This window comes from Bacillus pacificus, assembly GCF_020861345.1.
Classification (GTDB): Bacteria; Bacillota; Bacilli; order Bacillales; family Bacillaceae_G; genus Bacillus_A; species Bacillus_A pacificus.
In genome coordinates, this window is the sequence record NZ_CP086328.1 from 3,799,427 (window position 1) to 3,857,097 (window position 57,671).

54 protein-coding genes, 1 tRNA gene, 2 pseudogenes and 1 riboswitch (2 of these 58 running past the window's edge) are annotated in these 57,671 nt (G+C 34.6%); of the genes and pseudogenes, 20 read left to right on the forward strand and 37 right to left on the reverse strand.

Going from position 1 to position 57,671, the window contains the following annotated elements; translation table 11 throughout:
- The 5 genes from LMD38_RS19755 to phaR all read right to left on the reverse strand — a co-directional run.
- Positions 1 to 306 carry the start of a TrkH family potassium uptake protein gene (locus LMD38_RS19755; protein ID WP_001204696.1) on the reverse strand. Its footprint begins 1,044 nt before the window's first position, so 306 of the gene's 1,350 nt are visible here — the first part of the coding sequence; the start codon lies at positions 304 to 306; the stop codon falls past the left edge of the window.
- A 23-nt stretch (positions 307 to 329) separates the two neighbouring features.
- Positions 330 to 1,523, reverse strand: coding sequence for an NAD(P)/FAD-dependent oxidoreductase (locus tag LMD38_RS19760; protein WP_227585278.1), 1,194 nt, complete (start codon positions 1,521 to 1,523; stop codon positions 330 to 332).
- Between the two features lie 95 nt (positions 1,524 to 1,618).
- Positions 1,619 to 2,704, reverse strand: a complete 1,086-nt coding sequence (gene phaC, locus LMD38_RS19765) for a class III poly(R)-hydroxyalkanoic acid synthase subunit PhaC (protein ID WP_000206335.1) — start codon at positions 2,702 to 2,704, stop codon at positions 1,619 to 1,621.
- Positions 2,705 to 2,786: 82 nt separating this feature from the next.
- Positions 2,787 to 3,530 carry an acetoacetyl-CoA reductase gene (locus tag LMD38_RS19770; protein ID WP_000250412.1) on the reverse strand — a complete coding sequence of 248 codons (744 nt, stop codon included), beginning with the start codon at positions 3,528 to 3,530 and terminating at the stop codon, positions 2,787 to 2,789.
- A 151-nt stretch (positions 3,531 to 3,681) separates the two neighbouring features.
- Positions 3,682 to 4,164 carry a polyhydroxyalkanoic acid synthase subunit PhaR gene (gene phaR / locus LMD38_RS19775; RefSeq protein ID WP_000566940.1) on the reverse strand — a complete coding sequence of 161 codons (483 nt, stop codon included), beginning with the start codon at positions 4,162 to 4,164 and terminating at the stop codon, positions 3,682 to 3,684.
- 198 nt (positions 4,165 to 4,362) lie between these two features.
- On the opposite strand from phaR, the gene phaQ reads away from it, so the two are divergent.
- From phaQ to LMD38_RS19810, 7 genes are all read left to right on the forward strand, one after another.
- The gene (gene phaQ, locus LMD38_RS19780) at positions 4,363 to 4,815 is read left to right on the forward strand and encodes a poly-beta-hydroxybutyrate-responsive repressor (RefSeq protein ID WP_000903021.1); all 453 of its coding nucleotides are present in this window, start codon (positions 4,363 to 4,365) and stop codon (positions 4,813 to 4,815) included.
- Between the two features lie 42 nt (positions 4,816 to 4,857).
- Complete coding sequence (gene phaP, locus LMD38_RS19785) at positions 4,858 to 5,382, forward strand: polyhydroxyalkanoic acid inclusion protein PhaP (protein ID WP_000448589.1); 525 nt, start codon at positions 4,858 to 4,860, stop codon at positions 5,380 to 5,382.
- 101 nt (positions 5,383 to 5,483) lie between these two features.
- On the forward strand, positions 5,484 to 5,927 hold the full coding sequence (locus LMD38_RS19790; RefSeq protein WP_001067916.1) for a MaoC family dehydratase: 444 nt from the start codon (positions 5,484 to 5,486) through the stop codon (positions 5,925 to 5,927).
- A gap of 148 nt (positions 5,928 to 6,075) precedes the next feature.
- Positions 6,076 to 6,261, forward strand: a complete 186-nt coding sequence (locus LMD38_RS19795; protein WP_001140707.1) for an alpha/beta-type small acid-soluble spore protein — start codon at positions 6,076 to 6,078, stop codon at positions 6,259 to 6,261.
- Positions 6,262 to 6,375: 114 nt separating this feature from the next.
- Positions 6,376 to 7,695, forward strand: a complete 1,320-nt coding sequence (locus LMD38_RS19800; protein WP_000822320.1) for a TrkH family potassium uptake protein — start codon at positions 6,376 to 6,378, stop codon at positions 7,693 to 7,695.
- 38 nt (positions 7,696 to 7,733) lie between these two features.
- Positions 7,734 to 7,899: riboswitch (yybP-ykoY riboswitch) on the forward strand.
- Between the two features lie 89 nt (positions 7,900 to 7,988).
- Positions 7,989 to 8,783 (forward strand): TerC family protein, encoded by a 795-nt coding sequence (locus tag LMD38_RS19805; RefSeq protein WP_000383322.1) that lies wholly within the window; start codon positions 7,989 to 7,991, stop codon positions 8,781 to 8,783.
- 355 nt (positions 8,784 to 9,138) lie between these two features.
- Positions 9,139 to 9,990 carry a formate/nitrite transporter family protein gene (locus LMD38_RS19810; RefSeq protein ID WP_016716941.1) on the forward strand — a complete coding sequence of 284 codons (852 nt, stop codon included), beginning with the start codon at positions 9,139 to 9,141 and terminating at the stop codon, positions 9,988 to 9,990.
- A 27-nt stretch (positions 9,991 to 10,017) separates the two neighbouring features.
- Here the strand turns inward: LMD38_RS19810 and LMD38_RS19815 are convergent, their stop codons facing one another.
- The 9 genes from LMD38_RS19815 to LMD38_RS19855 form a co-directional block, all read right to left on the reverse strand.
- Positions 10,018 to 10,329, reverse strand: a complete 312-nt coding sequence (locus LMD38_RS19815; protein ID WP_016716940.1) for a cyclic-phosphate processing receiver domain-containing protein — start codon at positions 10,327 to 10,329, stop codon at positions 10,018 to 10,020.
- Between the two features lie 14 nt (positions 10,330 to 10,343).
- The gene (locus LMD38_RS19820; protein WP_020465262.1) at positions 10,344 to 11,066 is read right to left on the reverse strand and encodes a prepilin peptidase; all 723 of its coding nucleotides are present in this window, start codon (positions 11,064 to 11,066) and stop codon (positions 10,344 to 10,346) included.
- Between the two features lie 112 nt (positions 11,067 to 11,178).
- Positions 11,179 to 11,889: a LutC/YkgG family protein gene (locus LMD38_RS19825; RefSeq protein ID WP_016716938.1), complete on the reverse strand. Its 711-nt coding sequence runs from the start codon at positions 11,887 to 11,889 to the stop codon at positions 11,179 to 11,181.
- Positions 11,889 to 13,310 carry a LutB/LldF family L-lactate oxidation iron-sulfur protein gene (locus tag LMD38_RS19830; RefSeq protein WP_000061914.1) on the reverse strand — a complete coding sequence of 474 codons (1,422 nt, stop codon included), beginning with the start codon at positions 13,308 to 13,310 and terminating at the stop codon, positions 11,889 to 11,891. Before LMD38_RS19830 ends, LMD38_RS19825 begins: the two co-directional genes overlap by 1 nt.
- A 16-nt stretch (positions 13,311 to 13,326) precedes the next feature.
- Entirely contained in the window at positions 13,327 to 14,046 is a 720-nt protein-coding gene (locus LMD38_RS19835; protein ID WP_000869149.1) for a (Fe-S)-binding protein, read from the reverse strand.
- 168 nt (positions 14,047 to 14,214) lie between these two features.
- Positions 14,215 to 14,871, reverse strand: coding sequence for a FadR/GntR family transcriptional regulator (locus LMD38_RS19840; protein ID WP_000594446.1), 657 nt, complete (start codon positions 14,869 to 14,871; stop codon positions 14,215 to 14,217).
- 259 nt (positions 14,872 to 15,130) lie between these two features.
- Entirely contained in the window at positions 15,131 to 16,531 is a 1,401-nt protein-coding gene (locus LMD38_RS19845; protein ID WP_000494834.1) for a sensor histidine kinase, read from the reverse strand.
- 3 nt (positions 16,532 to 16,534) lie between these two features.
- Complete coding sequence (locus LMD38_RS19850) at positions 16,535 to 17,206, reverse strand: response regulator transcription factor (protein ID WP_062821867.1); 672 nt, start codon at positions 17,204 to 17,206, stop codon at positions 16,535 to 16,537.
- Positions 17,199 to 18,173, reverse strand: a complete 975-nt coding sequence (locus LMD38_RS19855; protein ID WP_062821868.1) for a YncE family protein — start codon at positions 18,171 to 18,173, stop codon at positions 17,199 to 17,201. Before LMD38_RS19855 ends, LMD38_RS19850 begins: the two co-directional genes overlap by 8 nt.
- A gap of 136 nt (positions 18,174 to 18,309) precedes the next feature.
- Between LMD38_RS19855 and LMD38_RS19860 the strand changes: the two genes are divergently transcribed.
- From LMD38_RS19860 to LMD38_RS19875, 4 genes are all read left to right on the forward strand, one after another.
- Positions 18,310 to 19,425 carry a CdaR family transcriptional regulator gene (locus LMD38_RS19860; RefSeq protein WP_016716935.1) on the forward strand — a complete coding sequence of 372 codons (1,116 nt, stop codon included), beginning with the start codon at positions 18,310 to 18,312 and terminating at the stop codon, positions 19,423 to 19,425.
- Positions 19,426 to 19,542: 117 nt separating this feature from the next.
- Positions 19,543 to 20,955, forward strand: coding sequence for a glycolate oxidase subunit GlcD (gene glcD / locus LMD38_RS19865; protein ID WP_062821869.1), 1,413 nt, complete (start codon positions 19,543 to 19,545; stop codon positions 20,953 to 20,955).
- A complete protein-coding gene (locus LMD38_RS19870; RefSeq protein WP_016716933.1) occupies positions 20,952 to 22,280 on the forward strand; it encodes a (Fe-S)-binding protein in 1,329 nt (442 codons plus the stop codon). The genes glcD and LMD38_RS19870 overlap by 4 nt, the downstream gene beginning before the upstream one ends.
- Before the next feature lie 452 nt (positions 22,281 to 22,732).
- Entirely contained in the window at positions 22,733 to 23,560 is an 828-nt protein-coding gene (locus LMD38_RS19875) for a CAP domain-containing protein (RefSeq protein ID WP_061183628.1), read from the forward strand.
- Between the two features lie 40 nt (positions 23,561 to 23,600).
- Here the strand turns inward: LMD38_RS19875 and LMD38_RS19880 are convergent, their stop codons facing one another.
- The 11 genes and pseudogenes from LMD38_RS19880 to inhA1 (LMD38_RS19930) all read right to left on the reverse strand — a co-directional run.
- Positions 23,601 to 24,206, reverse strand: coding sequence for a DUF1648 domain-containing protein (locus tag LMD38_RS19880; protein WP_014893199.1), 606 nt, complete (start codon positions 24,204 to 24,206; stop codon positions 23,601 to 23,603).
- Positions 24,207 to 24,297: 91 nt separating this feature from the next.
- Complete coding sequence (locus LMD38_RS19885; RefSeq protein WP_016716930.1) at positions 24,298 to 25,221, reverse strand: RluA family pseudouridine synthase; 924 nt, start codon at positions 25,219 to 25,221, stop codon at positions 24,298 to 24,300.
- A 98-nt stretch (positions 25,222 to 25,319) separates the two neighbouring features.
- Positions 25,320 to 25,736, reverse strand: a complete 417-nt coding sequence (locus LMD38_RS19890) for a hypothetical protein (RefSeq protein WP_000490293.1) — start codon at positions 25,734 to 25,736, stop codon at positions 25,320 to 25,322.
- 100 nt (positions 25,737 to 25,836) lie between these two features.
- On the reverse strand, positions 25,837 to 28,029 hold the full coding sequence (locus LMD38_RS19895) for an MMPL family transporter (RefSeq protein WP_062821870.1): 2,193 nt from the start codon (positions 28,027 to 28,029) through the stop codon (positions 25,837 to 25,839).
- 110 nt (positions 28,030 to 28,139) lie between these two features.
- On the reverse strand, positions 28,140 to 28,787 hold the full coding sequence (locus LMD38_RS19900; protein WP_061183632.1) for a phosphatase PAP2 family protein: 648 nt from the start codon (positions 28,785 to 28,787) through the stop codon (positions 28,140 to 28,142).
- A 59-nt stretch (positions 28,788 to 28,846) separates the two neighbouring features.
- Positions 28,847 to 29,896 (reverse strand): spermidine/putrescine ABC transporter substrate-binding protein PotD, encoded by a 1,050-nt coding sequence (gene potD / locus LMD38_RS19905; protein WP_000772497.1) that lies wholly within the window; start codon positions 29,894 to 29,896, stop codon positions 28,847 to 28,849.
- 39 nt (positions 29,897 to 29,935) lie between these two features.
- Entirely contained in the window at positions 29,936 to 30,736 is an 801-nt protein-coding gene (potC, locus tag LMD38_RS19910) for a spermidine/putrescine ABC transporter permease PotC (protein WP_000714205.1), read from the reverse strand.
- Positions 30,737 to 30,742: 6 nt separating this feature from the next.
- Positions 30,743 to 31,591 (reverse strand): spermidine/putrescine ABC transporter permease PotB, encoded by an 849-nt coding sequence (potB, locus tag LMD38_RS19915; protein WP_000715494.1) that lies wholly within the window; start codon positions 31,589 to 31,591, stop codon positions 30,743 to 30,745.
- Positions 31,588 to 32,571 (reverse strand): spermidine/putrescine ABC transporter ATP-binding protein PotA, encoded by a 984-nt coding sequence (potA, locus tag LMD38_RS19920; protein WP_000720319.1) that lies wholly within the window; start codon positions 32,569 to 32,571, stop codon positions 31,588 to 31,590. Before potA ends, potB begins: the two co-directional genes overlap by 4 nt.
- A 238-nt stretch (positions 32,572 to 32,809) precedes the next feature.
- Positions 32,810 to 34,177, reverse strand: coding sequence for an aldehyde dehydrogenase (locus tag LMD38_RS19925; protein ID WP_000028360.1), 1,368 nt, complete (start codon positions 34,175 to 34,177; stop codon positions 32,810 to 32,812).
- Positions 34,178 to 34,349: 172 nt separating this feature from the next.
- A pseudogene (gene inhA1, locus LMD38_RS19930) lies at positions 34,350 to 35,627 on the reverse strand (M6 family metalloprotease immune inhibitor InhA1); the annotation flags it as partial.
- Between the two features lie 92 nt (positions 35,628 to 35,719).
- Between inhA1 (LMD38_RS19930) and LMD38_RS19935 the strand changes: the two are divergent.
- Positions 35,720 to 37,156, forward strand: coding sequence for an IS4 family transposase (locus tag LMD38_RS19935; RefSeq protein WP_001053964.1), 1,437 nt, complete (start codon positions 35,720 to 35,722; stop codon positions 37,154 to 37,156).
- Positions 37,157 to 37,283: 127 nt separating this feature from the next.
- Here the strand turns inward: LMD38_RS19935 and inhA1 (LMD38_RS19940) are convergent.
- A pseudogene (inhA1, locus tag LMD38_RS19940) lies at positions 37,284 to 38,408 on the reverse strand (M6 family metalloprotease immune inhibitor InhA1); the annotation flags it as partial.
- 341 nt (positions 38,409 to 38,749) lie between these two features.
- Between inhA1 (LMD38_RS19940) and LMD38_RS19945 the strand changes: the two are divergent.
- Entirely contained in the window at positions 38,750 to 38,884 is a 135-nt protein-coding gene (locus LMD38_RS19945; RefSeq protein WP_000276217.1) for an anti-repressor SinI family protein, read from the forward strand.
- A gap of 79 nt (positions 38,885 to 38,963) precedes the next feature.
- Positions 38,964 to 39,287: a helix-turn-helix domain-containing protein gene (locus LMD38_RS19950; protein ID WP_033678331.1), complete on the forward strand. Its 324-nt coding sequence runs from the start codon at positions 38,964 to 38,966 to the stop codon at positions 39,285 to 39,287.
- 90 nt (positions 39,288 to 39,377) lie between these two features.
- On the opposite strand, the gene calY is transcribed toward LMD38_RS19950, so the two are convergent.
- From calY to LMD38_RS19980, 6 genes are all read right to left on the reverse strand, one after another.
- Positions 39,378 to 39,971: a biofilm matrix protein CalY gene (calY, locus tag LMD38_RS19955; protein ID WP_016716924.1), complete on the reverse strand. Its 594-nt coding sequence runs from the start codon at positions 39,969 to 39,971 to the stop codon at positions 39,378 to 39,380.
- Between the two features lie 296 nt (positions 39,972 to 40,267).
- Entirely contained in the window at positions 40,268 to 41,074 is an 807-nt protein-coding gene (locus tag LMD38_RS19960) for a DUF4047 domain-containing protein (protein ID WP_228919934.1), read from the reverse strand.
- A 135-nt stretch (positions 41,075 to 41,209) separates the two neighbouring features.
- Entirely contained in the window at positions 41,210 to 41,797 is a 588-nt protein-coding gene (locus tag LMD38_RS19965) for a CalY family protein (RefSeq protein WP_061183634.1), read from the reverse strand.
- Positions 41,798 to 41,859: 62 nt separating this feature from the next.
- Complete coding sequence (sipW, locus tag LMD38_RS19970) at positions 41,860 to 42,429, reverse strand: signal peptidase I SipW (protein WP_062821872.1); 570 nt, start codon at positions 42,427 to 42,429, stop codon at positions 41,860 to 41,862.
- A gap of 193 nt (positions 42,430 to 42,622) precedes the next feature.
- Positions 42,623 to 43,909 carry a D-alanyl-D-alanine carboxypeptidase family protein gene (locus tag LMD38_RS19975; RefSeq protein WP_061183636.1) on the reverse strand — a complete coding sequence of 429 codons (1,287 nt, stop codon included), beginning with the start codon at positions 43,907 to 43,909 and terminating at the stop codon, positions 42,623 to 42,625.
- Between the two features lie 155 nt (positions 43,910 to 44,064).
- On the reverse strand, positions 44,065 to 44,292 hold the full coding sequence (locus LMD38_RS19980) for a hypothetical protein (protein WP_000251858.1): 228 nt from the start codon (positions 44,290 to 44,292) through the stop codon (positions 44,065 to 44,067).
- 385 nt (positions 44,293 to 44,677) lie between these two features.
- On the opposite strand from LMD38_RS19980, the gene LMD38_RS19985 reads away from it, so the two are divergent.
- The 6 genes from LMD38_RS19985 (at position 44,678) to LMD38_RS20010 (ending at position 49,169) form a co-directional block, all read left to right on the forward strand.
- Positions 44,678 to 44,902 (forward strand): hypothetical protein, encoded by a 225-nt coding sequence (locus tag LMD38_RS19985; protein ID WP_016716920.1) that lies wholly within the window; start codon positions 44,678 to 44,680, stop codon positions 44,900 to 44,902.
- A 189-nt stretch (positions 44,903 to 45,091) separates the two neighbouring features.
- Positions 45,092 to 45,164: transfer RNA gene (locus LMD38_RS19990), tRNA-Val, on the forward strand.
- Between the two features lie 120 nt (positions 45,165 to 45,284).
- Positions 45,285 to 46,370: a tyrosine-type recombinase/integrase gene (locus tag LMD38_RS19995; protein WP_228919936.1), complete on the forward strand. Its 1,086-nt coding sequence runs from the start codon at positions 45,285 to 45,287 to the stop codon at positions 46,368 to 46,370.
- A 122-nt stretch (positions 46,371 to 46,492) separates the two neighbouring features.
- Entirely contained in the window at positions 46,493 to 47,248 is a 756-nt protein-coding gene (locus LMD38_RS20000) for a hypothetical protein (protein WP_228919938.1), read from the forward strand.
- A gap of 197 nt (positions 47,249 to 47,445) precedes the next feature.
- A complete protein-coding gene (locus tag LMD38_RS20005; RefSeq protein WP_144660150.1) occupies positions 47,446 to 47,946 on the forward strand; it encodes a hypothetical protein in 501 nt (166 codons plus the stop codon).
- 314 nt (positions 47,947 to 48,260) lie between these two features.
- The gene (locus LMD38_RS20010; protein WP_144660148.1) at positions 48,261 to 49,169 is read left to right on the forward strand and encodes a DUF6615 family protein; all 909 of its coding nucleotides are present in this window, start codon (positions 48,261 to 48,263) and stop codon (positions 49,167 to 49,169) included.
- A gap of 100 nt (positions 49,170 to 49,269) precedes the next feature.
- Here the strand turns inward: LMD38_RS20010 and LMD38_RS20015 are convergent, their stop codons facing one another.
- The 5 genes from LMD38_RS20015 to LMD38_RS20035 all read right to left on the reverse strand — a co-directional run.
- Positions 49,270 to 51,813: a DEAD/DEAH box helicase gene (locus LMD38_RS20015; RefSeq protein WP_228919944.1), complete on the reverse strand. Its 2,544-nt coding sequence runs from the start codon at positions 51,811 to 51,813 to the stop codon at positions 49,270 to 49,272.
- 13 nt (positions 51,814 to 51,826) lie between these two features.
- The gene (locus LMD38_RS20020) at positions 51,827 to 53,356 is read right to left on the reverse strand and encodes a Hachiman antiphage defense system protein HamA (protein ID WP_098015880.1); all 1,530 of its coding nucleotides are present in this window, start codon (positions 53,354 to 53,356) and stop codon (positions 51,827 to 51,829) included.
- A 45-nt stretch (positions 53,357 to 53,401) separates the two neighbouring features.
- The gene (locus LMD38_RS20025) at positions 53,402 to 54,685 is read right to left on the reverse strand and encodes an MBL fold metallo-hydrolase (RefSeq protein ID WP_144660145.1); all 1,284 of its coding nucleotides are present in this window, start codon (positions 54,683 to 54,685) and stop codon (positions 53,402 to 53,404) included.
- Between the two features lie 583 nt (positions 54,686 to 55,268).
- On the reverse strand, positions 55,269 to 55,829 hold the full coding sequence (locus LMD38_RS20030) for a hypothetical protein (RefSeq protein WP_228919948.1): 561 nt from the start codon (positions 55,827 to 55,829) through the stop codon (positions 55,269 to 55,271).
- 97 nt (positions 55,830 to 55,926) lie between these two features.
- A protein-coding gene (locus LMD38_RS20035; RefSeq protein WP_228919950.1) for a DEAD/DEAH box helicase family protein crosses the window boundary here: on the reverse strand, positions 55,927 to 57,671 show its 3' portion. 4 nt of this gene lie beyond the right edge of the window; 1,745 of the gene's 1,749 nt are visible here — the last part of the coding sequence; its start codon lies beyond the right edge, outside the window — the gene reads right to left on this strand; it ends in the stop codon at positions 55,927 to 55,929.

A 57,671-nucleotide genomic window follows, 5' to 3' on the forward strand; every position in this document is an offset into this window, starting at 1 on the left:
TCCTGTTATAATCCAAACGAATGTACCTAGCGCCATAATTCCTAAGCCGCCCAATTGTAAAATAAGGGCTAAAATAATAATTCCTGCCGTAGTAAATGTATCTGAAATCGTAACAACAGACAGTCCCGTAACACTTACCGCACTAACAGATGTAAAGAGGGCATCGATAAATGTCCATTTCACATCAGCCTTTGTAACAAACGGTAAACTAAGTAATATTACCGATACAACTACTGCTAATAAATAAAACAAAACAATGAGTTGTACAGGACGCAATTTTTGTAAAAACTTTTTTATATCTCTCATTCCATCACTTCGCTACCTTTTTTCTATCGATTAAATAAAGAAAAATCTTCACTTTCTTTATTTGTAAATAACTGCTCAAATATTTTAGCAAATACCATTCCATACACAGTTCCATTACCTCCATATGGCAATGCATAAAATAAATTATGTATCTTATTATCTTCTTTTAAAATAGGGAGACCATCATGACTACCGCCAAATGCTGCCGCCCAATAATACTCCGCCTGTATATCTTTATACTGCGGGAACATCTCTTTTATAATGTTAATAAGGACATCACGCTTATGCAATAATTTCGTATCACCGATTGTTTGAATTTTCATTGCTTCATCCAATCCACCTACAATAATACGCTTTTCATACGTCCTAAAATATAAGTAAGGCCTTGCTGTTTCCCAAATTAATGATTGCTCATACCAGCCTTCAAATGAATCTACCTTATTTGTCACAACTGCATATGATGTTTCCACTGTTGTATTTTTTTCTTTCTTTCCGAAAAGTGCTTCATAACCCGTCGCCATAATAATATTCTTTGCTACAATTTGATTTCCTGTTTTCGTATAACAAATTAAATCATTTTGACGTTTTTTTATATGTATGGCCTCTGTATGTTCATATATAGTAGCACCCATTTGATTTGCTTTATGCAAAAGGCTATGCGCTAATAAATACGGATTTACCTCAGCATCACCATGTGTATATAATGCCGCTTGTCTTGTAAAAGGATACCGTTCCTTAATATCAGATGCTGTAAAATACTCAACTGGAAACTCATAATTCTGTAACGTTTTGTATTCTTCTTGTAAAAATGAGACATCTTCACTTTTACTTGCATAATATAAACTACTTCGCGGAATAAACTGGGGATCAATATCGAGAGTCGGTACAACTTTCTCCATTGTTCGTAACGCTTCGTAACAAAGCTTATATGCTCGCACCCCTTTTTCTTCGCCAAATGTATGGATAAGTGAGGTTAACGATTTATCATGAAGAAATTGTAATAACCCTGTATTAGCAGCTGTGCTACCACATGAAATCATATTTTTTTCAATAAGTGTAACGCGCATTCCCATTTTCGCTAACGAATACGCTATTTGAGCACCTGCTTCGCCACTTCCAACTACAAGCACATCACATATCATATCATTTTCTAACGATGGATAACAAGGCATAGAAGCTCCTGTATCCCAAAACAACTTACCAATCATAAGCTTCATAATTATACTCCTAAAATATAAATTTCTCCTTCCTATGTTTTGTTATTTTACATAAAAAAATCCAACTAACATATGCTAGTTGGATCTTTTTATTTTTACTTAGAGCGCTCGTCAAGCCAATCTCCAATCGTCGGATACGTTTGTTTTACCGCTGTTCCACCGTAAACAATCGACATATGTCCCGTTGGTAAACATACATATTGTTTATCTGTGCTAGAAATATGATCTAGCAACGCTTCTACTTGGCATGGCAGGGCGATATGATCACGTTTCCCTGAAATATTTAAGACATTCGCCTTAATATTTGCAAGGTCTACCTTTTGTCCGCGAATAACGAGTTCACCCTTAACCAATTTATTGTTTTGATAAAAATCACGAATCCACTGTCTGTATGATTCACCTGGGAACGGAATGCCATCGCCAACCCACTTTTGAACTAACCTCCAGCTTTCAACGAAGCGCTCATTCTCTGAACGATCTACTAAAGCAACATATGGACCAACAAAGTTCGTAATTGGTTTTAACATTTTGTTTCCGAAATCAATCATTTCTGGCGGAATATTTCCAAATGTATCAACCGCTTTATCTAGATTGAAGTATTTCTCATCTAATAAAGGACCATATAATCCTGTTTCAGAGAAATCAAAAGGACTTGTCATAAAGATTAGGTTACGAATTGGCATATGTGGATGAAGTGCCGCATAAATAGAAGTTAGCGTTCCCCCCATGCAATAACCAAGTAAAGAAATCTCGTCCGATTTTGCAGTTCGCATTACTTTTTTCACTGCTTTTGCAATATAATCAAACACAAAATCATCAAATTTCAAATGACTATCTTCTAAACCAAATGTGCCCCAATCAAGCATATACACATCAAAACCACGGTCCACTAGATATTCCACTAAACTATTTCCAGGAGTTAAATCCATAATATATGGTTTATTAATAAGAGCATATATTAATAGAATTGGAACTCTTTGTGTTTTTTCTTGTTTTGGAATGTAGCGATAAAGCTTCGTCTTATTCTTCGTCCAAATAACCTCTTTCGGCGTTAATCCTACTTGTGGCTCTGGTTCACGTAATAAAATTTCACTCGCCCTTTTCACTCGGCGATATGCTTTTCGGTACTCTTCTGGGTATAGCTCTAATTGCTTTTCCCATTCTGTTGCGAATGTAGTCATTTTTCTATCTCCTTTTTGGTCAATTTCCTTCTAAAAAAAGAAGTGCATTCCTGCTATGGATATGCACTTTTTTCTTACTTCATTACATATATAATCCGCCGTTAATGTTTAATTGCTGACCTGTGATATAAGCACCGTCACGGCATAGGTATACTACACCTTTTGCAATTTCATCAGCTTGACCAAAACGTTTTTTCGGGATTTTCGCAACGATTTTTTGGCGTACTTCTTCTGGTACTTCTGCTACCATTTCAGTATCAATAAATCCTGGGCAAATAGCGTTTACAGTTACATTTGTTTTTGCAAGCTCTAATGCTAATGATTTTGTAAATCCTAGCATACCTGCTTTTGCTGCTGAGTAGTTTGTTTGTCCAAATCCACCCGCTTGACCAATAATAGAAGAAATGCTAATAATTCTACCTTCTTCCGCTTCCGTTATGTATGGAAGTACCGCGCTTGTCGTATTAAACACACTGCTTAAGTTCACGTCAATTACGCGTTCCCAATCTTCACGATTTAACTTTTTGAATGTACGATCTCTTGTAATACCAGCATTATTAACAAGAATATCAACTTTACCAAAATGATTCACTGCTTCTTCTACAAGTCGGTTTGCGTCTTCTACTTTAGAAACATCTGCTTGAACTGCATAAACGTCATGTCCTTCTTTTCCTAGTTCATTTACTAAGTTTTCAGCTGCTTCTTTACTGCTGTTATAGTTAATAACAACTTTTGCGCCCTCTTGTGCTAACGCTACTGTGATCGCTTTTCCAATCCCTTTTGCCCCACCTGTTACGATTGCTACTTTTCCATTTAATTGAACCATTTCTTTTCCCCCTTAAATGAATTTGTGAACGACTATTATGAATCATTTTGGTACTCATACTATGGAGTCCCTATATAATTATGTTTCGCTGTTTATACATAGAAAAGAGATTCTCCCTTTCTCTTTCATATGTTATAAACAAGCGCTATTATCACTTTTTATTTTCTGGCTTATTCGTAGGTTTTACTTCTTCTTTTACAGGTTCTTGTAGTTTTGCTAGTACTGCATTTTGCTTTTCTAGCAATTCTAAAATTTGATCAACTTTCGTTTCTAATGTGCGAATATCTTGTTTTACTTTCGTAACATCGCGCTTTAATGTAGGAGCTTGTCCTACTGACTCTACCTTATCTTCTAGAAACTCCTCAATGTTATCCACTTTATTTTCTAAGTTAATAACAAGCGTAGCCACTCTAGCGATATCCTCTTTCGTAGGCACATTCACCTGCTCTAAATAATTTTTTGTCGTATCATTTAATGCTTTTTGATAAAACAAATTCAAATCTAGAACGCTGCCCATCCAAGCAGAATATTCTTCTGTTTTAATTGTTTCATTGAGCGCTTTTCCCCAAAATGTTTCGGTTTGTTCATAAGCATTTTTCCATGCTTGTAGTGGATCGAATTTTTGATCAATCACTTTACCTACACTCCCTTTTTCGTTTTTGAAACAATTCAACCTATTCATTATTTTCTAATATTCTGAATAAAACTTCAAGTCTATATTTTATTTTTTTCTATTTTCTAACAAATGTATTGACTTTAAAAACAGATAGGTGTAAATTGCACTTATAAGCAAAAAATTCCATCTAACTGATTCATGAGGTGATGCACAATCATGCTACATAATGAACCAGAACAACGCGAAAGTTTGGAGAACAACCAAGCAAAACAACCAAACTCCATGCCAAAAAACTTCTTAGTTCCCTTCTTACTTCTATGTCTAAAAGACTGGAGTCTTCATGGTTACAAACTTATTCAAATGCTAATGGATATCGGCTTTTCTTCTGTTGACCAAGGTAATGTCTATAGAACACTACGCAAATTAGAAAAAGAAAACCTCATTTCTTCTACTTGGGATACAAGCGAAGGAGGGCCAGCAAAAAGAATTTATTCTTTAACTGAATATGGAGAGAAATATTTAGCAACATGTGCAACTTCTTTTGAGCATTACCAAAATATGCTGCGAACGTTTTTCACGTTATATACGAACGCATTCTTTCCATTTGCCACTTCTCCAGAAAAGGATGAAAAGGATTCTTCATCTTCACCTGGTGGTACAGCAGAGTAATCTGCGTTCACAATATGCAAAAAAACATTTGGGGGTCAAACAATGGAAACTAAACCATACGAATTGGTCGATGCATTTTGGAAAAACTGGTCTCAATCTCTTTCCCTTTTCTCTTCAGCTGGGAAACAATTAGAGCAACTTACTTTAGAAACATTAAAACAACAACAAGACGCTTTGCATAAATTAACATCAGGAGTAGATGAACTGGAAAAAGAACTGCAACAATTCACTACTCAATTCAATAATCAATATACAGATTACGTGAAGCAATTAACAGGAAACTCCTTAAATGATCAAATTAATGAGTGGCAAGACAAGTGGAAAGAACTTTCTGCTCATATGCAACAGCTAACTGTTTCTCCTACAAAAACATCTTTGTCTATCCTTACTCAAACAAGCGGTCAATTTGAAGAAACAACGAAGCAATTTATTGAACAACAACAATTACAACGTGAAGAGGCTCAAAAACAGTTAGAAGGTTTTTTGGAAGATTTCAAGACAAAACAGTTGGAACTCGCAAAAAAGTTCGAGGAAAACTCAAAAAATCTATTTACTTCCATCAAGTAAGAAAAATGTGGGAGCTAACTGCAGCACAAACAAAACTCTTTCTTCCTCCTACTACATCAAGATGGCTAGCATTTTTCGATATGGAAAAGAAGGAGGACAAAATGAATCCATTTCAAGAAGCACAAACCGTCCCGGAGCTTCGTTATGATGAGATTCAAGTCGGTGATCAAGCATCACTTACAAAAACGATTACGGATGAGGACGTTATCAATTTTGCAAAATTGACTGGAGATGTGAATCCTATTCATATTTTAGATTCTTTTGCAAAAACGACAATGTTTAAAGAACGTATTGCTCATGGTATGCTCGTTTCAAGTTTTATTTCTACCATCCTTGGAACGAAACTCCCGGGTAAAAATACGATTTATTTATCTCAAAACGTTTCATTCCGCGCTCCTGTCAAAATCGGCGATACACTTCGCGTTGTGGCAGAGGTCATCAAAAAACGTGACGATAAAAAAATCATTACGTTACAAACAAATATATATAATCAATCGGATGATATTGTCGTGGAAGGTACAGCGACAATACTAAAAAAAGAGTAGCAAAAATTGCTACTCTTTTTTCTATCCAATAACTTCTAATCACACCGATTACTTCCGCGTATGAGCACGCCGGTTCCACATAAAATAACGGTACCAGTTCAGATACATACTTAGCTGAACTGGATTACTCATAAGGATGTGTATCATCATGGCAAAAACAAACAAATTACTAGTTCCAGGTGCTGAACAAGCACTTGATCAATTTAAATATGAAATTGCACAAGAATTCGGCGTAAGCTTAGGGTCTAATACTGCATCACGTTCTAACGGATCAGTTGGCGGTGAAGTAACAAAACGTCTTGTTTCTTTAGCTCAACAACAATTACGTGGATAACAATATAACATATGGCTTAGAGGCAGATATTCTCTGCCTCTTTCTATTTTTAACATACATAATGGTGCTTTTTCACATACTAGTAAAAGCAAACTGAAAGGAACGATATGTAACATGAAACGGATTAACATTCACATGAGTCCTCCCCGTGTTCTTACTTTGTCTTTTATTATGTTATCAATTATCGGTACATGCTTATTAAAATTGCCAATTGCTACAACGACGTCTATTTCATGGCTCGATGCTTTATTTACAACCGTTTCTGCTTGTACGGTTACAGGGCTTGGTGTTGTGGACACTGGGAAAGTATTTACCTTATTTGGCCAATGTGTCATTTTAACACTTATACAAGTGGGCGGACTTGGCATTATGAGCTTTGCTGTTTTAATTGCGATTATGCTTGGCAGAAAAATTGGCCTTCAAAACCGAATTTTACTACAACAAGCATTAAATCAAACGAATATAGGCGGTGTCATTCGTCTTGCCAAAGCATTATTTTTATTCTCTTTTACAGTCGAATGTATCGCTGCTTTCATTCTTTCTTTTGAATGGGTACCGAAATATGGGATTGCTAAAGGGATCTATTATAGCTTTTTTCATTCCATCTCTGCTTTTAACAATGCAGGTTTTTCTGTTTGGAGCGATAATTTAATGTCCCACTCTCACAGCATTCTTGTCAATCTCGTCATTTCCTCCCTCATTATTTTAGGTGGGATTGGTTTTACAGTAATCGTAGATATAAAAAGAAAGAAAAATTTTAAAAACCTTACATTACACTCAAAACTTATGCTCTCTTCTACTCTAATCATCAATATTATTGCGACTGTTTTTATTTTTATATTCGAGTTTCACAATTCTCTTTCTATGAGAGGCTTTACCCCATTTGAAGAAGGCATGGCTGCTTATTTCCAAGCTATTTCAACGCGTACTGCCGGGTTTAATACAGTTGATATTTCCGCATTATCAAAGCCTTCCCTTTTATTAATGATGCTTCTAATGTTTATCGGAGCCGGTAGTGCTTCAACTGGCGGTGGGATTAAATTAACAACCTTTTTAATCATGTTTTTTGGGGTATTTAAATTTTTACAAGAACAAGACGATATTGTCGTGTTTAAAAAATCCATTAAAGATACTCTCATTGTCAAATCATTGACCATCGCTATTATTTCTATTTCATTTATTTTTTTTGCTATTTTAATTTTAAGCATTACTGAGCGAGTTCCTCTATTGATGAGTGCTTTCGAAGTATTTTCAGCATTTGGGACTGTCGGTCTCAGTATGAATTTCACACCACACTTAACGATGATTGGAAAAGCTATTATTATCTTTATGATGTTTTTTGGGAAGATGGGGCCTTTAACATTAGCTTTTTCATTTGCACGTAAAAAGAACCGGAAAATAAAATATCCGAATGAAGACATTTTAACAGGTTGACAACCGTATAAATTATCCATATAATGAGAGTACAATAGCATATCTCCAAAGGGGAGTAGCGTCCAAGAATATTTCTTGGAAACAAAGTCGTCATTACGTAGAACTTAGTTCTTCCGGCTTTGTTGGCATTTTCATTACATATGTCTAGCAAGACCTTTGCCTATTAACGGCAGAGGTCTTTTTTGCATCCATTTCCAAATTCTTCTAAAGTTAATAGGCAGGAGTATGGGGAAACTAAATAGTGGGGAATTCTTCACTTATTTAGTACTTATAGAAATGAGAGGAGAATGTACATGGATGTATCATTATTATTGGAGTATGGTTGGGTATTACTCATCCTAATTGCACTAGAGGGGATTTTAGCGGCTGACAACGCTCTTGTTCTTGCAATTATGGTAAAACATTTACCAGAAGAAAAAAGAAAGAAAGCACTATTTTATGGATTAGCAGGGGCATTTGTTTTCCGTTTCGGATCGTTATTTATGATTTCGTTCCTAGTGGACGTATGGCAAGTGCAAGCAATCGGTGCCATTTACCTTATGTTTATCGCTGGTAATCACTTATTTAAAACGTATGTTAAAAAGAATACAGATGAAGAAACAGAAGAAAAAGAAGCAAAGAAAAAACAAGAGAACTTTTGGTGGACTGTATTTAAAGTTGAAGTTGCAGATATCGCCTTCGCAGTTGATTCTATTTTAGCTGCTGTTGCATTAGCAATGACTTTACCAAAAACAGGATTAGGTACAATTGGTAGTCTTGATACTGGGCAATTCGTTGTTATCTTTGTAGGTGGACTTATCGGATTAATCATTATGCGATTTGCAGCAACTGCTTTCGTACAAATTTTAAAACGTAAACCAGGACTTGAAACTGCGGCATTCTTAATTGTAGGTTGGGTTGGTGTGAAACTAGCAGTTTATACGTTAGCACATCCTGCATTAAATGTAATTCCGCATTCATTCCCAGAATCTACACCATGGAAGCTTACATTCTGGATTGTATTAGTTGGAATCGCAGCTGGTGGTTGGTTCTTCTCAAAAGAAGTAGAAACAAAAGTAGAAAAGAATTTAGACGAAAAAGCGCTGTAATTACAGCGCTTTTTCTTTTTACCCTTCCCCCACTCAATGTCCAGAAAAAATTCTATTATACTATTTTTTGTAAACGTTTTCTTAATATATGTATGTCCTTTTTGTGAAACATTGCACAAACTTATTGAAACTAAGACAGAATCGATGTACTTTATTCATATAAGGAGTATTTATCCCGCTTTAATGGGCAGTAAGACCCCCACCTCAAAATTCAGCGAAAACAAAGAAGTTAGGTGGGGATCAACTGCCCATAAAAGCCCGATTGGTGAGGGCTGATAATCAGTGGGAGATGAAGAAAACCCCCACTGATTAAAGTTTCACTTTATAGATGATGTACTAAAGGAGCGTATTACTCATGCTAGAACAAGGATTAGATTATGTTGTCAAACTGGCTAAGAGCAAAAAACAAATGTTAGATACAAACCCGATGCAATATTTCATTCGTGCCGCACTTGCGGGTATTTATATCGGTTTTATTATTGTACTATGTTTTAAATTAGGTAACTTTTTTCACATTGCAGATTCACCAGCAACTTATTTAGCTGCTTCTATGTTTTTCGGAATTGCCCTCGTACTTATTATATATGGTGGTGCTGAATTGTTTACTGGAAACACAATGTACTTCACTGTAGCAACATTAAGAAAAGAAACAACAATATCTGATACACTTCGTAACTGGGTTACTTGTTATGCAGGCAATTTAGCTGGCGCTTTATTCTTTGCCTTACTATTTTATGCCACTGGAATTTTCGAAACAATTGATCACGGTCATTTCATGAATAAAGTCGTTGAGGGAAAAATGAATACACCTACAATGCAACTATTCTTTAAAGCAATTTTATGTAACTGGCTTGTATGTCTTGCTTGTTTCTTACCTTCTCAAGTTAAAGGTGATCCAGCAAAAATTATGATGATGATGATGCTCGTTTTCACATTCTTCTTATCTGGTTACGAGCATAGCATCGCAAACTTATCGCTGTTTGCTTTATCTTTAGTTTCACCGCATCCGGAGACAATTTCTTTTGCAGGTGCTATTCATAACTTAATTCCAGTTACAATTGGTAACATTATTGGCGGGTCTATATTTGTCGGTATGGTATACCATTACTTAACAAAGAAAGTACCTGACGTGAAACAAGAAGAAACTGAATTAGGAGCAGCTCAACAAGAAGAAATCATTCCGTTGCAAGCACATATGAAACATTAAAAACTCCAAAGTTTTACTTTGGAGTTTTTAGCTCCCCACATATTTAACAACAAGATTAGGGTTAATCTCTCCCTCTTCCTTTCCCTTATTCATTCTCTGTTTCATCTTATGCATACCGATAACATCATTCGTATGAAAGTGTATTTCATTTACATATAGACCCTCTTTACAAAAAGTCTCTACAAAATCTAATCCACTTTTTTCTCCCCATCCCATATTGAAATCAAGGGAAAGAACATTCACCTCATAATCTCGTACCATTTGCAAAGCACATTCTACTGTAGTTGCGAGCACGTAACCGTACGGACAACTTCTTTGATCATCCATATATACATTCATTTTCTATCCCCTCTCTATTTTGCATACGTGACCAACATGTAACATATTGCCCCAAGACTAATAAAAGGACCAAACGGTATTTGAGTCCTCATTTTCATACGTTTTAATACGAGACCAGCTCCAAAGAAACAAAGACTAAAACAAGATGCTAAAAATAAAACGATAAAAATCCCTTTCAGTCCCACTATAAATCCAAGTAACGAAAGTAATTTTATATCCCCTCCCCCAAGCCCTTCTGGATATATCTTTTGCATGCAGTATAACAAAATGAATATAACGCAACTACCAACTATACTATCTATCCAAGTAACTAACGGTATAAAAACACATTCTAAAATGAGTAAACAAGCAAACCAAGCTAAAATACGATTTGGAATTAACATATATATGTAATCTGTAACTGAAATAATAAGAAGTAACGAAAAAAGTGATAAAACGATAATAAGCTCTCGTTCCACCCCAATCATATATACAGTTAGAAGACATATCATTCCAGTTATAAGTTCAAATACTACGTACAAAATTGAAATTTTCCTCTTACAATTCGTACAACGCCCTCTTTGCATACAAAAAGAAATGATTGGAATCAATTCTTTTGGCTTTAGCACATACTTACAATAATGACAATATGAACGCGGGGTTATGATAGACTCCCCTAGCGGAACTCTCATCGCAATTACCATAAAAAAAGAACCAAACACCATCCCCGCTAACAATGCATATACATAAGTGAACATCCCTTCCTCTCCTTTCCAGAAGAACATAGCAAAAAAAGGAGAGAACTTCTACTTCATATTATCTCTATTCTATTAAAAAAGCAGGCCATTTTCTGGCCTGCTTTCCCCTATTTTATACGATGAAATATACTGCTTTTAATGGTCCATGTACTCCGACAACAAGATTCATTTCTATATCTGCCGAGTTACTAGGTCCTGTAATAAAGTTAATACAAGATGCCACTGTCTCGCCATTTTCTACACGCTTGTTCATATCCTCAACTGCTTGTGTAATACGAGGTACAAGTGTTTCACGTGGAATAATAGCAAAGTATACAGTCGGTAAAAAGTGTAAAGAACGACCTTGGCCTTTATGACTTTGTACAACGATCGTACCAGATTCAGCTAAAGTATAATCACTAAATACAATTCCAATATTCGCTCTTTCCGCGATACGCATATTCTCTTCTTTTTTCTCAGAATCCCATACGTTCACTTCAACATTTTGCTTTGGAAGTTCTTCTTTAAATAAAGAAGTCAATCCATAAGAATCAAAACGTTCATCTGCCGATAACATAATAGGTCCCCCGCCGTTTTCAACGATTACTTTTTGAATATCTTCACGTAAACGGTCGTTTGTCGTTTCCACAACAGTTGTATGAATGTTTGTACATTGATTTTTAAATACTTCTAACAATTCTTCTTGTGAATAATTTTTTAACGTTTCTTTATTCACATTATTTTTCCATACTGGACGTTTTACACCATCCGTTTTACGCGCGCGTCCAAGTTCTTTTGCAATATTCTCTAGAAAGGACTCACGGTTTTGAATTAATCCTGTCATTATTTGTCCCCGCCTTTCTTATGATCTTTATACCAATCACGGAATCGTTCTTTACTTGGAGCCGGGAATTCACGAATATCTGTCCAGTTTTTAAGTGGCCCAACACCTTTTGATACACGGTTACCAGATGTAAATGGACTCATTGCTGCTGGCGCCATCTTTGATCCCATTTTATATAAAGCTGCTGAAGATGCACCCATACTAAACATTTTCATTGCTAATTTTTCTGCAAGTGGAGCACGCCCTTCTTGCTCAACGATAACTTGACGATGTTTTAATAATAAATCATGCAATGGAATTTTTACTGGACAAGCTTCTGTACACGCTCCGCATAAACTAGAAGCATAAGGAAGCTCTTTGTAATCATCATATCCACCTAAAAGTGGTGTTAATACCGCCCCAATTGGTCCTGAGTATATAGAGCCATATGAATGTCCACCAACATGTCGATATACAGGGCATACGTTCACACAAGCAGCACAACGAATACATTGCAACACTTGACGGAATTCAGATCCAAGAATTTGAGAACGACCATTATCAACCACAACTAAGTGGAATTCTTCTGGGCCATCTACTTCCTCTTCTTGAATTGGTCCCGCTACCGTTACATAACTTGTTAACTTTTGACCTACTGCACTACGACATAGTAAACCAACTAAAACATCTAATTCTTCCATTGTCGGAACCATACGTTCCATACCCATAACCGCAATTTGTGTTTTTGGAATCGACATAACAAGGTCAGCATTACCTTCATTTGTTACTAAACAAAGAGAGCCAGTATTTGCAACAGCGAAGTTACAACCTGTCACACCAATTTCTGCATCCATAAATTTTTCACGAAGTTGTTTACGAACAAACTTTGTCATTTCGTATGGATCATCAGAATTTTCATAGCCAAGCTTTTCTTTAAATACATCACGAATTTGCGTTCTATTTTTATGAAGAGCAGGCGCAATAATATGTGAAGGTGGATCGTTATCTACTTGCAAAATATACTCTCCTAAATCACTTTCTAACACTTCACAACCGATTTCTTCAAGCGCATGGTTCATACTAATTTCTTCTGTTACCATTGACTTTGATTTTACTACCTTTTTTGCCTGCTTCTTTTTTGCAACGTCTTGAATATACTTTGCTGCTTCCTCTTTCGTTTTCGCAAAGTACACATGTCCGCCTCTTTTTGATACATTTTCACTTAACTGCATTAAGTAATAATCAAGATTTTCTAACGTATGTTGACGAATTTCTTCACCAAGTTCACGCCATTCTTCCCAGTTTCCTAATTCATCTGCTGCTTTTAAACGATTCGTATATAAGCGTGTTTGTGCAGAAGATACTGCTCCGCGCATAAACGAATCTTGAATTCCATCGCCAACGCGATCATTAAATTTTTTCTCACTGATTTTCATAGACATAGCTTATGTTCCCCCTTCATGAGCGACTATTCAGTACCTCAGCAATATGCATGACTTTTATTTCTTTTCCTAAACGCTCAATACGTCCGCCAATGTTTAACAAACACCCACAATCTGCACCGATTAAATAATCAGCGCCTGTTTCCATTGCACTATCTACCTTTTCATCTACCATTTGCTCAGAAATTGGAGTCATCTTCACTGAAAACGTTCCCCCAAACCCGCAACAATTTTGCACATTTGGTAACTCTCTCACTGTTAACCCTTTTACATTAGATAATAAAATTCCTGGTGCCTCTGTTACTCCAAGCATACGTGTCATATGACATGATTTATGAATAGTAGCAATCCCTGGTAAACTTGCACCAACATCAGTAACCTTTAAAACGTCTACAATAAATTGTGTAAATTCATATGTTTTATCAGCAACTTTTTGTGCACGTTTAGCCCACTTCGGATCATCTTTAAAAACATGCGGATACTCATGAAACATTGTCGCACAAGAACCAGATGGCGTAACGATATATTCTGCATCTTCAAAAGTTTCAATCATATGTTTCATCGCTTCTTTTGCCGCTTCTACATGGCCGCTATTATAAGCTGGCTGGCCGCAACAAACTTGTGCTTCTGGAAATTCAATTTCACAACCTAAACGCTCCAACACCTCAACTGTTGCTTTGCCGACATTTGTTTCAAACATATCGACTAAACAAGTAACAAATAAAGTAACTTTCATAATTATTACTCCCCCTTTTTACAACTCCACCAACAAACATATGGTCATCAGATGACTAAGGAGAGAAGAAATAGGCTCAACCATGGCCTATCCTCTCCCTCTTCTAAAGAAAACGCTTACTTAATCTCTCTCTATTTTATCAGAAAATTAGATTTTTAAAAGATTAAATTAAGAATTTATATCGTTTCTACCTGTGACAATATGTTCTACATTTGTTAAATGATCTAGCATTGCTTGCTGCGCTAATTCTACATCTTGCTTTAACACTGCATCATATATAACTTGATGCTCTTCTATAAGTCGTTCTGATGTTGTTTGTTCACCATATAAAATAATGCGTCTTGATTCACCAATCGTTTCAGCAATCATCTCTGAAACATGATTCATAAGTTCAAGCAAAATGTTGTTATGCGAAGACTCTGCAATTCCCATATGGAACTGAAAATCTGCTTTTTCACCAGCTTTTTCATCTCCAACGCTCTTTGCCATTTCATCTAACCAATGCTTCATATTTTGCAAATTATCTTCCGTACGTTTTGCCGCAGCTGCTCGAACTGCCCCCACTTCAAGCACCTTTCGTACTTCTAATAAATTCAAAATATCTTCTTTCTTCATCAATAATCTATTGTTTAATGATTTTGTTAATGAAGAAGAATCGAAGTTCTTCACATATGTACCTTCTCCTTGTTTCATCTCAATTAAGCCCATTGCTCTTAGTGCACTTAGCGCTTCACGAACAGCAGATCTACCAACTTGAAACTGCTCAGCTAATTGATGTACAGGAAGTAGTTTGTCACCAGGTTTTAACGTACCATTTTTAATCATTGTTAAAATAGCTTCAGATACTTCTTCGTAAATCTTTTTCGGTTTAATAGATTTGTACTCCAGTTAAATCACCTCAGTATCTTCCAAACAACAATTGAAACGATTTATAAGAACTTTGCATCATAACTATTTTAGAACGAATTAGTAAGAAGTACAAATGTTTTGTTCATAAAATCGTCAAAATTCCGATATTTATTACATATTAATTTATATCTTACGTATAATTATTGTCTTCCATATAAAGAGCATGCCCTAAAAATTAGAACATGCTCTCCTCATCCTGTACTTTCAATTTAATACTAACCGTCGTACCGTTCCCTTTTTCACTTTCAATCCGCCACTGTCCGTCATGTATATGAACAATTTGTCTTACAATTGCCAGGCCTAAACCTGTTCCACCATGTTGACGACTTCTCGCTTTATCAACTCGGTAAAAACGCTCGCCAAGGTTTTCCAAATGCTCTGTATCAATACCGATCCCCGTATCTTTTATGTTCAATTCACAATAATCATCTATCTGTCTGAGCGTTACCATAATATCCCCGTTTTGATTCGTATACCGTATCGCATTATCTAACACGTTATGAAGCACTTGTTGCATACGATCCTCATCAATCATTACAATGATTTCTGGATTTAAATTTGTTGAAATACGAATTTTCTTTTCTATAAACTTAATCTCATACGTATCTAACACATCTTCAATTAGTTGTGAAAAAACGATAGGTTGTTTCTTTAACGGAAAATGTTCCCCTTCTAATTGTGCCAAATCTAATAAATCATGAACGAGACGCTGCATACGATCTGCTTCTTTATGAATAAGCTGTGTTACTTTTTCCTGCTGTGGTCCCTTCGCTACACCATCTAAAATAGCCTCGCTATATCCTTTTATATAACTAAGCGGTGTTCTTAGTTCATGCGAAACGTTAGCTAAAAACTCCTTACGCTTTACGTCTTCTGTCTCCAAAGAATTTGCCATTTTATTAAATGCTTTTCCTAATCGCCCAATTTCATCTTCAGAAGAAATTGTAATTCGTTCTGAGAAATCCCCCGTAGCCAAATGATTGGCAACTCGTTCCATTTGCGAAAGTGGTTTCGTAATAGCAATAATAATTTTTCTACCAATCCATATTGTCAGTAAAGTTATAGCAAGTGCTAACGGTGCTAAAATAAGACCCATATCATATATTAAGTCTTTTATACTTTTTAAAGGAATATAAGAATATACAATACCAACTAATTTTTTATTTTCTAAAACAGGGATGACAACCCCCATAATATTACGGTCAAAATGTTCCTCGTATCCTATCTTTGTCACAGTTTTTCCATCTAATAATGCTTGCCTGTCCCCTTCACTTATAAGAGAATGATGGTGCACATCAAATGGTAAACATGCGCTTAAATCACGTGGGTTCGATACGAAAAGAACGTCTGAACTAGATATTTGATCAAATGCTCTTACTTTCTCTTCAAAAATTGATATTCCTTCGCGCTTATCATATTGCGCAGAAAGACGCTTCCCTTCCATTACTAATGAATCTTTTAAATTATCAACGTATAGTTTTTCATACGAGTATAAAGATACGAAATAAAGAAAAGAAACTGTTACAAATACTGCACATACTACTGTCAGCCAAAGCTTCTGTACCATCGTAAACATACGTTACACCTCAAATTTATAGCCTACACCCCAAACAGTTTGAATGTAGTTTCCACTTTCTCCAAGCTTCAAACGCATCGTTTTCACGTGCGTATCTACGGTTCTTGTACTTCCGGCATAATCATATCCCCATACCTTTTCTAGCAATTGTTCTCGGCTAAATACTTGTCCCGTATGTTGGCAAAGAAAATAGAGTAAATCAAACTCTTTTACTGTAAGAGAAATTGGCTCACCATCCACCTCAATTTTCCTACTTTTTTCATTAATAAGGATCGGTCCAAACTGAAATTCCTCTTGTTGCTCTTGCTTTGTATAACGCCTTAATACAGCTTCCATACGAGCAATTAATTCACCAGGACTAAATGGCTTTACAATATAATCATCTGCTCCCATACGTAAGCCGTTCACCCTATTCCACTCTTCACCTTTTGCTGTTAAAAATATTATTGGTACATCTGACGTTTTTCTAATTTCTTTACAAACTGAAAGTCCATCCATCTCTGGCATCATAATATCTAATACAACGAAATCATAATGGTCCGTTTCTAATTTTTTTAGAGCCTCTTTTCCATTTTCAGCTTCTCCCCACTCGTATCCGAAATTATCTAAGTACATTCCAACAAGTTGCCTCATATCACTTTCATCATCTACAACTAGCACCCTATATTTACTCATTGTCCTTCCCTTCTCTCTCTATGAGTTGAAACGGTCCTTTTCCGACTTTAATTGTTTGTTTTATTTTCAAATTCTTCATATCCATGACGCACACTTCATCACTATCATAGCTTGCTACGTATCCTTCTGCTCCGCTCTTCAAAAATGCAAATGGGTTCGATCCTACTTCTACAGAAGCCACCTCTTTATACGTGCTAACATCAAACTTTCTAAGCGTATTCGAACCGTGACTTAATGCATATACATACTTATTATCCTTCGTAATATTCACAGGCATAAACGGAGCGTGTAAAGAACGTACCATTTCTCCGCTCTGCAAAGAATACACTAATACTTTCTCATTTACCTGATTTCCATCACCATGTCCGCCAATCCATATTTCTTTCCCATCTGGACTAATTGTCGCTCCCGTTGACGCTGGTGGAATCATAAAGGATTGCATCACTTCTTTTTTCTTTGTATCAATTGTCGTTAGCTTCGTATCATAAAAGTTTAATACAGATAACTGGTTATGGTACTCTACCATCGTTATTGGTCCTTTTCCTGTCGAAACATTCCCTGTCTCTTTTCCATTAATCGTAAAGAACCTTACCTTTTGGGCATTTTGATCGGCAGCAAATAATTGCTTTTTATCTTCTGATACGACTACATTTACAATGCCTTTTCCTGTTTTATATTTTCCCACTTGCCTTCCTTCTGCTAGTGAATATACATACATGTACTCTAACTGCTTACCATATACAAGTATGTCCTCACCATTTGGAAGTAGTGCAATCCCTGCCATTGGTTCGTTAAGTTCCCATGTCGTAATTAACTTTTTAGTATGTTTATCGACAAAACTAATACTACCTTCTTTTATATTCGTTGTTATAATAACACTTTTATCTTTAGCAATCGATGTATAGGAACTTCCTTGACACCCTACTAATAGAAATAAAAAACAGAGAAGAAAAACATACTTTCTCAAAAGATCCCCTCCATCTTCGGATGATTTCGTTATAATTGTAAAATAACAAATAAATGTGTGGAAAGTGTGAAATTTCCCTTTCCTACTTCATTTACATATATAATGTACAACAAATAGAATTTGAGGTGTGCCAATTATGCTTTTTCCTGATTTAGCGAATAAAATTGTACGAGAAGTACGCAGGCTAATTAAAGAAAATATTATTATCATTAATATACAAGGCGTTATTATCGCAAGTACAGATATAGAAAGAATCGGCCAATTTCATGAGGGCGCACTCCGCTGCGCAAAACAAAAGAAAACTGTCATTATTACAAAAGAGGATGAACGACGTTTGCAAGGCGTAAAGGCAGGTATGAATCTCCCTTTACTATTCCATGACGAAGTAATTGGTGTCATTGGAATTACAGGCGAACCTGAAAATATTTCACAATACGGAGAAATATTACGTAAAATGACCGAACTACTCATCCATGAAAACTACTTTTTAGAACAACTAGAACTTGAACACCGTTCTTATGAGGCATTTGTCTTTGATTGGCTTCAAAATACAGACTGGTCTCCAAGCTTTCTCGATCGTGCCAAAACACTTGGTATTGATTTATATAAGAAAAAACAACTTATTTTGTTCTCTATCGATCGAAATGACACGATGCTTCAGCGTAAGGTTTGGCAACATGTACGCAATCTATTAACAAAGGAGCATTTATTTATTCGCTGGGGAAATGATCGATTCATTTTATTTACAGCCACAAACTCCAAAGAGCAAACATATCAATTTTTAAAACGATTAAAACAAGACTGTGAAACTTTGTTTTCTGTTCCTTTATATATCGGGATTGGACAATCCGTTACGCCAAGCAATATGAACTTATCATACGAACAAGCATTACAAGCTCTTTCCGTATCACTCGAAACGAAAAACATTGTATTTAATGAGGATTTACGTTTAGAAATGTGCTTACAAGATATTTCTGCTGAAACGCGGGAACAGTTTCTAAAGCGCACCATCGAAAACTTACTATCATCGCCTGAACTTATGCACACTTTACGTTTATTTATTGATTATAACCAATCCTATAAACAAACAGCGGAGCAATTACATATCCACATTAACACATTGCATTACAGACTAAAAAAAATTGAGGAGTATACAGGACTTGATCCGAAACAATTCAAAGACTTAAACATTTTATACTTCTCGCTCCTCTTATTAGATAATCATACAAAAAAGAATGATAAAATAGATTAATCTTTAGATGATTATACATAGAAAGAATCCTCCAACTTTTTTATCATTATAACGAAAGCACTGTGACAACGTTTTTTATGATGACTAATTACGTTAACAGTTTGAGGGGGATTTCCAATGTTAGAAAAACAAATTATTGATTCATTCGTATCCATTGTTGGCGAAGATAATGTGGATACATCCAATATGGGGCGTTTAACGTATAGTTATGATGCCACTCCAAACTTCCAAGCAATGCCTGATGCAGTCATTGCTCCTCGTAATACAAATGAAGTAGCTGAAGTGTTAAAAGTATGTAACACTCATCATATTCCTGTATATGTTCGTGGTTCTGGAACAAACCTTTGTGCAGGGACATGTCCACTTGAAGGCGGTATCGTCCTTATCTTCCGCCATATGAATAACATTTTAGAAATTGATGAAGAAAATTTAACAATTACTGTACAAGCTGGTGTCATTACCCTTGATATTATTAAAGCGGTGGAAGAAAAAGGTTTATTTTATCCACCAGATCCAAGCTCAATGAAAATTTCTACAATTGGCGGTAACATTAATGAAAACTCGGGTGGATTACGTGGATTAAAATATGGCGTAACACGTGATTATGTGATGGGTCTTGAACTTGTCTTACCAAATGGTGATGTGATTCGTACTGGTGGTAAATTGGCAAAAGATGTAGCTGGTTACGATTTAACTCGTTTATTTATCGGTTCTGAAGGAACACTTGGCGTCGTGACTGAAGCGATATTAAAACTTGTTCCTATGCCTGAAACGAAGAAAACGATGCTAGCACTATATGAAGATATTAACGAAGCTGCACGTGCTGTTTCTTCTATTATTGCAAATAAAATCATTCCAGCGACACTTGAATTTTTAGATCAGCCGACCATTGAAGTAGTAGAAGAGTTCGCACAAATCGGTTTACCAACTGATGTAAAAGCAATTTTATTAATTGAACAAGACGGCCCGCCTGAAGTTGTGAATCGAGATATTGAAAAAATGGCTAACGTTTGTCGTTCTATGAATGCAGTTGATGTTCGCGTTGCAAAAGATGAAGCGGAAGCCGATGCGCTTCGTACAGCTCGCCGTAGTGCACTGTCAGCACTGGCAAGATTAAAGCCTACTACAATATTAGAAGATGCAACGGTACCACGATCACAGATTGCTCCAATGGTTGAGGCCATTAATGCCATTGCTAAAAAATATAATATTCCTATTTGTACGTTTGGACATGCTGGCGATGGTAACCTACACCCAACTTGTATGACAGATGCTCGTAACGAAGAAGAAATGCACCGAGCTGAACAAGCTTTTGCTGAAATATTTGCGAAAGCAATCGAACTTGGTGGCACGATCACTGGTGAACATGGTGTTGGTGCAATGAAAGCTCCGTATTTAGAAATGAAATTAGGTAAAGAAGGTATTGCTGCTATGCAAGGAATTAAACACGCCTTCGATCCAAATAACATTATGAATCCAGGAAAGATGTTCGCGAAGGACACTCGCAAAAGAGTGGTGGTTGAGCGATGACAACATTAAATAAAGAAAACATTCAAAAAGAATTTAAAGAACGATTAAGTGAAGATGAACTACTAAACTGTATGCGATGTGGTTTCTGCTTACCAACTTGCCCTACTTACATCCAATCTGGATATAAAGAATCACATTCACCAAGAGGACGTATCGCATTAATGAAAGCGGTCGTTGATGGTTTAATTGAGCCAGATGAAGATGTTGAAAACACATTAAATGTTTGCCTCGGCTGCCGTGCTTGTGAACCTGTTTGTCCATCTGGTGTGAATTATGGCCATTTATTAGAAGAAGCCCGTGATATTATAAATCAAAATAAAAAATTCTCAGTGCCAGTGAAAGCCATTCGTAAAGTCGTTTTTGAAGGACTATTCCCGCATCAAAATCGAATGAGAACATTAACCGGACTAATTGGTTTTTATCAGCGTTCTGGTTTACAAACGCTAACACATAAAACAGGGATTATGAAGTTATTCCCTGAAACACTTGCAACAATGGATCTCGTTTTGCCTAAGGTCCCTAAAATGAAAGCAATGAAAGATCGTCCTGAATTTTTACATGCTGAAAGTACGAAGAAGAAACAAGTTGCATTCTTCACAGGTTGTTTAATGGATACAATGTTTTTAGAAACAAATAACGCAACGATGAAACTGCTTCAGTTAGCTGGTTGTGATATCGTTATTCCGAAAACACAAAGTTGCTGTGGGGCATTACATGGGCATGCTGGTGAGAAAAATGGAGCAAAAGAATTAGCAAAACGCAATATAAAAGCATTCGAAGATTTAAACATCGACTATATTATTACGAATGCTGGTGGTTGCGGAGCTTACCTCGTAGACTACGATTACCTGTTAAAAGATGATCCACAGTGGGCTGAACGTGCAAAGCAGTTCGTTTCTAAAATTAAAGATATTACTGCTATTCTAGTAGAACTAGATTTCCATAAACGTAATGACTTACGAGTCACGCCGCAAGTTATTACGTATCAAGACTCTTGTCACTTACGCAATGTTATGCGAACATCTTCAGAACCTCGTATGTTACTAGAAGCAATTCAAGGCGCAATATACCGTGAAATGAAAGATGCGGATCGCTGCTGTGGTTCTGCTGGTATTTATAACATTGTTCATTCAGAACTATCTATGGAATTTCTAGATTACAAAATGGACCGTGTGCATGAAACAGAAGCAGCAACCATTGTTACTGCAAATCCAGGTTGTTTATTACAAATGAAATTAGGCATTGAACGAGAAGGTCTTTCTCATAAAATGAGAGGAATTCACATTGTTGATTTATTATTAGAAGCAATTGAAACCAACTCGTAATAACTCGTAACATACGTAATAATAGGAAAACGGCTATCTCCTTCGTCTATGTAAAGAGATAGCCGCTTTTTTGTCCGCTACAACATTAAAAATATGTTACTTTATTATAAAAAAGAACAACAGAAACATTACAGTTTTGTAAAAATCAATCCAGTATATTCCTCAAAAAAACGCTCAAACCATTGATACAATAGGATTCTTCATTTTCAATATAGGTACATTTATCCAAAAACCCCCTCTTATAACCACGTATAAAAATGTTGAAAATTCCTTTTATACTCTATGTTTCTCTTATTTTTCCCCCTTTCCCTTCTTAGGATAAATTAGGTAAATTTTAAGTCTATGAATTTTTTTCCATCTTTTTTCTCGTAAATTGTGTGCTACGATGAATTTGTCAGTTAGATGGCTGGCAAAAAAATAAATAAAAAATACACAATATGGGGGCAAACATCATGAAAAAACGTGTTCTATTATCTGTAGCTGCTGCAACAGCACTTACTTTAGGAGTATCTTCTTTAGATGCACAAGCTGCAACAGTACAACAATCTAACATAAAGGTTCAAAATATTCAGCATTCTAAAGTAATGATGAAGCAAATGAGCCAACAAGAATTACAAGCATTCTTACAATCTATGGGCGTTGAGTCATTAGCACAATGGCAACAAGGAAATTTCCAACCAAATTGCATTATTCCTGGTCAACAACCTACTGAAAATGTTGTAACTGAGCAACCAACAGCTAAGCCAGAAACTCAAAAACCTGCTGAGCAAAAACCTGCCGAGCAAAAGCCTGCTGAAGAAGTTCAAAAACCAGAAGCTCAAAAGCCTGCTGAAAACAACAATACGCAAAAACCGGCTGAACAAAAACCAGCTGAGCAAAAGCCTGCTGAAGAAGCAAAATCTTTAAGTGAGTTCGAACAACGTGTTGTTGAATTAACAAACGCTGAGCGTGCAAAACAAGGTTTACCAGCTTTAAAAATCGACACTGAATTAAGCAAAGTAGCACGCATTAAATCTGAAGATATGCAAAAAAATAACTACTTTGACCATAACAGCCCTACATACGGGTCTCCGTTTGACATGATGAAGAAGTTTGGCATTTCTTATACATCTGCAGGTGAAAACATCGCCCAAGGCCAACGTACACCTGAAGAAGTAGTACAAGCTTGGATGAACAGTGCTGGACACCGTGCAAACATCTTAAATAACGGCTTCACTCACATCGGTGTTGGCTATGTAGAAAGCGGCAACTACTGGACACAACAATTTATTACGAAGTAAATAGATTAAAAGAGTCTCCTCATAATGAGAAGACTCTTTTTTACGTTTCATAACTTTCTATTATGTATGAGTATAAAGCATAGAACATAAACAAAATAGAACCACCACTTATTACACTAAGTAACACATAAAATCCCCATTTCAAGTTCAAAAACAATGAAAACAATATACTACATGCCATCACTTGAAAAATCCGTCTACTCACTAAACGGATCTTTGTTAATTTGATTGAGTCTTTTTCCATACTCTGAACTTTTTTAAACGCCTTACTAAGCATAAAAAGAAACATACTAATCCCTATTGTTAGTCCTGTTTGAAAGGATATCACGCTTCCAAAATTAATAAAGAGAATGAGCATATGGATAAACAACATAAATAAAGTAATCGTCTTTAGAAATCCACTTATAATGACATGCTCGTCTTCATTAAACTTATATATATTATGTGAAATAATATACATCAATCCATGTAAGAAAATAATAAGACAAGGAATAAGTGCTATAACAACTTGTTTACTCATAAACTCGTTTGGCCGACCATTTACATCCCAATGTACCGCCAAATGCTCTGGTAAATATGGATAGAGACATAGAGTCACTAAAAGACAAGCAAAAAATATTCCTAGTATATATTTATATTTGATCAAGTGATTCTCACCTCTCTTTTCTCTTAACGGCTTCGCTTCTTTTAGAGAAATTCCTGCAAAAATCTACTTTTCTCAAATTTAAACTTACACTTTACGCATTCACTCTTTGAAATTCTTTCATTGTGTCATTTAATTTTGTAGGAAATGGTGCATCAACTTCAATCTCTTCTTTCGTAATTGGGTGTAAAAAGTTTATCTTCATCGCATGTAACGCTTGCCTAGACATATATTTCGTTCCTCCACCATATAAAATATCCCCAACTAACGGATTACCATTATAGCTCATATGAACACGAATTTGATGGGTTCTACCAGTTTCTAATTGTAACGTTACGAGCGTAACATTTTGTTTTTTAAAATACTTCTCTACTTTATAATATGTGATTGCTTGATCCCCCTTTGGAGAAACACGTCGTCTCGTCGCATGATGGCGATCTCTTCCGATAGCCGCGTCAATTGTTCCTTGCTTCTTTTTCACTTTCCCTTCTACAAGAGCCGCATATGTTCTTTTAATTTTTCGTTCCATTAATAAACGATCCATAATTGCACCAGCAATTCTATGTTTAGCAAACACGACACCACCTGTCGTATCTTTATCTAACCGATGAATATGACGAACCTTCGTCTCTAAACCTTGCATTTGAAAATGAAAGGCAACAAGATTTGCAAGTGTTCCCATCCCGCCTTTTTCAGCAGGGTGCGTATCCATCTTCTCAGGCTTATTGACAATGAGTACATGATCGTCTTCATATACTACATCTAATTCACCATATTCAGGCTCTACACCGTATTCTTCCTCCATAAACATATGAACTTGTAACTTTTCGTCCTCTTTTAAAAGCTCATTCCATCTTCTCTGTTCTCCGTTAACAGTAACACCTTTTTCCATACGAAGCTGATGTAACAACTTTTTCGGTATTTCCCATTCTATTTTTAATAACGACTCAATGCTTATACCATTCCATTTCGCTGGCACAGTAATTTCGCACCATTCGCCCTTCTTCTTCGTTTCCATACTGTATCACCTTATTTCTATTGATTCTCTCATTGTAACGGAAAATACACTTTGATGCACCGTCAAAAATAGAGGACAGTCTTATAATAGACTGCCCCTCACGCTCTACGCCTTCTCATTTCCTGCAACACTTCTTCCGCTTTTTGTTCATACGATAAATCTTTAAAGAAATCCGCCAATCTCTTATAATCGTTATACGTATCTAATAAGTCATCCATCTTTTCTGTTTTCATCACTTGTTGTTTTTGCTTCATTTTTACCGGATAACGATATCCCGATACTTCTTGTATTTTGTAATACTCATCCTCTACTTGAATAACCTTTACAAGTTCCTCTTCTTCCGCATCCATCGTATACCCATCAAAATCTCTAAGCAATTCATAAATGATATGAGTCCACTCATCTTTTGGATAAAACCCTTTTTCTAACCGATAACCGACAATGCGATACATATGCCCATCATTTTCTGCAAACTGTACTGTATCATTTAGCTTAAACTTAAAATAACGAAACATTGCCTTCACCTACTTATATGTAATGTTCTTATCACATACTATTTGCAAAATGTAGGTCTTGCTATTCATAAAAAATACTCATCTTATAGATGAGTATTTTTTATAATGATTTTTCTCTTTTCTTTCGAAATGGTAACCACCAGTTCCAGTCTCCAAACAATTTCATTAAACTGGGTACGAGTATAAGACGGATAATTGTTGCATCAAGAAATATCGCTAATGCAACGCCAAGACCCATTTGCCGTACTGGTAAAATATCAGTAAAGGCGAAAGCACCAGTTACAACAATCATAATTAATGCAGCTGATGTAATAATTCTACTTGTTGAAACAAGTCCTTCTAACGTCGCTTGATCGTTATCCCCTGTTTCTTCATACAGTTCATGGATACGCGAAATAAGAAATACTTCATAATCCATGCTAAGCCCAAAGACGAGGCCGAAAATGAAGATTGGTAAAACAAATAGAACTGGACTTGCTTCTAAACCAAAATGACCACCTTCGAATAGCCAAACAACAATTCCAATTGTTGCGCTTAAACTAAGTATATTCATAATAATCGCCTTAATTGGAATGAGTATAGATCGAAATGCAAATAATAATATAACAAACGTCGATCCAAATATAACAGACATACCAATTGCAACTTTATCTTTAATTTCATCTTCTAACTCTTGTTGGAACGTCGTCATTCCGCCTAGATAATATGTAACGTTCGTTTCTTTATAATTTTGTTTAAAATCACGAACCCACTGTTTAGCAGTTTCAGTACGTGGTTTTGTATCTAAAAAGACTTCGATTGTTGTCTTATTTCCTTTCGTATACACTTCAAATACCGGAGCTATTTTAGCAGCTTCTGGCGACTGTAACATCCCAGCAACTTGATCTGATTTCATTCCATTTAAACTGTCGTATAAACTTCTTACTTCATTTACTTTCTTATCATCTTTTAACTTCCGAACGACTTCTTCTAGCTTTTGTAAACTTTCTTTTTCTTTTATATCTTTTTTCGTCTCTACGACTAACGTAACATCAGCATGTGTTTTTGCAGTTTCATTAAATGCCTCTTCGTACTTCTCATATGCAATTCTTGTATCACTTTGTTTAGGTAAAGCCTCCACATCAGGGAACTGCAAATTAGCTGTACGTAATGGTAATAAGCAAATCACAATAAATGTTGTAACAACAATAATCATCACAATTGGATGTTTCATTACAAATTGTGCAAATATACGCCACGCCTTTGCCGGTGTATGTGCTACTTGATTCTTTTTTAATATTCGTTTACCGATTAAAGATAATAACGCTGGAAGAAGTGTGAGCGAGAATAAAATACTCATAATCACAACAATCATTCCACTAATTGCGACAGACTGAATATAATCGATTTTAAAGAAAAACAAGCCGGATAGGCCAACGAATACACATAATCCTGAAAATACGATTGCCCGCCCTGCTGTCTGATATGTAATTGCTATTGCTTCTTTTACCGTTCGCTTTGCAACTTCCTCTCGAAAGCGATTTACAAATAATAGTGCAAAATCAATAGATAATGCAAGTCCAATCATCGGTGCAACATTTAACACAAAGATAGATAGTTCCTTATCGCTACCTATAAAATATAGTATGCCCATCGTACTAATAACACTAAGTGCCCCATTTACGATTGGTAAAATAGATGCCAAAAGGCTACCGAATGAAAATAGTAATACGAGAAATGCAATTGGTAACCCAATCATCTCTGCTACTTTTAAATCATTTTGCGTTCTTTCATTAATCTCTTTGTTAATTTTCGGAAACCCTGTAGGTGTTACTTTTAATGCTGCATTACTTTTCTTTTCGATTTTATCAGCAAATTGTAATGTCTTTTCCATTCGTTCTTTATTTGTTTTCCCGGAAAATAAAATTGTCGCATAGCCGATATCATCTTGTAACATTTCTTTATTTTGCACTGGATGATGAAAAGATTCATATATCTCTTTTTCTTGTACATTTTTTACAATCCCCTCTACTTGCTTTTGAAATTCCTCATGTGAAACGCCCTTATTTTTTTCAAAAACGAGTAGAAGTGTATCTTGAGACCTCTTAAAATCTTTATCTAAAATTTCTTTCGTTTTCTGGTAGTCCCCTTCCGTTTGGAAGCCATCACCACCTAATATGCCTGGTAGCTTTGGTGCGAATATACCGAGTGCTATCGCAACCAATAGTAATGCTACTATTACTGTATAACGGAACTGATACAAAAAAGCTCCTAATTTTCCCCACTTATCTACTTTATGTACATTTGTTTTCACACATTTCCACCTACTTTACATCATTCAATTGTCACTTATACTGTATCACATCTTCATACAAACAAAAAACGTCTAGAAAAACTATAATAATAGTTTTTCTAGACGTTTTTCTATCTCTCTTTATTAAGACCAAACCTCTCAGTAAGTAAACGATGGTAATAAATCGCCATAATTAATAAAATACCACCTACGCAGTAGCCTGCTAAAATATCAGTTGGATAATGTACATTTAAAATGACTCTACTTAATCCAATCGATACAATGATTATTCCCATCAAAATGGTTATCATATATTTCCCTGTTACACTCTTCAAATTTGCCGCAATGATATAAGCAAGAAATCCGAATGTCATAATAGATAACATCGCATGTCCACTAGGGAAGCTATATCCAAGTGCATCCAACGCTTCATTTAGCGACGGACGATCCCTTTTCATAATTTCTTTTATCCCTTTATTCACAAGATGGGTTATTAAGATGCCCACTGGATATACGATCATCGCAGCATAGTAACGTTTTCTCCAAAAAACAAGTAAACTTATAACGAGCGTAGTTACGATCCCAATGGCAGACCCTAATTTTGTATAGTGTGAGAAAAATGTAAGCGAACTTTCAGTTTGTAATCCTTTTACTAACCCTCTGACATATGTATCCATCACTGTAACACCACCAGCATGTACTCTCCAAGCAACAATGCCAAATACAGCAAATAATAAACCGATACACATTACCTCATATTGATGCAACTTCTTTTTCAAACGATTTCCTCCTACTATGAAAAAATGCGATTTCTACTTTAGAAACCGCATTTTCTCACTTATTTACCTTTTGTTTTTAACTCTGTCCAGTAACGATCGTAGTCTTTTAGCTTATCGTCTACATCAACAAGCCATTCAGTGCGATCTAATTCTTCTTTCGTTAAGAAGATCATGTGGTTTTCACGATATTCTTTACTATGAAGAGGGTGAGCTTTTTCATTTGGATTACTGTATCCAATTGACTCGTAGTTTTTCACACTTACTTTTTCATCTAATAAGTAGTTCATAAACTTCTCTGCAAGCTCTTTGTTTTTCGCACCTTTTGGAATTGCTAACGTATCAGCCCAAATTGTGCCGCCTTCTTTTGGCACAACGTACTCTACATCTTTATTATCTTTTGCGATAAATGCTGCATCCCCAGACCAAACTGTTCCGATCCAAGCATCTTCTGTAATGAATTTTTGTTTAATATTATCTGTATCAAATGCTAATAAGTTTGGAAGTAGCTTCTGTAAATCAGTTGCTGCTGTCTTTAACTGTGCATCGTCTTTCGTGCTGTTTGAAAATCCATGCTTCTTAAGACCCATTCCTAACACTTCACGAGAATCATTTAATAAAGTTACATGCCCTTTATATTTCTCATTCCATAAGTCAGCCCAGCTTGTAGGTGCTTCCTTCACATACTTTTTATTGTATGCAATACCTGTTACGCCCCAAGTATATACTAAAGAATATTTATTCTCTGGATCAAATGCAGGTGTTTTGAAATTAGAAATCATGTTTTCGATATTTGGGATATTCTTTTTATCTAACGGCGCTAATAAATCCATTTTCGCCATTGTTTTAACCATGTAATCAGACGGCTGAATTAAATCATACTTCGCGCCACCTGCTTGTAATTTCGCAAGCATTTCTTCATTACTTGCATACTTATCATAGTTAATTTTCACGTTATATTTCTTTTCAAAATCTCTTAACACTTGCTCATCAAAATTGTCAGCCCAGCTATAAATGTTTAACTCTTCTTTTTTTTCACCACAACCAGCAAGTACACCAGCAACAAGGCTAAAGCTAATTGCTGCGCCTGCTAATCTTTTCATTAATTTCATCGATTTTATTACCTCCTCGTACTTTCTATATCGTTCGTATTATAAAGGAAGGTGTCCTCCAGAGTTTTCTTCACCATCTGCACCTTTGTTACGGAAGATTTCAGATAGAACCATTAATCCTACGATAGCCACAATTAAAATTGTAGAAAGTGCATTAATTTCTGGTGATACTCCGCGCTTAACCATACTGTAAATGTATAATGGCAATGTTGTTGATCCTGGTCCTGATACGAAGAAACTAATTACAAAATCATCAATTGATAATGTGAATGTTAATAATGCAGCAGAAATAACTCCTGGTGCAATTGCTGGAAACGTTACATAACGAAACGTTTGCCACGGCGTTGCTCCTAAATCATTCGCAGCCTCTTCTAAATCACGTCCCATACCAGAAAGGCGTGCTGCTAAAATAACGACAACAAATGAAATACTAAATGTAATGTGTGCAATAATAATTGTTGTTTTACCAAGCTCCATACCTAATTGACTAAATAAAATAAGTAAAGATAATCCCATTAAAATATCAGGGATTAAAATTGGTAAATATACAAGACCGTTAATCGCACCTTCATAACGATATTTATAACGATGTAATGCAATTGCGAAAATCACACCAAGAACTGTCGTTACAATTGTCGTTACGACCGCAATCGTCATACTATTTACAAACGCATCAATAACATCTTGTTTTTGAAATAAATCTGTATACCAATGGAATGTGAATCCTTCCCATTCCGCATTAATGCGAGAATCATTGAAGGAATACACCATTAAAACCATCATTGGAAAATACAAGAACAATAAAATTAACCAAGAATAAGAAACTAAAAACTTCTTCATCTTTGCCTATTCCCCTCCGTTCCCATCATATTTATATACTTTCGTTGCACGATAATATAAGTAAATTAACAGAACAGAGAATAGAACAACAATCATAGATAACGCAGATCCAAACGGCCAATCACGCGCTCCTAAGAATTGATTTTGAATTACGTTTCCGATTAATGCTACTTTCGATCCACCCATAACGTCTGATACAACAAACATTCCGATAGAAGAAACAAACACTAAAATAGAACCGGTAGCAATCCCTGACATCGTCATTGGTACTGTAACATTCCAAAATGCCTTTACTGGTGTTGCCCCTAAATCATAAGCTGCTTCTAGCTTACGCTTATCAAGCTGCTCAATCGCTGCATACACTGGTAAAATCATAAATGGTAATAAAGAATATACCATTCCGAGTATGACAGAAGGTGTATTATATAGTAAATTTAAAGGTTCACTAATAATACCTAGCTTCAATAGCAATGTGTTTACAAGACCTTGTGAACGTAAAATAACAATCCATGCGTAAGAACGAACAAGGAAGTTAATCCAAAACGGGATCGTTGCCAATAATAAAAGAATCGAACGATATTTGCGATCAACAATTGTAATTGTATATGCAAATGGATAACCGATCAGTAAACATATTACTGTGGTAATAACCGCAATTTTCACTGTTTCCCATAACGTCCCCATATATAATGGGTCAAATACACGTGCTATGTTCTCTAATGTAAATTGCATTTCCACTGTCCCATATGCTCCGCGCTGCATGAAGGCAAATGCCAATACAAACAGAAGGGGAATTAGGAAGAAGATTAACAGCCATGCGACTGTAGGTAGTGCGAGTAATTTCCCTTTTTTCAATTTAAGGTCACCTCGTCCTCTTGCTCCCAGCCTACGTATACATTATCTCCAATGCTCCACTGTGCTGCTTCTTCAGCAGTTTGATATGCCATTAGTAATTCTGATGTTTTCTCATCACGTACATAAAGCTTTTCCATATTTCCAACAAACTCAATGTCTTCAATATGGCCAAGGTGGTATTCTTTTAAAATTGGCTCTTCAACCGAACGCACTTTTACATTTTCAGGGCGAATTGCTACATAGCCTTCCCCGTTTTTCACAATATTATTTTCACCGATAAATGTCGCAACGAACAACGTTTTCGGCTTATTATAAATTTCTTTCGGCGTTCCGATTTGTTCAATATGGCCTTTATTCATAACAACGATACGATCACTCATGCTCATCGCTTCTTCTTGATCGTGCGTTACGTATATGAACGTAATTCCTAAATTACGTTGTAAGTTTTTTAATTCACGTTGCAAGTCTTTTCTTAACTTAAAGTCTAACGCCCCAAGTGGCTCGTCTAGTAATAATACACGCGGGTTATTTACAATCGCTCTCGCAATTGCTACACGCTGCTGCTGTCCACCAGAAAGCTTTGCAGGTTTACGATTACGGAACTCAAGTAACTGCGTTAAACGCATTGCCTCTTCAGCACGCTCTTTCTGCTCTGCTGCCGGTACTTTCTGCATTTTCATACCGAAACAAATATTTTTCTCCACATTCATATGTGGGAATAGCGCATAATGTTGGAACACTAGGTTCATATGACGCTTATATGGTGGCAAATCGTTAATCTTTTCATCATCTAATAAAAGATTCCCTTTAGTTGGCGTTTCAAATCCTGCGATCATACGAAGTAACGTCGTTTTCCCGCAACCACTCGGCCCTAAAATAGTTAAAAATTCCCCTTCTTTAATATCTAAAGAAAGCGGTGGGATAATCACTTGATTTCCAAAATGTTTTTCTACTGCTTCAACTTTAATAATCTTTTTCATTTTCCCGTCCTATCTACCTCAAATTTAAATTTTTATATTCATGAATAAATATTTATGTTCTATAGACTATTTTTTGTTTCGATCCAAACAAAAATGGTTATTTAGCAAGCGTTCACTTCTATTCTTTATGTAGTATGTTTGATTCATTTTCGCATGATACATAATGTCGAACAGAAAAACCCCTTCCATTCCGAAGGGGCTATTATCATACGGCTACGCCTACTGATAAACACCATCATCATTTTAACAACTTTCGTATGAATTTTAAAGCACTTTTTGTAGAAGAGTAACGAATTTTCATATCGAATGCCGTAGATTGGGCTAAAATGCTTTTATAATGTGAAAAAGTCCGAAAACTTTCTTCCCCATGATAACTCCCTAATCCACTACTTCCGACGCCCCCAAAAGGTAAATATGGCGTTGCAAGATGATAGACGACATCATTAATACAGCCTCCGCCATACGAAATATTACTCGTTACTTTCTTTTGCACTCCTTTATCTTCAGAGAATACATATAACGCTAACGGCTTCGGGTGTTGCTGAATCGTGTCAATTACATCTTCTATGTTGTCGTATTCTATAATTGGTAAAATCGGACCAAAAATTTCGTCTTCCATAACAGCACTTTCCCATGTAACATTAGTTAACACTGTTGGTTCTATATGTAAAGTTTCTTTTTTATAGTTCCCGCCAATTACAGTTTTACCATCTTTCAAAAACGTACATAAACGTTCAAAATGACGTTCACTCACAATTCGTACATAATTATCATTGTGCAGCGGCTCTTTTCCGTACTGCTCCTCAATTTCATGTCGCAACGCTTCAATTAACTGTTCTTTCACTGAAGCATGCACATACATATAATCAGGCGCTACACACGTTTGCCCTGCATTTAAAAACTTTCCCCACACAATCCTTCTTGCTGTTACATCTATTTTTGCATCTTTATGTACAATACATGGACTTTTCCCGCCAAGTTCTAACGTAAGCGGCGTCAACTGTTTTGCTGCTGCTTCCATGACAACTTTCCCAACGCCCACACTACCTGTGAAGAAAATATAATCAAATGGTTCCTTCAGCAAAGCTGTACTCTCTTCAACGCCGCCTTCTACTACCGCTACAAGCTCTTCTTGGAATAATTCTTCTAACATCCTCGTAATCACTTTGGAAACGTTTGGCGTTAACTCCGACGGTTTTAAAACGATTGTATTTCCGGCTGCTAGCGCTCCTACAAGCGGTGCAATTGCTAATTGAAACGGATAGTTCCACGGTGCAATAATAAGTGTCACACCATACGGTTCAGGCACTACTTTCCCCTTTGATCCAAAATGAGTGAGCGCTGTTCGAACACGCTTCGGTTTACTCCACGATGAAATATGCTTCAATTGAAAAGAGATTTCTTTTAATACATATCCCACTTCCGTTGTAAATGACTCATGAACTGACTTATTTAAATCTAATTTTAACGCCTGAAATATTTCTTGTTCAAAACGCTGAACGCCTTCATAAAGCTTCTTCAAATTATTCTTTCTCACTTCTACACTTCTCGTATAGCCATTATAAAAATATGCCTTTTGTTTATTTACAATAGAAGAAATACTCATTCATTCACCTTCTCCCACTATTTTTATCCAATTCTTTCATTATTTATATAGACTTCATATACAATAAATTTCTATTCGTAAAGTTACATTATATATAATTTCTTTTTGTATATAAAATTCATTGCTCACAAAAAAACTACCGAAAGAAAAATCTTTCGGTAGTTTTACTGTATTAACGATATAAACGAACAGCACCTGCAGAATTATCATCAGCTTGTCCTACTACTTCAAATTTCAAACCAAGCTTCGGTAAAATACGTCCTGCATCTGGAATCTGTTGATTAATATACGTTTTAGAATCATCAAACTTCGGTACGCCTGCTAAGCCATCATACGTAAATGTTCCACGCGTTGGAGATACAACTTTCCAAGCTGGCGTTTTATCAAATGAGAACGCTGCATCAGCGATTTGGAATCGTGTACTACTCTTAACTGTCGGTTTACCATTTAAAGTTCCTACAATTGCTTCTGGGTGAGAGTCAACTACGCCAAGGAAACCGTGTCCTGGATGTACACCAACCCAGTTATCTGTGTAAGCAGAGTCCGCATACCATACGACCATACCAGTGTTAAATACTGGACCGCGTGCAAATTTCAATGCATTATCTGCACCAGCATAATTTCTCCACTCTACATAATAGTTATGTTTTTTCTTCTCAGTTCCATTAGATACAACAAAGCCATCTAATTTAAATTGTGGTGTACCTTCTGCATCATCAGAGAATACTACTTTACCATCTACTGTTAATGAAGCATTATCAAGAGCAAATCCATTTAATGCTAAACCACCATCAGTAATGTAATCAAATGTTAATTTTACTTTCTTACCTTTGAATTGGCTTAAGTCATATGATTTGTCAATCCATTTTCCATTTGTCGAATCTGCATTTCCACTATTAGCTTTCTCCCCAAGTCTTTCAATTAACGTTTGTTTACCATCTTCTGTTACAGCATGTACTTCAAGGAAGTCATACTCTGCTTCAATTTCATATAACGATTTGAAATCAAATTTCGCAGTCGTTGCATTCGTTAAATCAAACAGCGGTGTTTCCATCTTTGTATGAAGATCGTCACCTTTTGTGCTGTAATAATACTTCTTACCAAATGCTGGTTCAATTGTTTTAACATCTTTATCCGGTAGGTTAACACGAATCATACCTGGACGATCTGACTTCGTTACACTTTGATCTAAATACGTGGCTAGACCGATACCTTTATTTAATTTCTCGTAATCTACTTCTACGATATTTGCCCAGTTACCACCGATTGTTTTTTGGAAAAATTCTTTATTTTGTGGCGAGAAACTCGTTGGCGTTGTTCCAGCAATCTTACCAGCCCAGCTTCCACCACTCATAATAGACCAAGCTTCAATTGGCTCACCTTGACCACTATACTGTGTATCATATTCATCTGGAAGACCTAAATCATGACCGTATTCATGTGCGAATACACATGCCCATCAACTTAAGAATTTTCACTACCCCCAAGTGACAAAAAACGTTATTCTTTCTAAAAAGCTAGCTAGAAAGGGTGACATTTTTTATGAATCTTTCGATTCAAGATGAATTACAACTATTTTCTGAAGAACTGTATCGTCATTTAACCCCTTCTCTTTTGGAAGAACTCGCAAAAGAATTAGGTTTTGTAAAAAGAAAACGAAAGTTTTCTGGAAATGAATTAGCTACCATATGTATTTGGGTAAGTCAACGTACAGCGAGTGACTCGCTTGTTCGACTATGCAGTCAATTACATGCGGCTACAGGCACTCTTATGAGTCCAGAAGGACTCAATAAACGCTTTGATAAAAAAGCGGTTGAATTTTTGAAATATATTTTTTCGGCATTATGGAAAAGTAAAATCTGTGAAACATCGGCCATTTCAAGCGCGGCGCTCACGTATTTTCAACGAATTCGTATTTTAGATGCGACGATTTTCCAAGTACCAAAACATTTAGCCCATGTATATCCTGGATCAGGTGGTTGTGCACAAACAGCGGGTATCAAGATTCAATTAGAATATGACTTACATAGCGGACAGTTTCTAAACTTTCAGATAGGTCCAGGAAAAAATAATGATAAGACCTTTGGAACAGAATGCTTAGACACATTACGTCCAAGCGATTTATGTATCCGTGATTTAGGTTATTTTTCATTAGAAGACTTAGATCAAATGGATCAACGAGGTGCTTATTATATATCCAGATTAAAATTAAACCATACCGTGTATGTAAAAAATCCGTTTCCAGAATACTTTCGAAACGGAACCGTAAAAAAGCAATCACAGTATATCCAAGTTGATTTAGAACATATTATGAACAATTTAAAACCCGGTCAAACATACGAAATAAAAGAAGCTTACATTGGAAAGAATCAAAAACTATTCACACGTGTAATTATCTATCGTTTAACAGACAAACAGATACAGGAACGTAGAAAAAAACAAAGTTACACTGAAAGTAAAAAGGGTATTACATTTTCAGAAAAGAGTAAACGATTAACGGGTATCAACATATATGTCTCAAATACGCCTGAAGGAGTTGTTCCGATGGAACAAATACATGACTTTTACTCCCTTCGCTGGCAAATAGAAATTATTTTTAAAACGTGGAAATCCTTATTTCAAATTCATCATTGGCAAACTATCAAAAAAGAGCGATTAGAATGTCATGTGTATGGAAGACTTATTGCCATCTTTATCTGTTCTTCTACGATGTTTAAGATGCGTAAACTTCTTTTGCAAAAGAACAAAAGAGAATTAAGTGAATATAAAGCCATTGGGATGATTCAAGATCATGTATCGCTGTTATATCAAGCGATACAGAGAAACACCCAAAATCTAACAAAGATTTTAATCCGTTTGTTCGACCTCCTACAGAAGAATGGACGGAAATCTCATCGATATGAGAAGAAAACTATCTTTGATATTATGGGTGTTGTCTATGAGTATAATGGGTTTGGAAAACAAAAGAAAGCTGCATAATTTTTAAAATGAAACTCGTTAGAGTTTATTTGGTGTGTGTACTTTTCAATACCAAAAGTACATTACGTGTTTTTTAGTTTGTTTGAACGAAAGTTCATTTTGTTTTCGTTCTTAAGTTGATGGGCATGTGTGCGAATACACCAACTGCGCCATCTTCTGGTTCAATTGTATAGTCGAATGCTGCCATTTTTCCGCCCCAATATGGAACTTTCGCTTGTGTGCCTTCAATTGGGAATGGTTTTGGTCCAACTGTCCAGCGATGTGACCAAATTGCATCGTCACCTAATTTACCGCCGCCAGCTTCTTGTCCAACACCTGCATGGATAATCATTAAGTGATCGATTAAACCATCTGGTTGATTTTGATTACCATCACCATTTACATCGTATTGATCGAATTGGTCGAACTCAGATAAATCAATACCGCTATCTACAGCTGCTTTTAATGCATCTTTTACTAAATCACGTGGTCCTTTTGGTCCTTTATTATCATGACCGCCGCTTGCAGCATCTGCACCGTAATCAGCAGCTTTACCAGGAACTGTTAACCATTTTGTAACCGTTCCATCCACTGTGTAACTACCGCCAGATTGCTCTTCATAATATTGTTTAAACGTTTCGATTTTACTTCCATCATCTAATGTGAATGGCTCATCACCGAATAACATTTTTTCATAATGTTCTTTGTTAAAATCGTTAGAATACATATAACCAGGTTCTTTATCGATATTGTTATGTTTAAAGTCAGCGTACTCTACAAGTAAAACGAGTACTTTATCTTTACGCACATCACCGTTATACGCTTTTTGCTTTGCCGGAGATGTTGGTACTTTACCATTTAAGCCGCCTTTAACTGGGCCTGTCGCAGTAGGTGTTCCTGTTGCAGGTTTATCTAACTTTTCTTTCGTATCTGCTTTCGCATCTTTCACTTTCTTTAAAAAGTCAGATGCTTCTTTCGTAAGTGGGTCCCCATTTGTTACTTCTTTCCCAGGATTTTCACCTTTTTTGTTCTCTACGTATTTTTCGACAGCTTTCTTTGTTTCAGTCTCTGAAGCCTTCGAATCAATTACCCCACGTTTTTTTAGTGCATTTGCTAAACGTTCTTCTGGAATTAAATGATCATCAACTGGGCTCGTTGCTGTCTTATTCACAGGCGTTTCAGCGTATACAGATTGAGTACCAGCTCCGAACGAAAGGCCTAATACAGCTGTCAAAGCGATTGATGATAAAACTTTGAACGGTTTCTTGCTCATCCCTTATTTCCTCCCCTAATAAATAATATGTATTACAAATTGAATTTTATTAAAAATTCAATATTTTTTCAACATTCAGTCATATTATGTAATGTTTTTAATATATTTGTAAAAATTTCATAGTTAGCATACGAGTATATCACAATTCAACAATGTTTTCTGAAAATATTGAAAATATTTGTCAGAAACTTTATAATCGCCATAGAGGGAATTTAATGGGGATTTTATCTTTGTTTTATCTACAAAATATTTGATAATTCACTACATAAATACAAAATCCGATTGCATTATCACGTATTCTGTAGCAGCAGTTATGACCGATAATTAGGGAGGAATTACATTTGTACAAAGATAAGACTGACGCATTGGATCAAGAATGGATTGATTTAATACTTGAAGCTCTAGACGCTGGCATTGCACTACAAGATATCGAACATTTTTTCCAACGTATGAAACCATCTAGTCAGGCTCAATAGGTTTGTTCTTTTTAGCGAAGTTTATGTTATAATAATGACATCATAAGACGACGACATATTGATAGAAAGGTGCGCAAATATGATTGGAGAACGTATAAAACGCCTTCGCTTACAAAAAGGTATTTCATTAACTGAACTTGCCGAAAAAGCTGGTGTTGCTAAATCTTACATTAGTTCTATAGAACGAAATTTACAAAAAAACCCTTCCATTCAGTTTCTTGAAAAGATCGCAGCAGTTCTACAAATTCCAGTTGATACTTTACTTCATGATGAAACAACAAGGGAAAATCACTTAGACTCCGAATGGACACAACTCGTTAAAGATGCGATGAGCTCCGGTGTCTCCAAAGAACAATTTCGTGAATTTCTTGAATTTACAAAATGGAAGCACGATCAAAAATAATAAATAGAAAGAAGTGCTTACAACCGGCACTTCTTTTTTCTTTATGACGAATTGTATAATAAAAAAAGCGGGGGGGCCCCGCTTTTTTTATTATTTTTCAGTGCCTTCTTCTTGGCTAGCATTGAATGTCCATTCTAAATTCAATGAATCACCTTGGAAAATATTTTGATCTTTCCCGTTATCTTCAAATTCAAATTGTACCCATAAATAGTCTTCTGTTTGTGGTAATAAACCACCATTCTCAGCCCATTCAGGAGCAAAGACGTCTTTAGCTATAACATCTGGATCCGTATTTTGTAAATCTGCTAGAGTTGTTTCATATACAGACTCACTTTGTTTATCCCAGTTCCAAAGGAATTTCACTTTAATATGCTTACCAAGATCTTCACCAGCATTATCTTTTTTTACATCATTCACAGTATACTTTGTCGCTAATTTAACGTCTTTAATTGTTAAAGAACCATCGTTCTTTAATAAGAACTCCTTCTTAACAGAATCCCCTGGTTTTAAATCTTTAATATCCACAAGCGTTTTAGGGTTTAATGTAAGATCTAACGTCCCAGCTGCAAATGTATTATTTGATACTTCTTTATCGCTAAAGAATGCAAACGTTCCTCCACCAATTAAAGATAACCCCAGTGCTGCTGATGCAACTCCCATACCTAATTTCTTTTTCAGACTCACAATCAATTCCCCCTAGCTGTTTTTTTATATTTTTGTCTCTTATTTTTCAATAAGAGATATAAAGAAAACTATATTAGCTTAGCTAATGTTCGTTCTCTTTTAGAAATCCTAAGTTCATTATAACGAACAGAACTCTATAAATACAACAAATATTTATTAGTATTTTCAATTATTTTTATTTCTCAATATTTATTTGTTTTTTCTGAATTATTACGTTTATATTTTAAGAAACACAATAAGTGCGAGGGCAAGTACTCCCTCACACCCATATACATCATTCTTTTTCATAACATTCGTCAGTTTATTCTGATTTTTTTCTCATTATGATCAATGGCCGTATCCTTCTCATGAGCTCCTTGTTCAGGTTTTTTAGCTGTTTCTACTTGTTTCTGTTCTTCTACTTTTTTCTGTTCTTCTACTTCTTTCTGTTCTTCTGCTTTTTTCTGTTCTTCTGCTTTTTTCTGTTCTTCTTCCTTTTTCTGATCCTCTATTTTCTTCTGTTCTTCTACTTTTTTCTGTTCTTCTACTTTTTTCTGCTCTTCCGCTTTTTTCTCTGTATCTATTGCATCTTTTAATTGTTTATCAAGAGCCTGAATTTGTTCATCAATAGCTTGCAAACTAACTTCTTTCACAATATAATCTCTTTTCTCTTTTATACTGCGAAAACCTTCATTCACATATAGGGCTACTTGTTGAATCGATTCACTTTTATTCACTTTTAATTCTTCTTGTATTTGATTATAAGGAGCTTCTATCGCAGTATATACATTCTGTAAAGCTTCCTCCTCAGAAGCAATTTTCTCACGTCCTTGTTGCCATACAACAATTGCCTGTTCTATTTCTTCGATAGAAGTTACTACCAACTTCTCCTTCATTTCTCCATACTCATGCTCAATAGACTGTTTATGTTGCTCAGCTTCCTCTTTTAACGTATCAACTGTTTTTGGAAATATAATCGCTGTAGAAAGAGCGGCTTCCACTTTCGTTTCATGAATGAATGCCGCTTCTGTATGCGTCATAATTTGAGATCCTAAATAAAACGTAATAGAGCACATACACGGCAATATAAGCATCTTTTTTAAATTACGCGGTCTTTTCAGCATCTTAATCTCTCCCATCGAACATTACGTTCTTTATACAGAACAATATCTTTATTATAATAAAGAACGATACAAAATGATAGCTATATACTAGAAAAATAGAAAAAGGGCTATCTATTTGATAGCCCTTTTTTATTATTATTTTGTTTCACCTTCTGTTTGCTGTGCCTCAAACGTCCAAGTTAGATTTAATTTATCGCCTTGGAATTGGTTTTGGTCTTTTTTATTATCAACAAACTCAAATTTCACTGTAAATTTATCAGACTTACCTGCAGAAATACCTTTTTCATCCCAGAACCAAGCAGATAGATCATTATCTACCGCTGTAAGTGTGTCACCTTTCAATTTATCTAGCGTTGTTTCTTTTACGATTGTTTCATGCTTGTCTACATTTTTTAAGAATGTTACTTTAATATGTTTACCAAAATCATCTTTATTATCTTTCTTCACATCTTCTACATTGTAATCTGTTTTCAATAGAACTTTTTTAATATCTAAAGATCCTTTATTTTCTAGTTTAAAATCTCTTGTAATTGTATCGCCAGGTTTTAAATTTGATACATTAACAACTGTTGTTGGATTGATTGCTAAATCAAGTGTACCTGACGCAAATGTATTGTTTGACACTTCTTTATCACTGAAAAATGCAAATGTTCCTCCACCAACTAATGCTGCTCCTAGTACTGCTGATGCGATACCCATCCCTAATTTTTTCTTTAAAGTCATGTCCATATCCCCTTATTCTATATATTTGTCAACTTCCTAACCGGAAAGTATAACCAAACGAACTAGACGGATTGTTCTACCTTTTTCTCTTTCTTTTCTCCGTCAATACTGCGAATCACACTAAAAATAGAAATCGCGGAATAGCCTAATAAAAAGACTCCTGGAATAATAAGAAGCAAAGCAGCTCCAGCCTTTGAACTAGCATAATTTAATGCATATCCTGCATAAGGAACTGTAATATCTGCATATTTCCCAATTACATTCTCCGCAAGTACTGGTTCTAAATCTGGGCCATTATTGTTATCCCCTTTTGTTTCATACATGACTTTTCCATTTGTATCTTTCACACCGATAATACGGTGAGTGATAATTTTTTGATCTTTCTCTTTAAAGGTAATCACATCACCTTTTTGATATTTAGAACCATCTTTCTTTGGCTCTATCGCAATGATTGATCCTGTTAAAAAAGTCGGTTCCATCGATCCTGATAACACTGATTTAAATTGATATCCCATCACCGTTGGATCCCCACCACTTGCTTTTGACGAAATAACCACAAAAGCTAGAAAAACCATCAATGCAAATAAAACAAATGAGATAACGTTGCTAATAATCTTCCAAACGAATTTCATAGTTTCTCTTCCTCTCCGTTGTTTTATATTATTTGAAGTATGTAATATTCAGTTTGTTCTTTAACAAGAACACAACTAAATAATATAACGAACAGAACGGAAATGCAATAAGAAAATTTACAATTATTAGTTATTTTAAATATATAAAAAATAGACTGTGACAAATTCCCATCACAGCCTTTTAACTAGTAATCTATTTTTCTTCTGACTTCATTCCTTTTGTATTTCGGCGTAGCACTACAAATAAAATGGCTCCAAATAGTACAGCAGCGCCTATTCCAATACTTATTATTTTCACATTTGATTTATTTACTTCAGGCTCAGCTGTATCTTTTTTAGGCATCGCAAAAGTAACATCTTCTTTAGAAAGAACATTTACCGTCGCAATTGTTTGATTATTTTTCGTAATATCAACTGCACCAACTACCTCACCACGATGAATTCCTTTATGATACAAAGAATCTTTATCTAATGAAGCCGCACGGAAAATCGTCCTCACATTTTTTCCTTCATCTTTCTTAAGCATCACTTCTGCACTTTTTTCAAGCTCGCTATCAATATCTTTATTTAAATACGTTGTCTTTTGATGCCAACTATGTTTATCTAGTACAGTTTGCTTCACAAATTGACCAAAAGAATAGTCCGCCATCTGCTTTAAATCTTCATAAATTTCAGGTCTTTGAGAAGCCATTACTACATTTATAATACGATTTCCATCCTTCTCATTTAATAGAACGAGCGTATTGCGCGCTTCATTTGTAAAACCTGTCTTACCGCCAATACTAAATGGATTTTCAAAATAAGTAGATTTATTAAAAATAGACACCGTCTGCCTAGATGTCGTAACTGTCGTCCTTTTCGTATTCATCGCTTGCAAAATCTCAGGGTACTTTTGCACACCTCTCGTAATCATAGCCATATCATATGGTGTAGTATAATGGTTCGGATCATGCAATCCATTTGGTGTTACAAAATGACTATCGGTAGCCCCTAATTGCTTCGCTCTCTCATTCATCATATTAGCGAAATTCTCAACACTTCCGCCAATACGCTCTGCGATTGCATATGACACATCATTCGCACTTAGCACCATTAAAATCATAAGTGCAGTATTTCTATTAATCGTCTCACCAGGTTGAAACTCAATTTGATAATTACTCTTCTCTTGATCTAATGCTAATTGTGAAAACGTAAATTGATCCTCTGGCTTCGTATGCTCCATAAGTAAAATCGCCGTTAACACTTTCGTCATACTAGCCGGAAATGCACGATGATGTGCGTTTTTATCATACAAAATATCTCCAGTTTTCGCATCAATCGTAGTTGCAAACTGACTAAAAACATTTGGCCCTTCCTTAGGTGGTGGTGCCACTTGTTCTGGATTCACTCCAACATTCGTCTCAGCACGTAACGTCATAGGTGTCAAAAAAAATAAACAAATAACGGTAATAAAAGCCAAAATTTTCTTAAGATTTACCATATGACTCTCCCTTTTCACTATACTCTCACAGCTTAAAAACTGAATATACCAATCTATATGTAATTTGTATTAAATTGGAAGAATATTCACTGTTTTTTACTATATCATACTTTTACGATAAATAACATAAATATACAATAAAAAATAAGAAAGAATTATTCTTTCTTATCCTTCTCATCAATTAATGAATCTATTAAATTTTGACTAGCTTCCTCAGGTGTAATCTCATCTGTCATCCCCATAAACGACCAACCTTTAGAATCGACCCACTCAACAAACTCTTGCAAAAACTCATCATGTGTAACATCCACATCAAGAATTGAGCCATTAATTGAAATCGTTCTATTTTTAGATACGCGCATCTTGAACGTTTTCCTTACCATTACAATAATTCTCCCTCTACTTCTGAATAATTATAAAGTGAAACTTTAATCAGTGGGGGGGCTTCATCCCCCACTTAACCTCTTTGCTTTCGCTGAGTTTTGAGGTGGATCTTACTGCCCGCAAATAGCGGGGTAAAATAATCTTGTATCTCTGTTATACATGATTTTAAGTAAATTGTAAAAAGGATATATTGGCCAGTTTGCATATTGAAACTGAAAATCTATCATCCTGCAAAAATAGCAAACGATATGTAAAGGATCATAAATAACTAAATAAACTCACATAAAAATAAAACAAATTACATTTTATCACACCAAATACAAATGACTTTCGTACAATAGAATGGAATATACTAGAAGAAAACTTATAATGAGGAGGAACTCCATGGCGCGTTGTACGTATTGTAAAACGAAGTGGAAAGTAAAAGATGTATGGTCGATACTCTTGACATTTGAAAAAGATTGTCCCTATTGTTTTGGAAGGCAATATTTATCAAAGAAAACCATAAACGCTATGCCAGAACTTTTAAGCTTACCTTTACACTTCTTATTCCCTTTTCTTGTTGATTTGAGTGATGAAGGTCCTTTAGATTGGTATCGAAAAAAATAATATAACCGCTCTATTTGAACCCACTTTTCATTACATTCTCTACCTACATATTCCTTAATACACTACTAAATTAACTCCAAATTCTTCCTGTTAAAAAGATTACTATAAAAATATTGTAAAATTTCAGTTAATTATATATAATTGCTTTAACATAATGAGTAAAGATTCTATTACATACGCATTTTTGAAGATCCCGTAGCTCAGCAGGGAGAGCGCCACCTTGACAGGGTGGAGGTCGTGAGTTCGAGCCTCTCCGGGGTCATATCCTTTTGTATCAACTGTTGATAATTTCATATTTTGACCAAAACTAACGGTGAGTACCGCTCAAGTTTTGATCGAAACTCCTCCTTTAACTCTAAATGAGACTGAAGGAGGTTTTTTTATGTCTTTAACATACTTCACTGAAAAAGAAATCGTAAAAAAACGACAACCCCACAAACGAAAAACTAGCAAAATTTCAAAAGAAAATTCTGTTGAACGTGTATTTGAAAGATTTGTTGATAGTAAAGTAAAACAGAATTTACGCCCCAAATCGTTAAATCAATTCCTTCTTATGTTTAATAGCATTAAGGCATTTCATGAAACACAAAATGCTCATACATTTTATATGACCGACATCACAACAAACTTCATTTCTGACTGGGTCTACTGGCTGAAAAATGAATATGTACGCTTTGATGGTCATGCTTATGTACCTGAAAGTGCTCAAACTGTTGGATTAGCGGATGAAACGATTTCCAGTAGAATCAAACGTTTGAAAACATTCATCAATTGGTGTTTGCGACAAGAAATCATCAACAAAAATCCATTCAATAAATTCGAGGGATTTCGTAAAGATAACACACAAATTGATATTCTCTCAGTTGATGAATTGAACAACTTATTAAAGGTGGCAAAAGCGTATTCTAATAAGAGTTTCAAGCACTTTCGTGATTATGTATTGTTACATCTTCTCGTTGATGGCATGTTTCGTATCACCGAAGCATTGTTATTATCGCCATCAGATATTGACCATACAAATCGAGCGGTAATTATTCAATCCAATAATGCCAAATCACGCAAAACTCGTACTGTACCATTATCAAATAAAACATATCGTTTACTTATACAATTGCTCGAAGAAAATGAAGCGTTTGAAGATGATGTTGATGATTTAATTTTTCTATCATTGAGCGGTCGTATGCTAAGTAAAAACAATGTGTTACGTGATATCCGAAAATACGCCATCGAAGCCAAAATAAAAAAACGCTTCTATTTACATTTGATACGTCATTCAGCCGCCACCCATTATTTATCATCTTCTGGTGACGTTGAATCGTTAAGGAGAATCCTTGGACATGCTGACTTACGAACAGTGCTCATATACAGTCATTTAGCGGATACTACCGTTCAAGAAAAACATGCTACTCATGGATTTTTCGGAAGTGAAAATGTAATTAATCGTAAACGAAATAATAGAAGAAAATAAAAATAAAACCGTCTACTCCCCCACCGACCAAAGTTTGGGATTAAACGGTTCAGTACAAATCCGAGAAGGACTTGCTTATTTAATTGTAGCAAAGTTTCTTCTCCATGAAAAGGAGAATACTCATGTGTATTAAGAGCGAAATCAACCACATTCAGAAACGTTTGCTTGAACGACTGAACGTTAAAAATGGATCGACGTTGTTTACTATTATCGAAGCAATTTCCCAACAAGCGTACGCAAAGGGCTCATTCGTGGTGTCACAAAAAAACTCAACATTGGCGGTTAAATGTGATGTTACAACTTCTACAATTTCACGCAACCTCAAGAAGATTAAGGACAAATGTGCTGATTTACTACAAATTGAACAAAATCGTAATGTATCAGAACAGTTTGCTTCACTGGTATTTACGTTCATTCCGCAAGAAGAAAGAAGTGGTGAAATACTGCCACCTGTAAAACGTCAAACGGATATGTCAAACGGTGAACAAACGGAACAAGTCAATGATGATACGGATTTTCACGGTATTGCTGAATCGCCTTCTAGAAGTTTTTCTAATCATTCCGAAGTATATATTTCTAATCAAAATAAAGTTTTTAATACTAGTACTGTTAACAAAGAAGGTATTATACAAAACGATATTATTCACGAGGAATATGTATTTGCACGTAAAAACGCAATCAGCAAAAAGATGTTCTTCAAGGTCATTGATGAAATCAAAAATAAAAATAACATCAGCAATTTAAAAGCATATATCCGTGGAGCAATTAATAACATAATCAATCACATATCATTCCGTAATGGAACACGAACATTTGAAAATCCAATGAGCCAATTGTTTTATAACTGGTTAAATGATGAAGGACACGAAACGGTATAGATTTTGAATTTCTATTAATAGTTTTATAAATAATTGCCGTTTGCTGTCCGTGAATTAAATTTAAAAATCTAGATAAAAATTTTTGAATATTAATATTCAAAAATCTCCTATTCTATATTTTTTTCACTAGAAAAGGTTTCTAATTTCCTTTATGTGGTAACACTATATTTGAACCATATTTGGAAGGAGAGATTCTGATGAAAAAAATAATTGAAAGCTTAAACAATGACGGTGTAATTAGGGTGTATAGTATTGTGCTTGAAGTATTAAGGAGTAGAAAAATTATAAGAACAAATAACTTCGTAGGAGAAATCGGTGAATATAAAGCGATTGAATTTTATAACGAATCACCATTATTACCAAATTTAAAAGCGGTTGAAGTAGGAACAAAATGTGTAGATGCTATAAATGATAATAATGAACGTTACAGTATAAAAACAACGACAACTAAAGGAACAGGTGTATTTAACAAATTAAATGATAAGGGTTCGGATCTACCACAACAAAAATTATTCGAATACGTTATTATCGTGACATTTAATGAGAACATTTCACTAGAAGCAATATATGAGCTCGATTGGGATACTTTCTTATCGCTCAAAAAATGGAATGCGTCGAAAAGAACTTGGTATTTAAACATCACCGAGAAATTAAAACATAGAGCGAAAATATTGTATGCTATTGATAAAGCAGTATAATTTCTTTGCAGACGCGTTCTGTTAATTCAATTCGTGTCTGCAAAAAAACTTTATTTATGGAAGTAATTTAATCGAAACACCAAAACAGTAAATGCTCTTATTTCGCTCACCTTACAAACTACATATTAGCTTTTCATTACAGTACTGAATTTATAGTAAAATAGTGTTTTTACTAGTATTTTAATTTTTTATAAGTAATTTTTAAAACATTTATCTGTTTTAAATTTTAGTATATATTACTATTATTTAGACATGGATGCAGAAAATTCTTATAATATAATTATACATTTTTATATTAGGCGGTGAGCTATCAAATGGACTTATGCTATTTACTCAAAGAAGAATCAAAAAAATTATACAACACTATGAAAGCAGCACAAGAACTTGATATTAAAATTCAAGAAGAAACCTTGACAGAACTTATGCTTATTAATTTAAAGGCTAGTATTCAGGCGAATACTGAGGAGAACATTCAAAAAAAAGGCTTGAAGACTATAATAAAACATTGCAATAAATCAGCTGAGTTTAATCTCGGTACAGATTTTCTATGGTTTGTAGGCTCTAATAAGAAAAATAGTTGGGTTGCATTTTATATACAAGCAAAAAAGATCAAAGATAATCAAAAGTATTTTCTAAAACATAATTATAAAAATAAAACCGGGAATGAATCTACACCTATTCTTAGACAGGTCGATAAACTAATCACAGCTGCTGAAGATATTCATTTAGGATATAAAGACATACGTAGAGCCATTCCAATCTACTGTTTTTACAATTATTTAAGTGATGAAACTCTAAATGCAGCAGACTACTTAAACGACTTTCAGAAAATCCCTAAGGAAAAGAAAGATTTCAGTTTTACTTATTCTTCTGCATATCATGTGAAATTTTTACTAGATCAGACTCATTCTGCCAAACAGGGAACCACTAAGAATACCTTTTCCTTTAACGATCTAAAAGGACTTCCAATCTATACACTATTCTGTGATACAAATACGAATCAATCATTGGCTAATCGCATATTGAAAACATATAAAGGTTATCATGAAAAACTTGTCAGTGACAGAGAATCTAAATACAATTTTTTTTTAAATGACCACAAATATATATTCAAAGAACTTCCGCCTGTTGTGGAATCTTTAATTAAGGACTCAACGGACACTTCAGATAAATATGCTGGGACAGATCTCCCGTCATACATAATGGTTACTTATGAAGATTAACATCAATTCTTAAAATAATCACTGTACAAAATCTAATTCAAAAAGACAGAGAACTGTACGTTGCACTCTGTCTTTTATGTAAATCACCTATTTTATATTATTAAAGAATTTGTTGAACCTGAACTATTTGCTTTTTCAAATAATTTGGCATTTCTAAAGCATTTACATCTAAAGATTTTAACCACTCTAAATAATAATTTGGATCTTCCACCCTATGGTTTTTACCAAATTCTATATCTAACCTTATTGCTGCCTCTCTTGGAAGTCCTATTGCCATAAATTCAAGTGCAGGAGTTGAACAAGCTCCAAATTCTAAAAATGAAGATATTTTAATTAATCTTTCTGCTTCTTCTTTTTTATTTATGGATTCTAAAAATACTTTTAAGACATCAAGATATATTTGAAAATACTTCACCATTTTATATCTAATTGTGTCATTTAAAAAATGAATTTGTTGCTTAACAAAGCTTGTTAATTTTTTTTCTTTTAAAGAATATAAAGATGGTTTATAAAATATAATAGTAGATAATGGATAACCAGTCATCCATTTATATCCTGTAATAGATATTTTTTGAATGAATTTATCACTCCAAATAGTATTATTCATAAAGATTTGGTTTATCGATATAATAATTTTTTCAAACCGTTCAAAACCTGCATCATTTAGATAAACTGGATACAAAGGGATTAACTCTTTATACTCAGATTTATTTTTTTCGAAAAACTTCCAAAGGTCATTTATTCGATCTGGCATGACCCCTTGTACATCTTTTAAAAGGGTGTGTGGAGGTATAAAATCAGTAATAATTCTTTCAGTTATAAAATCTATTTCATTTAAATCCATTTCATTCAAATTTGTTTTATATAAAGAATCTGCTAGTTTGTTTCCTAAAATTCTATCTCGAACCACCATCGATACCAACTGCTCATTATAGTCATCTATTCCAGATGGCTTATTCCTATCATTAATATAATCTCGGAAGTTTTTAACATCATTAATTAATTTTGACTCAGAGGAAGGAATAATAGGGAAAGATCGAACACCCATTAAAGGATTTATATCCCACTGTTCAAGATCTATAAGTATTATATTACCTGAAAAATCATTCCCCATCCTACCTGCTCGGCCAGCTAAATTCCAGAAATTAAGTTTATCCAATGGTTTTTGCCCCGATTCAGGTTTATACATAAATATATTTTTTGCGGGCATATTTACACCTTCCAACAATGTAGAAGTGCAGCTAACAATTTTTAAGGCACCTGATTTAAATAACTCCTCAATACCAGACCTAATTATTGGCGGTAGGGCTCCAAAGTGAAATGCTATCCCACATCTAATAAAATGAGCCAGCTCATAATCTTTTGAAATAAACTCTTCGATAAAATCTGCGAACTCATTTAAAGATTCATCATTTAACTCCGGAAATTGGCCACTGTTCACTAATTCTCTCGCCACATCTGTTGATAACATAGGTTCACTCGAATAAATTATTGAGGTATTATTATTCCATAACTCAAGAGCAATATTTGCAAGAACTTTTGCTTTTGCCTTACTTTTAAGTTGAAAAGGAATTTCACAAATCTCTATTTCTTTATCTTGATAAATAACATTAATATGTAATTTCTTAGATTTTTTATTAACTTTTATGATATTTTGACTAACTAATGGAAAATTATTTTTTTCTTTATTTCCGTTTTCAATATTAAATGTAGTTAAGAACTTTTCTGGATTACTAACCAACGGACTTGAAAACAATAATTTTGCTTTAGGAAATATAGCTTGTACACTCTTAAGCGCGCTTTCTAACAATATCCCTCTACCATCACTTTGAATATTGTGCGCTTCATCAGTTATAATCAACTTTACATTTAGTTTTTCAACATTTTCTTGTGTACAAAGTTGAAATAGCCTTTCTTGTGTTAACACCAATATATTAGATTTTTCTGGATATTTCAAAACATTTTCAATCTCTGAAGAACATCCAATATATATATTTTTTAATTCTAAATCCATTACTTCTCCTAACAAATCGTTCATAACTTGATTAATTAGCGCTCTTGTTGGGACAATATAGATAACCGTTACACTTTTCTTTTCGGCGTTAATAAAATTTAAAATATTTTTAATAAAAATAAAAGATTTTCCAGCAGAAGTTGGCGCAGAAACACTAAATCCATTATATGAATAAAAATTGTCATAAACAGCATTTTGAAAATCTGTGAATAAATATTTTTTGTTAATAACTTCCCTTTCATTAAAGCTTTCAAAAATATATTCTTCAAAAGCGGTAATGCCATTTAAAAGATCTTTATACTCACTTATTCCAGTTATATCTTCAAGTAATTTTATTGCTGGAAAATTCCCTAGTTTTCTTAATGTTAGAAACGAACATAATAAGACCCCTTTACTGGACATTACTTGAGGCAACGAAATAGCAATCTCTAGAGCTTTTATTTTATCTTGGTCATCACTAGACATTGCTAGCATGTTTGCAGCTTCCGCCAATATTTTTATTTCCGATTTTGAAAAATGTTCTGTTACATTTGAGAATAAATCTCTTTGAACTTGTATTTTTTTTAGCCTTTCTAACAAAATTAATAGAGTTTCCCGATCCAATTGATTTATTAATTTTTCAGTATTCATCCCATTCACCTTCTTAGGTAATTTCAGTAAAAAATAGATTTTCAAAAGCTTCAATTGTGTTAAACGGAATTGTAAACCAATTAATTTTTATATTTTTAATAGGAGAATTTTCCGTTAACATTTCACATATAATTTGTTCGTTTTTTATACATTCTTCTATATATTTTTGTTCAAGAAAAGCCTCCGTATGTTCTTTAGGTAATCCCCTTTGTTCAATTTTCTTTAATAAGTCTGAGTCATATCCCGTAAAAACAGTAAGTTCTAGTACAATATCATCCCAGCTTCTATCAAACTTGTTAAAATCACTAAGTAACTTTTTAATTTCACTTGAATCAATTTGGTCGTAAAAATAATCATCAAGATAAAAAATATCATTATCCATATTCATAATTTTGCCTAAAGATTGAATCGATTCATGAACTGCTGTTTTTAAATCACTCTTTAACTTACCCTCGCCCAAATATAAAACTAATTTATAATCAGTATTCATTCCAATATGCAATTCATTGAAAACATCATGTTCGTCATCAATACTTATTCGCTTTAACCCCTTAGGTGCACCTAGTATGCCTTCAACCAACATCCAAAGAATTATAGCCCCCAATTTTTCCTGACCTTGAATTTGTCCTATTACTTGATTTGTCCTTTTAATTATAGGAAGCGGTTTAATAATGCGCTTTTCTAATTTTTCTAAATCGGCAAGAGTACATGCGTAATCTGAAATTGAATCTGCAAGGTATTCTGAAAATTGTTTCATTTGAGAAGTACCATCTTTGCTATATTTCAAATAATATGCACTAATTAATAAATCAACATCCGGCTTGCTTCCATAATAATCAACCTTCTTAAAAAGTTCTTCACATTTATTTCTTTGAGAATCAAGCCGACTATTAATTAAATTATTCTTAGGTCCAAATGAACTATTAAATTTGATTTCATATTGTTCAAGAAAATTCACTATTCTATTAATACTGATTGACTTAATTGGAGACTTTATAAAACTATCTTCTTCCACTACAACAATTGCTTTAATTTCACCATTAATCATGACAGGGGATCCAGATAATCCCTTTAGACTCTCATCCCAGCCATCATTTATATATGTACCATCCAAATGCAAATCATATTTAACCAATTGCTCAAAGCTAGAATCTTGATATATCCCTCCTTTTATGTAGCAAAATCTACTTCCTCCTTCTCCAGAATCCCACTCTACAGGAAAACCCACACATTCCCAATTATCTTCAAGATTTACTTTCTGACTACTTAAATTAGGCCAAGATTCTAATGATTTTACTGATTTCTCTAGACGTAAAATAGCCACATCGTATCTTTTACTTTCTCCAATAATTGATGCAAAGACCTCCTTTGTTTCCTGACCTTCAGATAATCCATAAAACTCCAATCTAATAGGTGTTTGATTTTCAATATTATCTGTAACTGCATGTCTTGCTGTAATAGCTGTTTTTTCGTTAATTAAAAATGCAGTAGCTTGCTGTTTGCAAAACAACTTTGCAGTGATATGATATAAAATTTCACTCATGCTTATATTGTTCCTCCAATAATTATTTAGTCACTGTTAATAAAACTACTTAATAATAATTTTGGTAGTTTCATTAATAACCCCTTTTGTTGAATCATTAGTGTATTCTATTTCAAAATTATAATTATCCTGTAACTCTTGATTATTAATTCTGTTAAATAAACGAGTTGGTTTATAATTAAAAATAATTTTTTTCTTTTTTTCTTTATTACTACTAATAATTCTATACAATGTTTCTATATCTGGATGATAGAAATTCTTCCCTCTTCCATTGGTTGAAATGATATAGTTCTTTGTCTCAATCAAATTTAATAGTTCCTTACTAGTATTATGTTTACTCCCATGATGAGATATTTTAACAGCGTCAAAATACATTCTTTCTTGCCCACTCTTTGTTAATATTTCTTTTAAGTATTGTTCAATCGCTTCCGAATGAGAATCTCCTAAAAAAAGTATTTTCTTTTCACCTAGTTCTAATATAAACGCTATTGAACTTCCATTCACTGGCTTATGATCTGGCTCAAAATCTTGATTAGCAATAGCATCAATATCTACTTCTCCAGAAACTTTTTTTACTTTACGTGATTTCTTTTTACTATCAACAAAATTTGCCATATATATTTCAAAAGCATCTTCCATTAATTCGTTACTTTCTATTTTATCTTTAAAGCCCAATTCAACCAATTTTGATTCCCACGCTTTATCCAGTTCCTTTAATTTTTTTTCATCAGGTGAAAGAATAGTTATTTTAACTTCGTCATTAATACTAACTGTTCTTAAAGTATTATCACTCTTCTCTACTGAAACCGCTTGATTATTAAAGGTTTTATTCCATCTGTCTGTATATCCATTTTTGCCAAGTGCCCCTACCAATGTCCAGGCTTGTTCAAAGCTTATGTCTGACACTTCTTTTACACCGTTTTCTTTACCATGACCTTTTTGAATTATTTTAGTCAACATTTCTTCTGAACTTTCTTTCATTTCTTCTTTCTCTTGAAGTAGCTTTTTTTTCTCAAATTGCAAGTGTTTATAGCTATTGTGCCAAATTTCATCAACTTCGATTACCTTTGGACTATTCACATCTCCATTTTCCTCTAGAAACTTAATCCCACCTAAAATGTGATCTTCATCGACATGTGTAAAAACCAATAAAGATAGTTTCCCACCTTCTTTACTGATCTCTTTAAGTTCCTTTTTTATTGTCTTATTATATGTACCCTTAAAACCCATATCTATTAATATATGAGTTTGTTTTTCACCTTTACAAGTAACTAAAAAACTATCTCCATATGAAGCAGGAAACATTTTTATTTCTATTTCGTTCATCATAAGCACTCCATCCTTATTTAATTAAAGATAATATCAAAATATAATTCCGTATTTTTATTTAATATATTTATACAATCCTTATCTATTATAAAAGCTTAATTTATTCCTATTATGCCATAAATTATAAAGTTTTATTGTTATATAAATCCATTTTTAAGTTTATATAATAAATTTGATTAAATTTTAAGCTCTTAAGTATCATGATAATAACTTTATAAAATCAATATATAACTATAAAACATGCAACTTTTTATAGTTTTTTGCATAAAAACCGCACAAAAATGACATGAAAATTGCATATTTTTCATCCAAGTGGAGGATAGAAACCCATTAGTGGTGCGGTTCTACGCAATTTTCCATGTTCAAAAGTCGTCATTTTCTGGATTTTTTTAGTTTTAGGGCTGAATTTTTTAGTTTTGGACCACCTCCCTGTCCTTTGACCCTCCTATCAAAATAAAAATGAGGTACAGGGGGCTATATTTCTATTTATTGCTATTCTTGACATTTCTATATTTTCCGTATTTTTCATTTATACTATATATATACATTTCTCGAGCACTCAAAGACATAGTTATTTAATTTACTATTTGCATCTGCATTCAATTAAATGCTCACATGCTTTACAATGCTTTGCTTCATATATGGTTAATATGTGATATGTTTCATCTGTATGTGAACCGAATCCATAGTTACCTGCATATGTTAAATAAACTTCTTCCAGTGTTCGGTCATCGTATTTATTCTTGATTAGACCTCGTGAGAATAGTTGTTCCTGTTTTACCTGTTGTCGTTTGATACGTCGTTTATGCGAGCACTCAATTACAAGATGTTCGTAACGAGTGTTGAATATATCATTCGGCTTCTTTTCATATAATAGGTGTGCATAGAATTCATCTACTTGATTATCCAACAGATCCTGTAAATAACCGTATTTCTTTTTTAATCGGGCAATCTTTCTACTTTGTTCAATGCGCTTGGTACGTTCACGTGCTTCTTTGCTTGCTTCCTCGGATTCCTCAAATAATCGTATAATCATATAATCTTCTCCAGAGTCAATATTATATTTATCTAGTATCGCAAACACTTCTGTAATTTTATTTGCCATCATTGCTTCACTCATTGCTAATTTAACGTTTTCTTCCATGATCCATTCTCCTTTTTATTACGGACAGTAAACGGACATGCTTTTTAAAAAGTATTAATACAAATTCAAAAAATGTCCGTCTTGTGTCCCGTACGATTTATGTTCTTTCAATCGTCCAAATTGTTGTTTTTTCTTTATGAATCGTTTTACGTATTCGGTTGACTTTAAAACCATGTTCCTCTATAAATTTGTTGATATTCGTAAAACTTGCTAATCTCTCACTCTTTTTTGACGCTCCAAAGTAATAACTGATTTGTGCTTCAAAATCTCGCTTGATTTCATTCATCAGTGGGATGCCTTCAAGTGATCCCAAGTACGGTGTTAATTCAGTTGCTATACGATTGTTAAATTCTTGATGCTTTGCATCATAAGTGCTTGACCATAACAACTTGGATAAGCGTCCGAACAATTCTTTTACTAGAGTTTGATAATTGCGTACAATGGGCTTTTTCATAACAGATTTTGAAGCTCCTGTTCCATCTGTTTCTTCTATTTGATGTTCCATTAATAACGGAGTGATATATTTTTTTTGGAATGTTAGTAATCCCACATAATGCTCATTTTGTAAGTGGTGACGATTCAATTTTAATGCTACGATTCTTTCTTCCATTTCCTCGTCTTCATATTTCTCCAAGAACATCTTGTACACTTTCTCCAAAGTTATTTTTTCTAATTTCTCGGCGGTGAACTCTACTTCATTCATTTCAAATTCCACCTTAGTTGAATATCGGAATTTATCAATCATATCATCGTGATAATTTTTGTATTTAACACAAATGTCGATTGCATCGTTTAATTTTTTGTATGTGTTGCTTAAAACTGGTTTCTTCTCAGTCGTGAACCAAACTGTTAATCTGTCGTCCTCGTCGTCTACATCAAATCGCTTGCGCCCTATCATCTGTTGTAATTGCACATGGTCAAATTGATTTAGGAGGATGATATGTTTCAAGTCCTTGTCCTTTAAATCAATACCATTATCAATCGCTTTATTTGCAAGTGCTCCTTGAGTTGTAAATCGTTTATCTTGTACCAACAATCCGATTTTATCCTGCATTTCTTCATCTTTTTGACCAGTAAATTTACCATCACGTGTTTGGATCCACATCGAATGATAATATTCCACATTATATCCTTCTCCGTTTAATTGTTCGCATAATCTTTTTATCATTTTTCTGGATTTGCCATCTTCCACAAACACTAGCCATTTTTCACCTTTAGGAATGTCCTTCAGGATTTCCTTTAATGGTTTGTTGGAGCAAATGAAGTCCATTCTGTTTTCCCAGCCAAGTTCTTTGCGGTAATCCAAGAATGTATTCAAATGGAGACTTCTGAACTTGAAATATTCGAAAATCAATTGTGGCGTTGCGGTAAACAGGATAACAGGTTTTGTTTTTGCTACTTCAATAAGTTTTAACATGATACGAACAGTTGTTAAATTCCAAGCGTCTGCAATGAAGTAATGCGATTCATCGCATATAATAACGTCTGCTTCGTCAATATCATCAATTGTTTTCTTTGTTGTTGATACCTTTTGATAACTGTTTACATCGACACTAGACGATGAGAAGATGCCCATTTTTTCATATAAATTCGTTACATCCTCTTCGGTCTTAATCCGTACCGCTGTTCTGTTAGAAAGTAACAATGAATTTGCGCTGGCGAAATCGTGATACTTTCCGCTTCCAAATCCGTACGTTTTATTCCTGAACATCGGTTTGATTAAATCCTCGATGATAAATGTTGATTTGCCTGTTCCTGTGGGTGAGGCGATTAGGCTGAATCCTGGTTTTAAAATATCTTCCACATTTTCTTTGGTTATAACATCTGTAATGTAATTTTTTT

Excerpts from the sequence above, each read along its gene's own strand:
- LMD38_RS19760 (WP_227585278.1), bottom strand. The coding sequence starts at position 1,523 with ATGAAGCTTATGATTGGTAAGTTGTTTTGGGATACAGGAGCTTCTATG.
- phaC (WP_000206335.1), bottom strand. The coding sequence starts at position 2,704 with ATGACTACATTCGCAACAGAATGGGAAAAGCAATTAGAGCTATACCCA.
- LMD38_RS19770 (WP_000250412.1), bottom strand. The coding sequence starts at position 3,530 with ATGGTTCAATTAAATGGAAAAGTAGCAATCGTAACAGGTGGGGCAAAA.
- phaQ (WP_000903021.1), top strand. The coding sequence starts at position 4,363 with ATGCTACATAATGAACCAGAACAACGCGAAAGTTTGGAGAACAACCAA.
- phaP (WP_000448589.1), top strand. The coding sequence starts at position 4,858 with ATGGAAACTAAACCATACGAATTGGTCGATGCATTTTGGAAAAACTGG.
- LMD38_RS19790 (WP_001067916.1), top strand. The coding sequence starts at position 5,484 with ATGAATCCATTTCAAGAAGCACAAACCGTCCCGGAGCTTCGTTATGAT.
- LMD38_RS19795 (WP_001140707.1), top strand. The coding sequence starts at position 6,076 with ATGGCAAAAACAAACAAATTACTAGTTCCAGGTGCTGAACAAGCACTT.
- LMD38_RS19800 (WP_000822320.1), top strand. The coding sequence starts at position 6,376 with ATGAAACGGATTAACATTCACATGAGTCCTCCCCGTGTTCTTACTTTG.
- LMD38_RS19805 (WP_000383322.1), top strand. The coding sequence starts at position 7,989 with ATGGATGTATCATTATTATTGGAGTATGGTTGGGTATTACTCATCCTA.
- LMD38_RS19810 (WP_016716941.1), top strand. The coding sequence starts at position 9,139 with ATGCTAGAACAAGGATTAGATTATGTTGTCAAACTGGCTAAGAGCAAA.
- LMD38_RS19815 (WP_016716940.1), bottom strand. The coding sequence starts at position 10,329 with ATGAATGTATATATGGATGATCAAAGAAGTTGTCCGTACGGTTACGTG.
- LMD38_RS19820 (WP_020465262.1), bottom strand. The coding sequence starts at position 11,066 with ATGTTCACTTATGTATATGCATTGTTAGCGGGGATGGTGTTTGGTTCT.
- LMD38_RS19825 (WP_016716938.1), bottom strand. The coding sequence starts at position 11,889 with ATGACAGGATTAATTCAAAACCGTGAGTCCTTTCTAGAGAATATTGCA.
- LMD38_RS19830 (WP_000061914.1), bottom strand. The coding sequence starts at position 13,310 with ATGTCTATGAAAATCAGTGAGAAAAAATTTAATGATCGCGTTGGCGAT.
- LMD38_RS19835 (WP_000869149.1), bottom strand. The coding sequence starts at position 14,046 with ATGAAAGTTACTTTATTTGTTACTTGTTTAGTCGATATGTTTGAAACA.
- LMD38_RS19840 (WP_000594446.1), bottom strand. The coding sequence starts at position 14,871 with ATGATTAAAAATGGTACGTTAAAACCTGGTGACAAACTACTTCCTGTA.
- LMD38_RS19845 (WP_000494834.1), bottom strand. The coding sequence starts at position 16,531 with ATGTTTACGATGGTACAGAAGCTTTGGCTGACAGTAGTATGTGCAGTA.
- LMD38_RS19850 (WP_062821867.1), bottom strand. The coding sequence starts at position 17,206 with ATGAGTAAATATAGGGTGCTAGTTGTAGATGATGAAAGTGATATGAGG.
- LMD38_RS19860 (WP_016716935.1), top strand. The coding sequence starts at position 18,310 with ATGCTTTTTCCTGATTTAGCGAATAAAATTGTACGAGAAGTACGCAGG.
- glcD (WP_062821869.1), top strand. The coding sequence starts at position 19,543 with ATGTTAGAAAAACAAATTATTGATTCATTCGTATCCATTGTTGGCGAA.
- LMD38_RS19870 (WP_016716933.1), top strand. The coding sequence starts at position 20,952 with ATGACAACATTAAATAAAGAAAACATTCAAAAAGAATTTAAAGAACGA.
- LMD38_RS19875 (WP_061183628.1), top strand. The coding sequence starts at position 22,733 with ATGAAAAAACGTGTTCTATTATCTGTAGCTGCTGCAACAGCACTTACT.
- LMD38_RS19885 (WP_016716930.1), bottom strand. The coding sequence starts at position 25,221 with ATGGAAACGAAGAAGAAGGGCGAATGGTGCGAAATTACTGTGCCAGCG.
- LMD38_RS19890 (WP_000490293.1), bottom strand. The coding sequence starts at position 25,736 with ATGTTTCGTTATTTTAAGTTTAAGCTAAATGATACAGTACAGTTTGCA.
- potD (WP_000772497.1), bottom strand. The coding sequence starts at position 29,896 with ATGAAATTAATGAAAAGATTAGCAGGCGCAGCAATTAGCTTTAGCCTT.
- potC (WP_000714205.1), bottom strand. The coding sequence starts at position 30,736 with ATGAAGAAGTTTTTAGTTTCTTATTCTTGGTTAATTTTATTGTTCTTG.
- potA (WP_000720319.1), bottom strand. The coding sequence starts at position 32,571 with ATGAAAAAGATTATTAAAGTTGAAGCAGTAGAAAAACATTTTGGAAAT.
- LMD38_RS19925 (WP_000028360.1), bottom strand. The coding sequence starts at position 34,177 with ATGAGTATTTCTTCTATTGTAAATAAACAAAAGGCATATTTTTATAAT.
- LMD38_RS19935 (WP_001053964.1), top strand. The coding sequence starts at position 35,720 with ATGAATCTTTCGATTCAAGATGAATTACAACTATTTTCTGAAGAACTG.
- LMD38_RS19950 (WP_033678331.1), top strand. The coding sequence starts at position 38,964 with ATGATTGGAGAACGTATAAAACGCCTTCGCTTACAAAAAGGTATTTCA.
- LMD38_RS19960 (WP_228919934.1), bottom strand. The coding sequence starts at position 41,074 with ATGCTGAAAAGACCGCGTAATTTAAAAAAGATGCTTATATTGCCGTGT.
- LMD38_RS19965 (WP_061183634.1), bottom strand. The coding sequence starts at position 41,797 with ATGACTTTAAAGAAAAAATTAGGGATGGGTATCGCATCAGCAGTACTA.
- sipW (WP_062821872.1), bottom strand. The coding sequence starts at position 42,429 with ATGAAATTCGTTTGGAAGATTATTAGCAACGTTATCTCATTTGTTTTA.
- LMD38_RS19975 (WP_061183636.1), bottom strand. The coding sequence starts at position 43,909 with ATGGTAAATCTTAAGAAAATTTTGGCTTTTATTACCGTTATTTGTTTA.
- LMD38_RS19980 (WP_000251858.1), bottom strand. The coding sequence starts at position 44,292 with ATGGTAAGGAAAACGTTCAAGATGCGCGTATCTAAAAATAGAACGATT.
- LMD38_RS19985 (WP_016716920.1), top strand. The coding sequence starts at position 44,678 with ATGGCGCGTTGTACGTATTGTAAAACGAAGTGGAAAGTAAAAGATGTA.
- LMD38_RS19995 (WP_228919936.1), top strand. The coding sequence starts at position 45,285 with ATGTCTTTAACATACTTCACTGAAAAAGAAATCGTAAAAAAACGACAA.
- LMD38_RS20000 (WP_228919938.1), top strand. The coding sequence starts at position 46,493 with ATGTGTATTAAGAGCGAAATCAACCACATTCAGAAACGTTTGCTTGAA.
- LMD38_RS20005 (WP_144660150.1), top strand. The coding sequence starts at position 47,446 with ATGAAAAAAATAATTGAAAGCTTAAACAATGACGGTGTAATTAGGGTG.
- LMD38_RS20010 (WP_144660148.1), top strand. The coding sequence starts at position 48,261 with ATGGACTTATGCTATTTACTCAAAGAAGAATCAAAAAAATTATACAAC.
- LMD38_RS20015 (WP_228919944.1), bottom strand. The coding sequence starts at position 51,813 with ATGAATACTGAAAAATTAATAAATCAATTGGATCGGGAAACTCTATTA.
- LMD38_RS20020 (WP_098015880.1), bottom strand. The coding sequence starts at position 53,356 with ATGAGTGAAATTTTATATCATATCACTGCAAAGTTGTTTTGCAAACAG.
- LMD38_RS20025 (WP_144660145.1), bottom strand. The coding sequence starts at position 54,685 with ATGATGAACGAAATAGAAATAAAAATGTTTCCTGCTTCATATGGAGAT.
- LMD38_RS20030 (WP_228919948.1), bottom strand. The coding sequence starts at position 55,829 with ATGGAAGAAAACGTTAAATTAGCAATGAGTGAAGCAATGATGGCAAAT.